At 58.0% G+C, this 56,657-nt stretch carries 57 protein-coding genes and 1 riboswitch (2 of these 58 running past the window's edge); of the genes, 23 read left to right on the plus strand and 34 right to left on the minus strand.

From position 1 onward, the window contains the following. From ACR0LL_RS12025 to dnaK, 11 genes are all read right to left on the minus strand, one after another. Positions 1-169 carry the start of an ABC transporter ATP-binding protein gene (locus tag ACR0LL_RS12025; RefSeq protein ID WP_480586943.1) on the minus strand. The gene continues 560 nt to the left of window position 1, outside the view, so only the first 169 of its 729 coding nucleotides appear in the window; its start codon is at positions 167-169; the stop codon falls past the left edge of the window. After that, complete coding sequence (gene tenA, locus ACR0LL_RS12030; protein WP_480586946.1) at positions 166-840, minus strand: thiaminase II; 675 nt, start codon at positions 838-840, stop codon at positions 166-168. Before tenA ends, ACR0LL_RS12025 begins: the two co-directional genes overlap by 4 nt. Next, positions 837-1,772, minus strand: a complete 936-nt coding sequence (locus ACR0LL_RS12035) for an ABC transporter substrate-binding protein (protein ID WP_480474352.1) — start codon at positions 1,770-1,772, stop codon at positions 837-839. Before ACR0LL_RS12035 ends, tenA begins: the two co-directional genes overlap by 4 nt. A gap of 18 nt (positions 1,773-1,790) precedes the next feature. Next, the gene (locus tag ACR0LL_RS12040) at positions 1,791-2,756 is read right to left on the minus strand and encodes a ThiF family adenylyltransferase (protein ID WP_480586949.1); all 966 of its coding nucleotides are present in this window, start codon (positions 2,754-2,756) and stop codon (positions 1,791-1,793) included. After that, the gene (locus ACR0LL_RS12045; protein ID WP_480586952.1) at positions 2,753-3,349 is read right to left on the minus strand and encodes a thiamine phosphate synthase; all 597 of its coding nucleotides are present in this window, start codon (positions 3,347-3,349) and stop codon (positions 2,753-2,755) included. The genes ACR0LL_RS12040 and ACR0LL_RS12045 overlap by 4 nt, the downstream gene beginning before the upstream one ends. Further along, complete coding sequence (locus ACR0LL_RS12050; protein ID WP_480474355.1) at positions 3,346-4,110, minus strand: thiazole synthase; 765 nt, start codon at positions 4,108-4,110, stop codon at positions 3,346-3,348. The genes ACR0LL_RS12045 and ACR0LL_RS12050 overlap by 4 nt, the downstream gene beginning before the upstream one ends. Positions 4,111-4,112: 2 nt before the next feature. Next, positions 4,113-4,307, minus strand: coding sequence for a sulfur carrier protein ThiS (gene thiS, locus ACR0LL_RS12055; protein WP_480494004.1), 195 nt, complete (start codon positions 4,305-4,307; stop codon positions 4,113-4,115). Further along, a complete protein-coding gene (thiO, locus tag ACR0LL_RS12060; RefSeq protein WP_480586955.1) occupies positions 4,291-5,268 on the minus strand; it encodes a glycine oxidase ThiO in 978 nt (325 codons plus the stop codon). Before thiO ends, thiS begins: the two co-directional genes overlap by 17 nt. Continuing rightward, positions 5,265-6,068: a bifunctional hydroxymethylpyrimidine kinase/phosphomethylpyrimidine kinase gene (thiD, locus tag ACR0LL_RS12065; protein ID WP_480586958.1), complete on the minus strand. Its 804-nt coding sequence runs from the start codon at positions 6,066-6,068 to the stop codon at positions 5,265-5,267. The genes thiO and thiD overlap by 4 nt, the downstream gene beginning before the upstream one ends. Positions 6,069-6,112: 44 nt before the next feature. Continuing rightward, a riboswitch (TPP riboswitch) is annotated at positions 6,113-6,217 on the minus strand. 238 nt (positions 6,218-6,455) lie between these two features. Continuing rightward, a complete protein-coding gene (gene dnaJ / locus ACR0LL_RS12070) occupies positions 6,456-7,601 on the minus strand; it encodes a molecular chaperone DnaJ (RefSeq protein ID WP_480474359.1) in 1,146 nt (381 codons plus the stop codon). Between the two features lie 74 nt (positions 7,602-7,675). Continuing rightward, entirely contained in the window at positions 7,676-9,583 is a 1,908-nt protein-coding gene (gene dnaK, locus ACR0LL_RS12075) for a molecular chaperone DnaK (protein WP_480586961.1), read from the minus strand. A 212-nt stretch (positions 9,584-9,795) separates the two neighbouring features. Here dnaK and ACR0LL_RS12080 point away from each other — a divergent pair, with 212 nt between their 5' ends. Continuing rightward, a complete protein-coding gene (locus ACR0LL_RS12080) occupies positions 9,796-10,398 on the plus strand; it encodes an alpha-ketoglutarate-dependent dioxygenase AlkB family protein (protein WP_480586964.1) in 603 nt (200 codons plus the stop codon). Here the strand turns inward: ACR0LL_RS12080 and ACR0LL_RS12085 are convergent. Next, the gene (locus ACR0LL_RS12085) at positions 10,395-11,219 is read right to left on the minus strand and encodes an ABC transporter permease (RefSeq protein WP_480586966.1); all 825 of its coding nucleotides are present in this window, start codon (positions 11,217-11,219) and stop codon (positions 10,395-10,397) included. The two genes, ACR0LL_RS12080 and ACR0LL_RS12085, sit on opposite strands and share 4 nt — an antisense overlap. A 122-nt stretch (positions 11,220-11,341) precedes the next feature. Here ACR0LL_RS12085 and cysQ point away from each other — a divergent pair, with 122 nt between their 5' ends. The 7 genes from cysQ (at position 11,342) to ACR0LL_RS12120 (ending at position 19,372) form a co-directional block, all read left to right on the plus strand. Beyond that, the gene (cysQ, locus tag ACR0LL_RS12090) at positions 11,342-12,139 is read left to right on the plus strand and encodes a 3'(2'),5'-bisphosphate nucleotidase CysQ (protein ID WP_480586969.1); all 798 of its coding nucleotides are present in this window, start codon (positions 11,342-11,344) and stop codon (positions 12,137-12,139) included. Next, on the plus strand, positions 12,139-12,939 hold the full coding sequence (locus tag ACR0LL_RS12095) for a 3-deoxy-manno-octulosonate cytidylyltransferase family protein (RefSeq protein ID WP_480586972.1): 801 nt from the start codon (positions 12,139-12,141) through the stop codon (positions 12,937-12,939). Before cysQ ends, ACR0LL_RS12095 begins: the two co-directional genes overlap by 1 nt. Before the next feature lie 71 nt (positions 12,940-13,010). Then, entirely contained in the window at positions 13,011-13,994 is a 984-nt protein-coding gene (gene galE, locus ACR0LL_RS12100) for a UDP-glucose 4-epimerase GalE (RefSeq protein WP_480586975.1), read from the plus strand. Between the two features lie 7 nt (positions 13,995-14,001). Further along, positions 14,002-15,045: a glycosyltransferase family 2 protein gene (locus ACR0LL_RS12105; RefSeq protein WP_480586978.1), complete on the plus strand. Its 1,044-nt coding sequence runs from the start codon at positions 14,002-14,004 to the stop codon at positions 15,043-15,045. A 185-nt stretch (positions 15,046-15,230) separates the two neighbouring features. Further along, positions 15,231-16,217, plus strand: coding sequence for a glycosyltransferase family 2 protein (locus tag ACR0LL_RS12110; RefSeq protein WP_480587084.1), 987 nt, complete (start codon positions 15,231-15,233; stop codon positions 16,215-16,217). Then, positions 16,214-17,914 (plus strand): DUF5927 domain-containing protein, encoded by a 1,701-nt coding sequence (locus ACR0LL_RS12115; protein ID WP_480586980.1) that lies wholly within the window; start codon positions 16,214-16,216, stop codon positions 17,912-17,914. The genes ACR0LL_RS12110 and ACR0LL_RS12115 overlap by 4 nt, the downstream gene beginning before the upstream one ends. 6 nt (positions 17,915-17,920) lie before the next feature. After that, the gene (locus ACR0LL_RS12120) at positions 17,921-19,372 is read left to right on the plus strand and encodes a nodulation protein NodH (protein ID WP_480586983.1); all 1,452 of its coding nucleotides are present in this window, start codon (positions 17,921-17,923) and stop codon (positions 19,370-19,372) included. Here the strand turns inward: ACR0LL_RS12120 and ACR0LL_RS12125 are convergent. From ACR0LL_RS12125 to hslO, 8 genes are all read right to left on the minus strand, one after another. Further along, entirely contained in the window at positions 19,356-19,874 is a 519-nt protein-coding gene (locus ACR0LL_RS12125) for a L,D-transpeptidase family protein (protein ID WP_480586986.1), read from the minus strand. The genes ACR0LL_RS12120 and ACR0LL_RS12125 overlap by 17 nt on opposite strands. 59 nt (positions 19,875-19,933) lie before the next feature. Next, positions 19,934-20,719 carry an ion transporter gene (locus ACR0LL_RS12130; RefSeq protein ID WP_267363753.1) on the minus strand — a complete coding sequence of 262 codons (786 nt, stop codon included), beginning with the start codon at positions 20,717-20,719 and terminating at the stop codon, positions 19,934-19,936. A gap of 21 nt (positions 20,720-20,740) precedes the next feature. After that, positions 20,741-21,970, minus strand: a complete 1,230-nt coding sequence (locus tag ACR0LL_RS12135; RefSeq protein WP_480586988.1) for a class I SAM-dependent RNA methyltransferase — start codon at positions 21,968-21,970, stop codon at positions 20,741-20,743. 39 nt (positions 21,971-22,009) lie between these two features. Next, positions 22,010-23,842 (minus strand): ABC transporter ATP-binding protein, encoded by a 1,833-nt coding sequence (locus ACR0LL_RS12140; protein ID WP_480586991.1) that lies wholly within the window; start codon positions 23,840-23,842, stop codon positions 22,010-22,012. Beyond that, positions 23,839-25,677: an ABC transporter ATP-binding protein gene (locus ACR0LL_RS12145; protein ID WP_480586995.1), complete on the minus strand. Its 1,839-nt coding sequence runs from the start codon at positions 25,675-25,677 to the stop codon at positions 23,839-23,841. Before ACR0LL_RS12145 ends, ACR0LL_RS12140 begins: the two co-directional genes overlap by 4 nt. Before the next feature lie 191 nt (positions 25,678-25,868). Next, positions 25,869-27,023 carry a CCA tRNA nucleotidyltransferase gene (locus tag ACR0LL_RS12150; protein ID WP_480586998.1) on the minus strand — a complete coding sequence of 385 codons (1,155 nt, stop codon included), beginning with the start codon at positions 27,021-27,023 and terminating at the stop codon, positions 25,869-25,871. Beyond that, on the minus strand, positions 27,020-27,616 hold the full coding sequence (locus ACR0LL_RS12155) for a CoA pyrophosphatase (protein ID WP_480587001.1): 597 nt from the start codon (positions 27,614-27,616) through the stop codon (positions 27,020-27,022). Before ACR0LL_RS12155 ends, ACR0LL_RS12150 begins: the two co-directional genes overlap by 4 nt. After that, on the minus strand, positions 27,609-28,595 hold the full coding sequence (hslO, locus tag ACR0LL_RS12160; RefSeq protein WP_480486934.1) for an Hsp33 family molecular chaperone HslO: 987 nt from the start codon (positions 28,593-28,595) through the stop codon (positions 27,609-27,611). The genes ACR0LL_RS12155 and hslO overlap by 8 nt, the downstream gene beginning before the upstream one ends. Before the next feature lie 76 nt (positions 28,596-28,671). Between hslO and ACR0LL_RS12165 the strand changes: the two genes are divergently transcribed. After that, positions 28,672-29,115: an NUDIX hydrolase gene (locus ACR0LL_RS12165; protein ID WP_480587003.1), complete on the plus strand. Its 444-nt coding sequence runs from the start codon at positions 28,672-28,674 to the stop codon at positions 29,113-29,115. Here the strand turns inward: ACR0LL_RS12165 and ACR0LL_RS12170 are convergent. Further along, positions 29,112-30,386, minus strand: a complete 1,275-nt coding sequence (locus ACR0LL_RS12170; protein ID WP_480587006.1) for a PP2C family protein-serine/threonine phosphatase — start codon at positions 30,384-30,386, stop codon at positions 29,112-29,114. The genes ACR0LL_RS12165 and ACR0LL_RS12170 overlap by 4 nt on opposite strands. Before the next feature lie 162 nt (positions 30,387-30,548). Between ACR0LL_RS12170 and ACR0LL_RS12175 the strand changes: the two genes are divergently transcribed. Next, positions 30,549-30,878 (plus strand): Hpt domain-containing protein, encoded by a 330-nt coding sequence (locus tag ACR0LL_RS12175; RefSeq protein ID WP_480587009.1) that lies wholly within the window; start codon positions 30,549-30,551, stop codon positions 30,876-30,878. Here ACR0LL_RS12175 and ilvA read toward each other — a convergent pair. Both ilvA and ACR0LL_RS12185 read right to left on the minus strand, forming a co-directional pair. Further along, entirely contained in the window at positions 30,875-32,101 is a 1,227-nt protein-coding gene (gene ilvA, locus ACR0LL_RS12180; protein ID WP_480587012.1) for a threonine ammonia-lyase IlvA, read from the minus strand. The genes ACR0LL_RS12175 and ilvA overlap by 4 nt on opposite strands. Before the next feature lie 58 nt (positions 32,102-32,159). After that, a complete protein-coding gene (locus ACR0LL_RS12185) occupies positions 32,160-32,978 on the minus strand; it encodes a hypothetical protein (protein WP_480587015.1) in 819 nt (272 codons plus the stop codon). A 92-nt stretch (positions 32,979-33,070) separates the two neighbouring features. Between ACR0LL_RS12185 and ACR0LL_RS12190 the strand changes: the two genes are divergently transcribed. From ACR0LL_RS12190 to msrA, 4 genes are all read left to right on the plus strand, one after another. Further along, positions 33,071-34,297, plus strand: a complete 1,227-nt coding sequence (locus ACR0LL_RS12190) for an argininosuccinate synthase (RefSeq protein WP_209506894.1) — start codon at positions 33,071-33,073, stop codon at positions 34,295-34,297. A 32-nt stretch (positions 34,298-34,329) separates the two neighbouring features. Continuing rightward, positions 34,330-34,734, plus strand: a complete 405-nt coding sequence (locus ACR0LL_RS12195) for a DUF1810 domain-containing protein (RefSeq protein WP_480487104.1) — start codon at positions 34,330-34,332, stop codon at positions 34,732-34,734. A gap of 79 nt (positions 34,735-34,813) precedes the next feature. Further along, positions 34,814-35,095 (plus strand): SCP2 sterol-binding domain-containing protein, encoded by a 282-nt coding sequence (locus tag ACR0LL_RS12200; RefSeq protein ID WP_267363740.1) that lies wholly within the window; start codon positions 34,814-34,816, stop codon positions 35,093-35,095. A 255-nt stretch (positions 35,096-35,350) separates the two neighbouring features. Then, positions 35,351-36,022 (plus strand): peptide-methionine (S)-S-oxide reductase MsrA, encoded by a 672-nt coding sequence (gene msrA / locus ACR0LL_RS12205; protein WP_480587018.1) that lies wholly within the window; start codon positions 35,351-35,353, stop codon positions 36,020-36,022. On the opposite strand, the gene ACR0LL_RS12210 is transcribed toward msrA, so the two are convergent. Further along, on the minus strand, positions 36,019-36,891 hold the full coding sequence (locus ACR0LL_RS12210; protein ID WP_480587021.1) for a ribokinase: 873 nt from the start codon (positions 36,889-36,891) through the stop codon (positions 36,019-36,021). The two genes, msrA and ACR0LL_RS12210, sit on opposite strands and share 4 nt — an antisense overlap. 3 nt (positions 36,892-36,894) lie before the next feature. Continuing rightward, entirely contained in the window at positions 36,895-39,150 is a 2,256-nt protein-coding gene (locus tag ACR0LL_RS12215; protein ID WP_267363735.1) for an NADP-dependent malic enzyme, read from the minus strand. A gap of 161 nt (positions 39,151-39,311) precedes the next feature. Between ACR0LL_RS12215 and mutS the strand changes: the two genes are divergently transcribed. Next, a complete protein-coding gene (mutS, locus tag ACR0LL_RS12220) occupies positions 39,312-41,927 on the plus strand; it encodes a DNA mismatch repair protein MutS (protein ID WP_480587087.1) in 2,616 nt (871 codons plus the stop codon). 56 nt (positions 41,928-41,983) lie between these two features. On the opposite strand, the gene ACR0LL_RS12225 is transcribed toward mutS, so the two are convergent. Together ACR0LL_RS12225 and hrcA are read right to left on the minus strand one after the other, a co-directional pair. After that, entirely contained in the window at positions 41,984-42,547 is a 564-nt protein-coding gene (locus ACR0LL_RS12225; RefSeq protein ID WP_267363733.1) for a nucleotide exchange factor GrpE, read from the minus strand. A gap of 10 nt (positions 42,548-42,557) precedes the next feature. After that, complete coding sequence (gene hrcA / locus ACR0LL_RS12230) at positions 42,558-43,622, minus strand: heat-inducible transcriptional repressor HrcA (RefSeq protein WP_480587025.1); 1,065 nt, start codon at positions 43,620-43,622, stop codon at positions 42,558-42,560. Between the two features lie 112 nt (positions 43,623-43,734). Between hrcA and rph the strand changes: the two genes are divergently transcribed. Genes rph through ACR0LL_RS12250 form a run of 4 tightly spaced genes read left to right on the plus strand, consistent with a single transcriptional unit; the run spans position 43,735 to position 46,559 of the window. Beyond that, positions 43,735-44,448, plus strand: coding sequence for a ribonuclease PH (gene rph, locus ACR0LL_RS12235; RefSeq protein WP_267363729.1), 714 nt, complete (start codon positions 43,735-43,737; stop codon positions 44,446-44,448). After that, a complete protein-coding gene (gene rdgB, locus ACR0LL_RS12240) occupies positions 44,445-45,059 on the plus strand; it encodes an RdgB/HAM1 family non-canonical purine NTP pyrophosphatase (protein WP_480587028.1) in 615 nt (204 codons plus the stop codon). Before rph ends, rdgB begins: the two co-directional genes overlap by 4 nt. Beyond that, entirely contained in the window at positions 45,049-46,203 is a 1,155-nt protein-coding gene (gene hemW, locus ACR0LL_RS12245) for a radical SAM family heme chaperone HemW (protein WP_480587030.1), read from the plus strand. The genes rdgB and hemW overlap by 11 nt, the downstream gene beginning before the upstream one ends. Positions 46,204-46,205: 2 nt before the next feature. Further along, positions 46,206-46,559 (plus strand): YbaN family protein, encoded by a 354-nt coding sequence (locus ACR0LL_RS12250; RefSeq protein WP_480587032.1) that lies wholly within the window; start codon positions 46,206-46,208, stop codon positions 46,557-46,559. Here ACR0LL_RS12250 and ACR0LL_RS12255 read toward each other — a convergent pair. From ACR0LL_RS12255 to ACR0LL_RS12285, 7 genes are all read right to left on the minus strand, one after another. Continuing rightward, positions 46,549-47,445, minus strand: a complete 897-nt coding sequence (locus ACR0LL_RS12255; protein WP_480486918.1) for a ParB/RepB/Spo0J family partition protein — start codon at positions 47,443-47,445, stop codon at positions 46,549-46,551. The two genes, ACR0LL_RS12250 and ACR0LL_RS12255, sit on opposite strands and share 11 nt — an antisense overlap. A 20-nt stretch (positions 47,446-47,465) precedes the next feature. Then, a complete protein-coding gene (locus ACR0LL_RS12260) occupies positions 47,466-48,269 on the minus strand; it encodes a ParA family protein (protein WP_480587034.1) in 804 nt (267 codons plus the stop codon). Then, on the minus strand, positions 48,262-48,882 hold the full coding sequence (rsmG, locus tag ACR0LL_RS12265) for a 16S rRNA (guanine(527)-N(7))-methyltransferase RsmG (protein WP_480587037.1): 621 nt from the start codon (positions 48,880-48,882) through the stop codon (positions 48,262-48,264). The genes ACR0LL_RS12260 and rsmG overlap by 8 nt, the downstream gene beginning before the upstream one ends. Continuing rightward, positions 48,879-50,747 carry a tRNA uridine-5-carboxymethylaminomethyl(34) synthesis enzyme MnmG gene (mnmG, locus tag ACR0LL_RS12270; RefSeq protein WP_480587040.1) on the minus strand — a complete coding sequence of 623 codons (1,869 nt, stop codon included), beginning with the start codon at positions 50,745-50,747 and terminating at the stop codon, positions 48,879-48,881. Before mnmG ends, rsmG begins: the two co-directional genes overlap by 4 nt. Before the next feature lie 12 nt (positions 50,748-50,759). After that, a complete protein-coding gene (mnmE, locus tag ACR0LL_RS12275) occupies positions 50,760-52,046 on the minus strand; it encodes a tRNA uridine-5-carboxymethylaminomethyl(34) synthesis GTPase MnmE (protein WP_480587043.1) in 1,287 nt (428 codons plus the stop codon). Positions 52,047-52,077: 31 nt separating this feature from the next. Then, positions 52,078-53,349 carry a transcription termination factor Rho gene (rho, locus tag ACR0LL_RS12280; protein WP_267364726.1) on the minus strand — a complete coding sequence of 424 codons (1,272 nt, stop codon included), beginning with the start codon at positions 53,347-53,349 and terminating at the stop codon, positions 52,078-52,080. A gap of 122 nt (positions 53,350-53,471) precedes the next feature. Beyond that, entirely contained in the window at positions 53,472-53,921 is a 450-nt protein-coding gene (locus ACR0LL_RS12285; protein WP_209506877.1) for a CopD family protein, read from the minus strand. Between the two features lie 405 nt (positions 53,922-54,326). On the opposite strand from ACR0LL_RS12285, the gene ACR0LL_RS12290 reads away from it, so the two are divergent. The 4 genes in view from ACR0LL_RS12290 to dnaQ are tightly spaced (each overlapping or abutting the next) and all read left to right on the plus strand, a layout consistent with a single transcriptional unit that may run on beyond the window. Next, positions 54,327-54,926 carry a Maf family protein gene (locus ACR0LL_RS12290; RefSeq protein WP_480587046.1) on the plus strand — a complete coding sequence of 200 codons (600 nt, stop codon included), beginning with the start codon at positions 54,327-54,329 and terminating at the stop codon, positions 54,924-54,926. After that, a complete protein-coding gene (locus ACR0LL_RS12295; RefSeq protein WP_267364724.1) occupies positions 54,923-55,756 on the plus strand; it encodes a shikimate dehydrogenase in 834 nt (277 codons plus the stop codon). Before ACR0LL_RS12290 ends, ACR0LL_RS12295 begins: the two co-directional genes overlap by 4 nt. Beyond that, complete coding sequence (coaE, locus tag ACR0LL_RS12300) at positions 55,753-56,346, plus strand: dephospho-CoA kinase (RefSeq protein WP_480587048.1); 594 nt, start codon at positions 55,753-55,755, stop codon at positions 56,344-56,346. Before ACR0LL_RS12295 ends, coaE begins: the two co-directional genes overlap by 4 nt. After that, a protein-coding gene (dnaQ, locus tag ACR0LL_RS12305; protein WP_267364721.1) for a DNA polymerase III subunit epsilon crosses the window boundary here: on the plus strand, positions 56,339-56,657 show its start. It continues 404 nt past the right edge of the window; 319 of the gene's 723 nt are visible here — the first part of the coding sequence; it begins with the start codon at positions 56,339-56,341; its stop codon lies beyond the right edge, outside the window. Before coaE ends, dnaQ begins: the two co-directional genes overlap by 8 nt.

Below are 56,657 nucleotides of genomic sequence, written 5' to 3' on the forward strand. Positions count from 1 at the left end.
CGGTTTCCAGCCCGGCAATCAGCCGCAAGACCGTGGTTTTTCCAACACCCGATCCGCCCAGCAGACAGGTCCACGCCCCGGCGTCAAGCGTCAGGGTCAGCGGCGCGAACAGAGTCGTGCCGTCGATCGTGGCTGTACCGCTGATGGTCAGATCGGGCGCCGGGGTCATGGGGTCAGACCCATCTGCCAGAAATTGACCTCCAATTCCGTCGCTGTTCGGAACGTCCGGCACAACCGATCCCAGCGGGGTGAAGATTGGAATTCCGCCCCAATCCTTCGTGTTAGAGCCGAATCCAGCAATTCGCCCACGGCCGCGCAGGCGTTCTGATAGCCCTCGTCCGCATAGGTATCGATCCAGCCACGATAGGATGTGGATGTTGCTTCCGCAGACAGGCGGGTGCCAATCTCACCATAACCCATGACGCACGGTACAAGTGCTGCCAGAAGATCCAGCAGATCGCCGCTATAGCCCGCCTCGAGAACAAAGCGGGTATAGGCCAGATTCTCGGGCTGTTCAGGCGTTGCAAACAGATCGGACTGCGAAATGCCTTCTGCTTCGCAAATACCGATATGCAGCTTCATCTCTTCGCTGATCAGGCCGTTCACGGTACGCGACGCCGCCAGCATTTCAGCATGTGTTTCCGATTTCACCACGGCCAGCGCCCAGGCGCGCGAGAAGTGGATCAGGAACACGTAATCCTGACGCAGATAGTGCAGGAACGCCGGGCGTGGCAGGGTGCCGTCTTTCAGGGCTTCGACAAAAGCGTGGCGGGTGTAGTCCCGCCACGGCCCCTGCGCCGCATCGCGCATCAGCGCAAAGGCTTTGCCATAATCGCTCATTGCGCGGTGACGTCGATGGCTATGTCGCTGACGGGCAGGACAGTGTCGATCATGCCGCTGTCGTTCAGGAACGCCTCGAACCGGGCATAACGGCCAGCGTCAAACCCGGCGGGACGCAGGGCAAAGCGCGGCAGCGTGTCGACCCATGCGCGCGCGTTCAGCTCGTCCTGCAACTCGGGTGAGGTGGCCGAGAAGACCTCCCAGCTTTTTTCCGGGTTGTTGACGATGTACTGAGTCGCTTTTTCTGTCGCGGCCAGGAAACGGGCGATCTTGTCTTTGTCCATCGTATCGGGGTTGGCGACATAGATCAGTTCGTCATAAGACGGCACGCCTTCTTCCTCGATATAGAAACAGGTGCCGGGGCGGCCTTCGATATCCATCTGGTTCAGTTCGAAGTTGCGATAGGCGCCAATCACCGCATCCACCTGACCGGTCATCAGCGAGGGTGAGAGTGAGAAATTCACGTTGATCATCTCAACATCATCCAGCGCGACGTCGTATTTGCCAAGCACGGTGCTGAGGATGGCCTCTTCCACACCGGCGACGGAAAAGCCGATTTTCTTTCCCTTGAGGTCAGCGGGCGATTTGATCGGGCCGTCTTTCAGAACCAGCAGGCAGTTCAGGGGCGTCGCGACCAGCGTGCCGACCCGTTTCAGCGGCAGCCCTTCGTGGATCTGCAAATGCAGCTGCGGCTGATAGGATACCGCCAGATCCGCCTGACCGGCAGCCACCAGACGCGGCGGCGCGGACGGGTCGGCGGGGGCAACGACTTCGACCTGCAACCCCTGCTCGGCAAAGTAGCCGTTTTCCTGCGCCACGATGATGGGCCCATGGTCGGGGTTGATGAACCAGTCCAGCAGGACGGTCATCTTGTCTTCGGCCCAAGCCGGCGCGGCGGCCAGAAGGGCAAGGGCTGTCATCAGCTTTTTCATATCTCACGTTTCCTTTTCTCAGGAGGCTGAGGCCGCGACGAGGACAATCTCGCCCGGCCAAATCGGTTGGATTTTCTCGGCAGCGCGCCATGCGCGCAGCCCGGTGGCACAGCAAAGGGCAAGGCGTTGCCCTTTTTTAGAGTCTATTTTTTGAATTTCTTCGGGTGAAATGCGCGTCGCATTCGGGTGAGCTGGAACCGGCGCTTCGTCCGGGTCACGCAGTTCGACAATCTGGTCTGTCTCCTTCAACTGACTGGCGGAGAGAAAGCGGAAACAGCTGTTCGGTTCCGGCGCGTCATCAAAACGAAACCCGGTACTGCGCAGGGTTCGCGCATCATATTGCACCATCTGCCCAAGCGGGGAAGGGTCAAGCCGCAAGATCAGGTTCAGCGCCATCTGCGCCTGCATGGACCCGATCACACCGACAACGGGGCCTAGAACACCCGCCGTGGCGCAACTTGCGCCGCTATCCGGCGCATCGGGGAAAACGGCTCGCAGAGAAGGCGCGCTGCCGCAGAAGCCGCCCACATAACCCGAAAGCCCCAGTACCGAGGCGCTGATCAGTGGCTTGCCTTGTGCCAGACAGGTATCCGACAGCAAATAACTGACCGCATAGCTGTCGGCACAATCCAGAATGATATCTGCCTGCGACACCAGATCGGGCGCATTTTCCCCTGTTAGAGCCATTTTCTTGGCAATCACATCGATTTCGGCATTCAACGCACGGCATCGGTCAGCGGCGCGTTCGGCCTTTGACAGCCCGCAATCTTCTTCTGAAAACAATGTCTGGCGATGCAGGTTCGACAGATCGACGATGTCACCATCGACAATTGTGATATGCCCCACCCCGGCCCCGGCCAATAGCGGCAGCAGCGGCGCGGCCAGACCACCTGCGCCGACCACCAGAACACGGGCCGCAGTCAGGCGAGCCTGTCCTTCAGCCCCAACCTCGGGCAGCAGCGTCTGGCGGGCGTACCGGTTCATCTCGTGACCTCGATCCAAGCACGCACCCGCGCTTCGGGGTCGGCGTTCAGCGTGATGTCCGTGACAGCCGAGACAATGTCGGCCCCGGCAGCCAGCACCCCCGCTGCGCGCTCGACGCTCATGCCGCCAATGCCGACCAGAGGAATGTCGCCAACCCGCGCCTTCCATTCGGTCACGCGGGGCAGGCCCTGCTGATGCCATTTCATCTTTTTCAAAATGGTCGGATAGACGGGACCCAGCGCCACGTAATCGGGATCCATGGCCAGAACCCGCTCAAGCTCATCATCGTCATGAGTGGAAACGCCCAGCTTTAGACCCGCTTTTCGGATGGCTTTCAGGTCGGCATCATCCAGATCTTCTTGCCCCAGATGAACCCAGTCGCAACCCAGATCGATGGCCTGCTGCCAGTAATCGTTGATCACCAGAACCGCCCCGTAGTCGCGGCACAGATCGCGCGAGGCGGCAATCTGATCGCGCACCACTCCAACCGGCTGATCCTTGATACGCAGCTGCACCAGTTTGACACCCAGGGGCAGCATCTGCCGCAGCCAGTCCGAGTGATCGAAGATCGGATAGAAACGGTCCAGCGTCATGACAGGAAGGCCTTTCCAACAACAGGGGTCGAAGGTTCGGCCATATCGCGTGCCTCGATCGGGTCTGCCTGATGGGCCAGTTGTCCGGCATGGATTGCCTGCGCCATCGCCTTGGCCATCAGAACGGGGTCACCGGCACGGGCCACAGCGGTGTTCAGCAGAACGGCATCATAACCCAGTTCCATCGCATGGGCCGCGTGGCTGGGCAGGCCGATCCCGGCATCCACCACCAGCGGCGTGTCAGGGAACTCGGCCCGCATCGACCGCAGGGCGTATTCGTTGTTCAGCCCGCGCCCGGACCCGATGGGCGCCCCCCACGGCATCAGCACTTCGCACCCCGCTTCGAGCAGGCGTTCGCCCACGATCAGATCATCGGTGGTGTAGGGAAACACCTCAAACCCGTCTTCGGTCAGGATGCGCGCGGCCTCGACCAGCTGGAACACATCCGGCTGCAAACTGTCGGTGTGGCCGATCAGTTCCAGCTTGATCCATTTGGTATCAAACACTTCGCGCGCCATATGGGCTGTTGTCACCGCCTCTTTCACCGTATGACAGCCAGCCGTATTTGGCAGGATCAGAACACCCAGTTCACGGATCATCTGCCAGAATGTCTGACCCGCGCCGGATTCCCGACGCAGCGATACCGTGGCAACCGCCGCACCGCTTTCGCGAAAGGCCTGTTCCAGAATGGCGGGGCTGGGATATTGGGCGGTGCCCAGCATCAAGGGGTTCGGCAGTTCGATGCCGTAGAACGTTCGCATCCTCAGCCCCCCTGCATCGGTGCGACAACTTCGATCCGGTCGCCATCGGTCAGTTTGTGCCCAATACGTAGGCTTGACGGCACGAAATCTTCGTTCACGGCGGTGGCCACACGGCCTGAGAAGCCGCATTCCAGCAGCAGATCCGACAGGGTTTCGGCGCGCACATCGCGCGTTTCGCCGTTAAGCACGATCTTCATCGACCATCTCCGAATGTGTGTTGTCCAGTGCCAGATCAGCGACACCCCGCGCCAGTGCAGGGGCCAGCAGATAGCCATGGCGATAAAGCCCGTTGGCATAAATTGTTCGGCCCAATCGCCGGATACGCGGCAGGTTGTCCGGGAAAGCAGGGCGCAGGTCGACGCCGATCTCCAGCACCTCGGCCTCGCCAAAGGCCGGGTTCACGGCATAGGCCGCGCTGAGCAGTTCCAGCATCGAACGCGCGGTGATGCTGCTGCTGTCCTCGGATTCGATCATGGTTGCGCCCAGCATGTAGACGCCGTCCCCGCGCGGAACGATGTAAAGCGGCATCCGCGGGTGTAACAACCGCACCGGGCGCGAAAGGGTCACATCGGGGCAACGAAGAACCAGCATCTCACCCTTCACGCCGCGCAGGTCGTGCAGATATTCGCGCGCGTGCAAACCCCGGCAGTCTATGGCGTTGTCCAGTTGCGCCGGAGCCAGCTTTCGGTGGAATTCCACGCCTGCGCCTTGCAGGTGACGATGCAGATCGCGCAACGCCTGACGAGGATCAAGGTGCGCTTCGTTTTCAAAATACAGAGCTTTGCCAAACTTGCTCAGATCAGGCTCTAATTCGAGTATTTTCGCACGATCAACCTCGCTGAACCCTTCGGTCCGGCGTGCAAACCGGCGCAGGTCGGGCAGGTCGCGCGCATTGGCAACGACAAGAGTTCCATGTCTGTTTACCTGCGTTCGCTGCGCCCACCATTCGATTGCTTCCTGCCCCAGCCGCAGCACCGGTTCTTCCGCGTTTTCAAATTCACACCAAGGGGCCAGCATCCCACCGGCCCACCAGGAACACCCATGCGGGCCGGGCGGGCCGCCCGGATCGAAAACCTGCACCTTTGCGCCGCGTGACACAAGCTCGCTGGCCACGGCCAGACCCGTTACGCCCGCACCTATAACCGACCAGAGTGTCATGCGGGCCAGATCCGGTGGAAGTGGTGCACAGGACCGTGCCCGGCACCAATCTTCAGCTCATCCGCCCGCGCGATGGCCCCTTGCAGATAATTATGCGCCTGCGCGATCGCATCCCTCAGCGGCAGACCCCTGGCCAGACCGGCGGCGATCGAAGACGACAGAGTGCATCCGGTTCCGTGGGTGTTTTTCGTGTTCTGACGCGGGGCCTGAAATGCGGCCACGACGCCTGAGGGGTCGACCAACAGATCGTGGCAGACATCGCCCGACCCATGCCCGCCCTTCATCAAAACCGCACCCGCGCCCAGAGCACACAGGGCCTTGCCTTGTGCAGCCATCTCGTCCGGTGATTGCGCCGGTTTCGCATCCAGCAAACATGCCGCTTCGGGCAGATTGGGTGTCAGCACAGTCGCTGCTGGCACCATCACTTCGCGCAGTGTCCGGACCGCTTCCTGCGCCAACAACGCATCTCCGGATTTTGCGATCATGACAGGATCAAGAACGACGGGACCTTTGAACGCTTCCAGGCCTCGGGCCACTGTGTGAATGATCTCTGGCGTCGCGAGCATACCGATCTTGATGGCCGTCACATCCAGATCGCTGAGCACCGCGTCGATTTGAGCGGCAATGACATCCAGCGGAACCCCATGCACTGCAGTGACGGCTTGCGTGTTCTGTGCCGTAACAGCGGTAATGACGCTTGCGCCGAATACACCCAGCGCCGACATCGCTTTCAGATCGGCCTGAATCCCAGCGCCTCCGCCGCTGTCAGACCCTGCAATGGTCAGGGCAATTGCAGCCATGTCGTTGCTCCATCTTCTTTGGGCAACGAGGTAGGGAAAACGTCTGTGTTCATAAGACCGTTCCCTACGCCGGAATTGCCCGGATCAGGTTCGATGGGTTAGCGCGGTCGCGCCTCTCAGCCCTGATACGGGCACCCCAACGGTTGTCGCGGACAATTTCAGGGTCAGCGGTTGGAATCAAGACCCAATTTGGCAAATGCATTGCCACTTTTGGTCATCTGATAAGGCCAATTGAATGTCTTTAGGGAGTATTTTGCGAGGCTCTGCCTCGCGCTCCGGGATATTTAGAGCCAGATGAATAAAGGATTCCTGCTTCATCTGGCCGGAAATATCCCGGGGGAGGCGCCCGGAACGGGCGGCGGGGGCAGAGCCCCGTAACCCTGGTTGTCAGCTTTTCATACCGTCCCAGAAGGATTTGACGGATGAGAAGAAGCTTTTTGATTCCGGGTGGTTATCTTCGCCCAGGTCATCAAACTCGCGCAGCAGTTCTTTTTGGCGAGTGGTCAGGTTGACCGGGGTTTCGACGGCCAGTTCGATGAACATGTCGCCAACACCGCCACCGCGCAGCGCGGGCATACCTTTGCCGCGCAGGCGCATTTGCCGGCCCGACTGGCTGCCTGCCGGGATTTGCACCCGCCCACGGCCGCCATCGATTGTCGGAACCTCGATCGATCCGCCCAGCGCGGCCTTGGCCATGCTGACCGGTACACGGCAATAGAGGTTCACGCTGTCGCGTTCGAACAGTTTGTGATCAGACACTTCCACAAAGATGTAGAGGTCGCCCGGAGGGCCACCGCGCATTCCGGCCTCGCCTTCACCTGCCAGACGAATACGGGTACCGGTTTCGACACCAGCGGGGATGTTGACCGACAAGGCGCGATCTTTTTCGACGCGGCCTGCGCCTTTACAGGATTTGCAGGGGTTCTTGATGATCTGACCCAGACCCGAGCAGGTGGGGCAGGTTCGTTCGACCGTAAAGAAACCCTGTTGCGCCCGTACCTTGCCCATGCCGGAACAGGTGGGGCAGGTTGTCGGTTCGACCCCGCCTTCTGCACCGGTTCCTTCGCAGGAAGAACAGGCCACGGCTGTCGGTACATTGATGGTTTTCTGCTGGCCCGAGAACGCCTCTTCCAGCGATACGCGCAGGTTATAGCGCAGGTCCGAGCCGCGCGCGGCCCGTCGACCGCCACCACCACGTTGCCCGCCCATGAAATCGCCGAACAGGTCGTCGAACACATCCGAGAACGCGCTGGAGAAATCGCCCTGTCCAAAGCCGCCGCCAGGTCGGCCACCACCGCCCATGCCGTTTTCGAAGGCGGCGTGGCCAAAGCGGTCATAGGCCGCCTTTTTGTCGGCATCGCGCAGCACGTCATAAGCCTCGTTGGCTTCCTTGAACTGCGCCTCGGCATCCGGGTTGTCCTTGTTGCGGTCCGGATGCAGCTCTTTGGCTTTCGTGCGAAAGCCTTTCTTGATCTCATCCGCCGAAGCGCCCTTGGACACGCCGAGCACTTCGTAATAGTCGCGTTTTGACATCAGTATTTCCTTCTGCCTCAACGTAAATAGGCCGGCCCGGCATCCGGACCGGCCCACATTGGCCCGGTTACCCGTTAGTTACGCTTGTCGTCGTCCAGATCTTCGAACTCGGCATCGACGATATCGTCATCACCATGTGCGGCATCTGCTGCGGCAGGCTCGTCCTCGGCCTCTTCGGACTGCGCCTTGTAGATGGCCTCACCCAGCTTCATCGCTGCTTCGGTGACGTTCTGGATGCCAGACTTGATCTTGTCGGCATTGTTGGTTTCCAGCTCGTCCTTGAGTGCGGCGATCGCCAGTTCGATAGCTTCGATCGTGGTCGGGTCGACCTTGTCGGCATGCTCTTCCATCGACTTTTCGGTCGAGTGGATGAGGCTTTCCGCCTGGTTCTTGGCGTCGACCAGCTCGCGGCGTTCCTTGTCGGCTTCCGCGTTCTCTTCGGCGTCCTTGACCATCTTTTCGATGTCTTCGTCGGACAGACCGCCCGATGCCTGGATGGTGATCTTCTGTTCCTTGCCGGTGCCTTTGTCCTTGGCCGAAACCGAGACAATGCCGTTGGCGTCGATGTCAAAAGTCACCTCGATCTGGGGCATGCCACGCGGTGCGGGCGGGATGTCTTCGAGGTTGAACTGACCGAGGATCTTGTTGTCCGCAGCCATTTCACGCTCGCCCTGGAACACACGGATGGTCACGGCGTTCTGGTTGTCCTCGGCGGTCGAGAAGACCTGAGACTTTTTCGTCGGGATCGTGGTGTTGCGGTCGATCAGGCGGGTGAACACGCCACCCAGCGTCTCGATGCCCAGCGACAGCGGGGTCACGTCCAGCAGAACCACGTCCTTGACGTCGCCCTGAAGAACACCGGCCTGAATGGCGGCACCCATGGCAACCACTTCGTCCGGGTTCACGCCTTTGTGCGGCTCTTTGCCGAAGAACTTCGTGACCTCTTCGATCACTTTCGGCATCCGGGTCATACCACCGACCAGAACAACTTCGTCCACGTCAGCGGCCGACAGACCGGCATCTTTCAGAGCAGCCTGGCACGGCTTCATCGACTTCTTGATCAGATCACCGACCAGGGATTCCAGCTTGGCACGGGTCAGTTTCATGACCATGTGCAGCGGCTGACCGTTCGAACCCATCGAGATGAACGGCTGGTTGATCTCGGTCTGCGAGGTCGAGCTGAGTTCGATCTTGGCTTTTTCCGCGGCTTCTTTCAGACGCTGCAGGGCCATCTTGTCAGCAGACAGATCGACACCGTGTTCCTTTTTGAACTCATCCGCCAGGTAGTTGACGATGCGCATGTCAAAGTCTTCACCACCCAGGAAGGTGTCGCCATTGGTCGATTTGACCTCGAACAGGCCGTCGTCGATTTCCAGAATGGTCACGTCGAAGGTACCGCCACCAAGGTCATAGACTGCGATGGTTTGGGTTTCCTGCTTGTCCAGACCATAGGCCAGAGCGGCAGCTGTCGGTTCGTTGATGATCCGCAGCACTTCCAGACCGGCGATTTTACCGGCGTCTTTGGTGGCCTGACGCTGTGCGTCGTTGAAGTATGCGGGAACGGTGATGACCGCCTGCGTGACTTCCTCACCCAGATAGCTTTCCGCGGTTTCCTTCATCTTACCCAGAGTGAAGGCCGAAATCTGGCTTGGGGAGTATTTTTCACCGCGGGCCTGAACCCACGCGTCGCCATTGCCGCCATCGACGATAGCGTACGGCACCATTTTCTTGTCTTTTTCGACTTCGGCATCATCCACACGGCGACCGATCAGACGCTTGACGCCAAAGATCGTGTTGTCGGGGTTGGTGACCGCCTGACGCTTTGCAGGCTGACCGACCAGTCGCTCATCTTCAGTGAAGGCGACGATCGAGGGCGTGGTCCGCGCCCCTTCGGCGTTTTCGATAACCTTCGGCTGCGAACCGTCCATGATGGCCACGCAAGAGTTGGTGGTCCCGAGGTCAATCCCGATTACTTTTCCCATTTTTGCAATCCCTTTCTCTTCAAGGCGATGTCTCGACGACCGGACCCGTTACGGCATCCCGCCCCCGACCTGATGTGCGCGACAGCACTACCATCGCGCGTCCCGGCGTATATAAGGGCGAGACCAGAGGCCTGCAAGCACCGTAGAACGCAGGTTTTAGGGATTCTGATGCCTTTTTTGGCAAGGAATTGGAAAGGATTGGGGTTTCCGGAATGGCGCGATTGGTTTTGCGGGGGTTCGATATCAGGAAAGGTTATCTTGATCCTGCGGCCCAGTCGCGGGTGATCGCGGATTTGCGCCCGATTCTGAAAGCTGCGCCCCTGTTCCGACCGTTTACTCCTTCGGGCAAGGAGATGTCAGTTCGGATGACCTCGGCAGGCGATCTGGGTTGGGTGACCGACAAGGCGGGGTACCGGTATCAGGATCAGCACCCCAAAGGTGGTGACTGGCCGGAAATCCCCGCCGCCATTCTGGATATCTGGCGCGATCTGGTCAGCACCGAGCGAGCGCCCGATTGCTGTTTGATCAACTACTACGGGGAAGGCGCAAAGATGGGCCTGCACCAGGACAAGGACGAGGCAGATTTTTCATGGCCCGTCCTGTCGGTTTCGCTGGGCGACGATGCCTTGTTTCGGATTGGCAGCACGACGCGCGGCGGCAAGACTGAGTCGATCTGGCTGAGCTCGGGGGATGTGGTCGTCATGGGCGGTCCGGCGCGGCTGGCATATCACGGTGTGGATCGGATCAGGTTTGGATCCTCGCGCCTGCTGCCCAAAGGCGGGCGCATAAATCTTACGCTGCGGGTGGCGCGTTAGCGGCGCGCATTCCAGCTTTTCGACACGTGCTGACGGGTAAAGAACTCACCCATAAGACCGATCATCAACAGGGCGATTCCAACCCAGGCCGCGTATTCCCAGCTGGTGTTTCTTGGATAATAGTTGCGGAACACGAACCCGCGGGTCTGGTCGATGATGTGAAACAGCGGGTTCCAGGCAAACATCATCAACAGCCCGCCACCCAATGCGTTCGCAATGAACATCTTGCCGGAAAACACCATGTTCAGACGGCGATATATATTGGTTAGCATCGAAACGGTCGTCGGGGCCCACGGTTTCAACGCCATGAACACAAGCCCCACCGTGCAGCCGGTAAACCAGGCCAACACCAGCATTGCGAAGGCGCCGCCGGGATTCTGCACCTCAAGCGGAGCAACCGCGACACTGTAGACGAACAGGATGATGAACATGGCCAGCAGGAACTTATAGAAAGTGCTGAAGGCCGCTGCGAGAATCGTGACCATCACGTTCATCGGCGAATGCAGCATCATCGGGTTATTGGAGGATCCAACCCCTGAAATCGCGCCAATCGATTGTATGTGCAACATGAACGGGAACACACCCGACAGAACATACAGCAGAAATTCGCCCCTGATTCTGGCGACCCCGCCCCGGCCCATCAGCGACATGAGCAGATAGAAGGTAACCATCATCACCAGCAATTGCACAACGTTAAGCAGGATCGCGATCACCGCATTCGGATGCTGCGCGCGCACGTTCCGCACCACCGCGTGGAACACCAGTTCCGCAGTCGTCAGTGCACCGCCCAGCAGCGTTTGATTGCGCTTGTAATAGAACACTTAAAGGGTCTTTCCTGCCTCGTCGTCCCTAACCTGGCATGAATATCTTGCCGTTCGGTAACCGTCGCATCATAAGTCGGTCACGAGTTTGGATCAACAAACCACAGGAACGGAGCATTTTTGTGACCTACGACGCGCTTATTCCCGTCATCCGGCGTCTGGCCCTTGAGGCAGGCGACAGGATCATGGAAATCTATGAGGCAGACGATTTCGACGTCAAAGTCAAATCAGACTCCAGCCCTGTGACCGAAGCGGATGAGGCAGCCGACGCGCTGATTTCAGCCGGGTTGCGTCAGGCCTTCCCCGATATCCTGCTGATCACCGAAGAACAGGCCGCCTCGCATTCCGAAAAGGGGGATACCTTTCTGATTGTCGATCCGCTGGATGGCACCAAGGAATTCATCAACCGCCGTGGCGATTTCACCGTCAACATCGCACTGGTCGAGAACGGAACGCCGACACGGGGCGTGGTCTATGCCCCGGCGCGGGGTCGCATGTTCTATACGCAGCCCGATGGTCAGGCGGTCGAGGAAACGGGCGCGTTTGACAAGGATGCACCCGGCACCCCGACCCCAATATCAGTCTCTAACCCGGACAATTCCGCGCTTTTGGTCGTGGCGTCAAAGTCGCACCGGGATCAGGCCACCGAGGATTACATCAACAAGTATCAGGTCAAGGACAGCAAAAGCGCGGGATCGTCTCTCAAGTTCTGTTTGGTTGCGACGGGCGAGGCGGATCTTTATCCGCGGGTCGGGCGCACGATGGAGTGGGACACGGCGGCAGGGCACGCGGTACTGGCCGGGGCCGGAGGCCAGGTTGTGCGATTTGACGATCACGCGCCGCTTCTCTATGGCAAAGAGGGCTATGCGAACCCGTTTTTTATCGCGTACGCTCCGGGTGTTAAGCTGAAGGAGGCCTGATGTCAGTTCTGATCGCCATCCCCGCCCGCTATGCCTCGACCCGCTATCCGGGCAAGCCATTGGTGCCGCTGACCGGCGCGACCGGCGTTTCGATGACACTGATCGAACGGTCCTGGCGGGCAGCCACTTCAGTCGCGGGTGTGGACCGGGTTGTGGTCGCAACCGATGACGACCGCATCCGCGAACTGTCCGAAGGCTTTGGTGCCGAGGTGGTGATGACCTCGGAAAATTGCCAAAACGGCACCGAACGCTGCGCTGAGGCGCACAAGGTTCTGGGCCGCGGATATGACATCGTGGTCAACCTTCAGGGCGATGCACCCCTGACACCGCATTGGTTTGTCGAGGACCTGATCACAGGGCTGCGCGCGGCACCCGACGCTGGCGTGGCCACACCCGTCCTGCGTTGCGACGGTGACGCTTTGAACAGCCTGCTGAATGACCGCAAACATGGCCGTGTTGGCGGAACAACCGCCGTGTTCGGGCGCGACAACAGCGCGATGTATTTCTCGAAAGAGGTCGTGCCTTTCACCTCAGAAACCTATGGCGGGGATGAACCCACGCCGGTGTTTCACCATGTCGGCGTCTATGCCTATAGGCCTGATGCGTTGGCGGCCTATCCGGGCTGGCCAACAGGCCCTCTGGAAAAGCTGGAAGGTCTTGAACAGCTCAGGTTCATGGAAAATGGCCGCAAGGTTCTGTGCGTCGAGGTTGACGCCAAGGGCCGTCAGTTCTGGGAGCTGAACAACCCGCAGGACGTGCCCAAGATCGAAGAGATGATGGCGGCGATGGGGCTGGAGTAGCCGGTTTTGCCCATGACGCCCCGCGGTTCCCATATCTCGATGACAGGCAATCTGGTTCCAAAGGACGCTTCATGAAACCAATCCTCGTGACCGGTGGTGCCGGATATATCGGGTCGCATGCCTGCAAGGCGCTTGCGCAGGTGGGCTATGTTCCCGTGACCTACGACAATCTGGTCACCGGTTGGCAGGATGCGGTGAAATACGGGCCGTTTGAACAGGGCGACCTGTTGGACCGGGCACGTCTGGACGAGGTATTTGCCAAACACAAGCCGGTTGCGGTGATGCATTTTGCGGCGCTCAGCCAAGTGGGCGACGCGATGCGGCAGCCCGGTTTGTACTGGTCGAACAATGTGACCGGATCGCTGACGCTGGTCGAGGCTGCGGTTGCGGCGGGCTGTCTGGATTTCGTGTTCTCGTCCACATGCGCCACCTATGGCGAGCATGACAACGTGGTTCTGGACGAAGCCACCGCCCAACACCCGCTGAACGCCTATGGTGCATCAAAGCGCGCGATCGAGGACATCCTGAGGGATTTCGAAGCGGCCCATGGGCTGCGCCATGTCATTTTCCGGTACTTCAACGTTGCTGGTGCCGATCCCGAAGGCGAAGTGGGCGAATTTCACCGGCCTGAAACCCACCTGATCCCCCTGATGCTGGACGCGATTGATGGCAAGCGCGAGGGTTTGACCGTTTTTGGCACCGATTACGATACGCCGGACGGCACATGTATCCGCGATTATGTCCATGTCTGTGATCTGGTCGACGCACATGTTCTGGGGCTAGGCTGGCTGGAACAGGGTAAAGAAAGCCGTGTTTTCAATCTGGGCACCGGCTCGGGGTTTTCCGTGCTTGAGGTGATCGAGCATTCCAAATCCGTCACCAACCGCCCTGTGCCATATTCGGTCGGCGCCCGACGGGCGGGCGATTGCACCAAGCTGGTTTCCGGGTCCGTCCGCGCCCAAACCGAACTGGGATGGAAGCCGAAAAGGTCAACGTTAGAGACGATGATTGCGGATGCCTGGCGCTGGCATCAGAACGGCCACTACGAGAAATGAGGCCCTTGTGACATCCAATACGGTTCAGACACTTCCTGATATCGGTTGGCAACAGGAATACCGGTTGCGCTGGAAACGGCGACGCCTTCTTTGGCGCTCGATGCGCAGCCGACATCAACTGACCTGCCTGAAAGATCAGACAAGCAGGATACGGGGCGGCGACGTGCTGGCCTTTACCACCTTGCGCAATGAGATTACCCGCCTGCCCTGGCTCTTCCGTCACTATCGCCAGCTGGGCGTGAACCATTTTCTGATCGTCGACAACGGCAGCGAAGACGGCTCGGCTGAATTTCTGCAGGATCAACCGGATGTGTCCCTTTGGCAGACCCGGTCCAGCTATCGCGGATCACGCTTTGGGCTGGACTGGCTCAGCTGGCTACAGATACGTTACGGCCATGGCCACTGGTGCCTGATGGTCGATGCGGATGAGTTGCTGGTTTATGCCCGGCACGACCGCCATTCCCTGCATGAGCTCACAGAATGGCTGGACCGGCAGGGACGGGCCGGGTTTGGCGCTTTGATGCTGGATCTGTATCCAAAAGGGTCGTTGGGCGAACAAACCTATGACCCGGACACGGACCCGATCGAGGTGCTGAACTGGTTTGACGCAGGCCCGTATCGCGCGCAGCGGCAAAGCCCGATGGGAAACCTGTGGGTTCAGGGCGGCGCACGCGAGCGGGTGTTTTTTGCCCAAACGCAGCAGCGATCCCCCACACTGAACAAGATCCCGCTGATGCGCTGGTCGCGGCGCTATACCTACGTAAACTCGTGCCATTCCGCCCTGCCCCGTCGTCTGAACGCAGTGTATGACGGGCCAAGCGGCGACACCCCTTCCGGCGTGCTGCTGCATACGAAATTTCTGCCGGACATTATTGAAAAATCCAAAACTGAAAAGCTGCGCCTCCAGCATTTTCATGACCCGAACCAGTTCGGCACGTATTACGATCAGATACTCAGTCAACCAGACATGTGGACCCCGCACTCGGTGCGCTATACCGGCTGGTCGCAGTTGCTGGAGATGGGGCTGATGCGTGACGGCGGCTGGTCTTGAAAACAAATCGGGGGGGTCAACGGCACCTTTACCATTTCCGGGGTTTAAAAAAGTTGCCTCAGAAGAGGTAGAAGTGGCATAAACCGACAATGCCCTGTCGCAACCAACGGTCGCGGCGGGTTCGGGGAAAGCTCGCGTTATAATAAAGGTTGGGCAGTCGCGTGAGCCTGTTTGAATCATACAAGATGAGATTGCGGCGCAAGCGCCGTATTCTGCGCTGCCTCAGACGTCGGCGCGAACTTAAGTCCGCCAGCAACAACACGTCTGCCATCCGCCGTGACGATATCCTGTTGATGAGCGTTGTGCGAAACGAGAAAATTCGCCTGCCGTACTTTCTGGAATATTACCGCAAACTGGGCATCGACCACTTTCTGTTCATCGACAATGACAGCGATGACGGCAGTTTCGAATTCCTGAAACAGCAGTCCGATGTATCGGTTTGGCGGACGACTACCAGCTACAAACGTGCAAGCTATGGTCTGGACTGGTCGAATTACATTCTGCGCAAATACGCGCATGGACATTGGGTTCTGAGCGTCGACCCGGATGAGTTTTTCATCTACCCCTTCTGCGACACCCGCCCGATCCGCGCCTTGACAGACTGGCTGGACGGAAGTGCCGTGCGCAGCTTTGGCACCATGCTGATCGACATGTACCCCGAAGGGTCTGTGGATGCCGAAACCTATCGCGAGGGGCAGGATCCCTTTGAAATCGCGCGGTGGTTCGACCCGGGGAATTACACGATCACCAAGAACCCCGATTACAAGAACCTGTGGATTCAGGGGGGAGCGCGGGCGCGCGTGTTCTTTCGCGACAAGCCATCCAAAGCCCCGGCACTGAACAAGATCCCCCTGGTCAAATGGGATCGGCGGTATGTCTATGTCAGCTCGACCCACTCGCTTTTGCCCCGCGGGCTGAATCAGGTTTACGACGAATGGGGTGGGGAAAAGGCCAGCGGCTCGTTGCTTCATGCCAAGCTGATCGACACCCTTGGCGACAAGGCGCGTGAAGAATTGCAACGCCGCCAGCATTATAGCGGTTCGGGCGAATACAAAGCCTATGCCGCACAGCTTGAAGACAAGCCCGTACTCTGGTGCGAGTGGTCCGAGGCCTATATCAACTGGCGGCAGCTTGAGATTCTGGGCCTGATGTCAAAGGGAAACTGGGCATGAGCGGTCTGGGCGTCGTCATGCTGGTTCATACCTCGCTGGACCGGGCCGAACAGGTCGCGCGCCATTGGACCGCTGCCGGATGCCCGGTTGTGATCCATGTGGATCGCAAAGTACCGGGTGAAGAATATGCGCGATGTGTTGCGTCCTGTTCGGACAATCCCCGGATCGCATTTTCCGACCGGCATCAATGCGACTGGGGCGGGTGGGGCATCGTTGCCGCCTCACAAACTGCGTCCGAACTGATGCTGGAAGAATTTCCGGAAACGCGCCACGTCTTCCTGTCGTCGGGGGCCTGCCTGCCGCTGCGCCCGGTTCAGGAGTTGATTGACTACCTGGCCGACCGGCCCCGTGTCGATTTCATCGAAAGCGCGACAACGTCTGATGTCAGCTGGACAATCGGCGGGTTGGATCATGAACGGTTTACGCTGCGGTTCCCGTTTTCCTGGCGAAAACAGCGCGGATTGTTCGACGCATATGTAAAGCTTCAGCGCGCGGTCGGGTTTCGCCGGAAAATCCCCGACGGTTTAGTCCCGCATATGGGCAGCCAGTGGTGGTGCCTGACCCGTCAAACACTGTCTGCCATTTTGCAAGATCCCAAGCGCAAACAATATGACAGCTACTTCCGCCATGTGTGGATCCCGGATGAAAGCTATTTCCAGACATTGGCGCGGCTGTATTCCACACATATCGAGAGCCGATCCCTGACCCTGTCCAAGTTCGACTATCAGGGCCGCCCGCACATCTTCTACGACGATCATCTGCAATTGCTGCGGCGGTCAGACTGTTTTGTTGCCCGCAAGATCTGGCCCCGTGCGGAACGGCTGTATCAGGCGTTTCTGACCGATCAGGCCAGTGCGATGAAACCGGCAGAACCCAACCCCGGCAAGATTGACCGCGTGTTTTCCAAGGCGGTCGAGCGGCGGACGCGGGGGCGTGACGGGCTGTACATGCAAAGCCGGTTTCCCCGGCACGGCAGTGAAAACGGCCTTACCTCGTCACCCTATTCCGTATTTCAGGGCTTTTCCGAACTGTTTGAAGATTTCGAAGAATGGCTGGCTGCGGCCACTGGCACACGCGTGCACGGGCACCTGTTCGGACCCGAGCGTGCAGAATTTGCAAAGGGTGAAACCATTACAAACGGTGCGCTCAGCGATTGTGCTTTGCTGCGGGATTACAATCCAACGGCCTTTCTGTCGAACCTGATCTGGAATACACGCGGCGAACGCCAGTGTTTCCAGTTCAGCCCCCGCGACACACAGGACATCAACTGGTTTCTGGCGCGGGACAAGAATGCGCAAATCTCGGTCATCACCGGGGCCTGGGCGATTCCGCTGTTCCGGTCGAACCTGAATTTTTCGGACATCCGGAGCGAGGCCGCGCGCCTGCAACAGATCGAAACCAAACAGCTTGAGGTTTTGACCTCGGTCTGGACCAAGGCGCGGATGCGCAGCTGGTCGCTGGCCGATTTCCTTGAAGCGCCGATGGAACCCCTGCAGACAATCCTGGATGAGATTGGCGCGCATCAGTCCAGCCACCTGACAGAAGCGCCCACAATGGTCGACCTGTCCGGCTTCGGGAAGTTCCTGCAAAACCTCAAGAACCAGGGTATGCACCCTTACCTGATGGGCGATTTTCCTTCGGACGATGTGTTCGGCCGTCAGACGAAACCCTATCACAAACCCTATCTGGTGCAGTAATCACCCATGCCAGCCAATTTTGACTACTTCGTTGTTCTGGCTGCCATGCGCACAGGGTCGAACCTGCTTGAGGCCAATCTGAACGCGCTGGAAGGGGTTTCCTGCCATGGCGAAGCCTTCAACCCGCATTTTGCCGGCAACCTGAAGTCCGATACCCTTCTGGGTCTGTCGCTGGAAGACCGCGACGCAGATCCGATGCGGCTGTTGAAGGCAATCAGGTCGGCACCGGGCGACTTGAACGGTTTTCGGTATTTCCAGGACCATGACCCACGCATTCTGAAGCCAGTGCTAAATGATCCGCGCTGTGCCAAGATCATTCTCACACGCAATCCGCTGGACAGTTTTCTGTCCCTGAAGATCGCACGCGCCACGCAGCAATGGCTGCTGAAGAACGTGAAGCGCCGCATCGATGCCCAGGTTGCATTCGACGGCGCTGAGTTTTCTGAGTATCTCGATCAGGTCCACAGCCATCAAAATATGTTGCGGCAGCATTTACAGAAGACCGGTCAGACTGCCTTTTTCATCACCTATGACGACCTGGCCGAGTTGGACGTTCTGAACGGTCTGGCCGCATGGCTGGGGGTTGAGGCGCGGCTGAGCAAGCTGGACGATACTCTGAAACCGCAAAACCCGGCACCTGCCGTATCAAAGGTCACCAACCCCGATGAGATGCAAGACGCTCTGTCCAGGCTGGACAGGTTCGGATTGCACCAGCCCACCCGTTTCGAGCCAAACCGAGGGGCGGCGGTACCGCAATATATTGCCGCAGCCATATCAAATTTGATGTATTTGCCCATTCGCGGCGGAATAGAGCCTGTTATCGCGCAATGGATGGCCGAGCTGGATGGCTGTTCTACGGACGATCTGGTCACAAACCGGAACCGCAAGGAAATCCGCGCCTGGATGCAAGACCACCCCGGGCACCGGAAGTTCACCGTGTTGCGCCACCCGCTGGCACGGGCGCATTCGGCGTTTTGCCAGTATATTCTGGATACCGGGCCGGGCAGTTACAAGATGGTTCGCAATTATCTGCGCAACCGCCTTGACCTGCCGATCCCCGGGCAGGTGCGCGACACCAATTACTCGGTCGAACAGCATCGAGATGCATTTCTGGCTTTCCTTGGATTCCTGCGCATGAATCTCAACGGTCAGACGCCGATCCGCGTTGACGGGACGTGGTGCAGCCAGTCCCGCACGCTGGATGGCATTGCCAGCTTTCTGATGCCGGACCTGATTCTGCGGGAAGAAGAGCTGACCACGGCTCTGCCGGATCTGGCCCGCTCAACAGGCCACTCCAATCCGCCTGCCCCCGGCCGGTGCGTGCCGGATGTACCGTTTTCGCTGGGTCAGATCTATGACGAACAGCTTGAAGCGCTGGCATCCGAGACCTACCAGCGCGACTATGAAATTTTCGGGTTTGGAGCGTGGACGCCTGTGCCCCCTAAGGGCGCAGGGTGATCAGCGTCCCCCGGTTGACCATCGCATAGATTTCTTCGATCTCGTCATTTTTGACCGCGATGCATCCCGCTGTCCAATCCGGTGTTTTCTTGGCGCGTTTGAACTCGGATCTCAGATTTGGCTGCCCGTGAATGAAGATGTCCCCACCCGGATCAACTCCCGCAGCCTTGGCCTTGGCGATATCCTGAGAGTTGGGATACGAAATGCCCAGCGACAGGTGATAGCGGCTGTTGGGGTTGTGGCGATCGATCAGGTAACTTCCTTCGGGCGTGCGGCCGTCTCCGCGTTTGGTTTTTGTACCGTTTGGCGCAAACCCCAGATCCACATCATATTCCTTGAGGACTTTTTCATGGTGCAACAAATAAAGTTTACGCGCGCCCTTGTTGACCACCAGCGAGGTGACCTCGGGCCCATTATAAGTCAGAAAATTTGGACGGGCTGATGCACAAGCCGATAGGCCCAGCGTTGCTACCGCCCCCAATCCGAATGCTCGACGATCCATGTTTCACTGCCTGCTTTGTTTTTTGGGGCTTATTATGCCAAAAAATGCGAAAACTGAAATCACTTTTTGATGTTCAAGTTTCCTGTCAGGTGACGCTCGATGCTCTCCAACCGTTCCAGAACCTCATCACGATACGCGTCTGTTTTGACCTCATCCTCGGCATGATGCGCGTCCTGCATGGAATTCACGATCAGACCCACCAATAGGTTAACCACGGCAAAGGTTGTGACCATGATGAAGGGGACGAAGAACAGCCAGGCATAGGGATAAACCTCCATCACCGGGCGGACGATCCCCATCGACCAGCTTTCAAGCGTCATGATCTGAAACAGTGTATAGGCCGACAGGCCAAGATCGCCGAACCAATCCGGGAAGGTTGCCGAGAACAGCTTGGTCGAGATCACAGCCCCGATATAGAACAGAATTGCCATCAGCAGGAACACACTGGCCATTCCCGGCAGGGCCGAGATGAACCCTTCAACCACCCGGCGCAATCTTGGCGCAACGGAAATCACGCGCAATACCCGCAGGATTCGCAGGGCCCGCAGAACCGAAAGACCTCCGGCGCTGGGAACAAGCGCAATGCCGACGATCAGGAAATCGAAATTGTTCCAGCCGTTTGTGAAAAACCTGCGCCCGGTCGCGATCAGTTTCATGGTGATTTCCGCCACAAAGATCGCAAGGCACAGCTTGTCCAGCATCACGATCAGCGGCCCGGCTGCTTCCATCAGGGTCGGCGACGTCTCCATCCCCAAAAGCACTGCATTAAAAATGATGACAGCCGTTATGAATTGCCCGAATACGGGCGCTTCGATGATGTTCAGCAAACGCTGTCTGAAACCCATGGGTCGCTTTCTCCTGTTTGATCAAGATGCGGCGTTCAGGGTAAACCGCGCAGCAAGTTCCGTATGTGACGACCATCGAAACTGGTCAACGACCTGCACCCATTCAAGGGTGTAGCCTGCGTTAACCAGTATTTTTGCATCGCGCGCGAAGGTGACGGGGTTGCACGAGACATAGGCAATCACCGGGCGTCTGGCCTGTGCCAGCTCGGCCACCTGTGCTTCGGCACCGGCGCGGGGCGGGTCCAGAACGATTGCGTCAAACGATTTCAGTTCATCCGGCATCAATGGACGACGGAACAGGTCGCGGGCCTCGGTCGTCACGCGTTTCAGACCTTGCGCCCTGCGCCAGCCCTGATCCAGTGCCTGCACCATGTCTGCGGCACCTTCGACCGCGTGAACCTCGGCTTTTTCTGCCAGAGGCAATGAGAATGTGCCGCTGCCCGCAAACAGGTCAACAATCCGTTTCGAACCCCGTGTTGCGTCGGAAACGGCCCGTAATAGAGCCTGTTCTCCGTCCTTGGTCGCCTGAAGGAAGGCACCGGGTGGTGGCGTGACGGCGGCGGCCCCAAAGCGCTGAACCGGAGCGTGGCGCATGGCGATCACTTCACCATCCCAGCTGAGCCGCGCCAGACCATGTTTTTCGGTTTCCTGAGCGAGTGCCAGTTCCAGCGGCCCATCCAGGGGCTTGCCGCCCTTGACGGCCACATCCAGCCCACCTTCGGACAGGGTGAGCGTGACGGCCAAGACGCCCTTGCGGCTGCCGCCCAGAACCGCCAGCGCCTCGGCCACGGGAATTGCGGCGATCAGGGCCGGGTCAAGCAATAGGCAATCCGGGATTTCGGTGATCGTATCCGATGCACGTCCATGGAACCCGGCCAATGTGCCTTTCTTGGTCCGCCTGACGGCAATCGTGGCGCGTCGGCGTGAGTGTTCGGGAGATGTGTGTATCGGACGCATCGGCGCCTCAACCCCCTGCGCGGACAGGGCGTTGCGGACAATGCTCAGCTTCCAGTCGGCGACAAACGCGTCGGAGGCGTGTTGCAGTTGACAGCCACCGCAGGCTTTGTAATGGCGGCACGGGGCTTTCACCCGGACATCAGACGGTACTTCGACGCGGATATCGGTCAGCACCTGATCAACAAGGGTGCCGCTGACAACCTCACCCGGAAGGGTGCGCGGAGCGTAAACGGGCCCATCAGCGATGCCGTCGCCCTGATGGCCGAGCCGGGTGATTGTGTATTTCTGCGTCATGAGGGGCCTGATAGCCGGGCTTTGGGTTCAACAAAACCCTTATTCGGCAGCTTCCGCCTGAATGAAACCACCAGATTGCCGATGCCAGAACCGGGCATAAAGCCCGCCCTGATCCAAAAGATCCTCGTGCGTTCCGGTTTCCACAATTTGCCCCTGATCCAGAACGATGATCCGGTCCATCTCGCTGAGCGTCGACAATCTGTGTGCGATGGCCAGAACGGTTTTGCCCTGCATCACCCGATGAAGCGCCGATTGAATCGACGCCTCGACCTCGGAATCAAGGGCTGAGGTTGCTTCGTCCAGAACCAGAATTGGCGCATCCTTGAGAATGGCGCGTGCAAGGGCGATCCGTTGCCTTTGGCCACCGCTGAGCTTTACGCCACGCTCGCCCAGATGAGCGTCATAGCCGGTACGGCCCTGGCCGTCCTTGAGGCTCAGGATAAAGTCATGCGCTTCGGCCTTGATTGCTGCTTCGATCAACTCGGCCTCGGACGCGTCCGGGCGACCATAGAGGATGTTTTCGCGGGCAGACCGGTTGAACATCGCCGTTTCCTGCGTGACCATGCCGATCTGGCGGCGCAAACTGTCCTGTGTGACCTGCGACACGTCCTGCCCGTCGATGCAAATAGCGCCATTTTCCCTGTCATAGAGCCGAAGAAGCAGCGAAACGAGCGTTGATTTACCCGCCCCTGAGGCCCCGACAATCCCCAGCTTCTCGCCCGGTTTCACAGTCAGCGTCAGGTCCGTAACACCGCCCACATCCCGGCCGTATGCAAAACTGACATCTTCGAACGTGATGGACCCTTCGGTCACATCAAGATCCTTCGCGCTGCGCGCATCTTCGACCCTGTCCCGTCTGGCCAGCGTCTTCATCCCGTTTTCAATCTCGCCCACATTGGCATAGAGGCCCATCAACGTGAAGCTGACCCATCCGGTCATCTGCGAAATGCGAACCGACACCGCGCCCGCAGCAACGATGTCACCTGCGGTTGCCATTCCGAACTGCCATAACCACAGCGTCGCCCCCAGCAGGAGAACAGGCAGAATGCCGGCAAGCGCCATCAGGACGAACCGGAAACTGGCCGACAGCTTGCCGAACGCCAGCGATTTTTTCCGCAGCTCGACCATTGAATGCCGCGCGGCCTGATCTTCGAAATCCGAGTGCGCAAAAAGCTTGACGGTTTTGATGTTGGTGATCGTGTCAACCACCTGCCCCGAAACCATCGCCCGCGCCCCGGCGCGTGCGGCCGAGCGCATGCGAATACGCGGCAGGTACCAGCGCACAAGCAGGAAATAGACCACCAACCAGGCCGCAAAAGGCAGCATCACCAAAGGATGAATAGACCCTAACAAAAGCAAAGAGCCCACCAGCGACGCCAATGCAAACACTATCGCACTGATCGTTTCGGACACGACCGAGGCCATGGCGTTCGACGTCTGCATCTGTTTCTGGGCGATGCGCCCGGCGAAATCATCGTCGAAATAGGTGACAGACTGGCCCAGCGTCCAGCGGTTCAGCTTGGCCAGCACCAAAGGCGTGATGTTGGGCATCACGATATAGTTGTTCGAAATTGAAGACAGCCCAAACAGGATCGGGCGCAGCAGCATGAAAAACACCACCGCCCCAAAGATCATCCACATATTCCCGGCGGTCATGAAATGCTCGGGCCCGCTGGATGTTGCCACATCGATCACACGCCCCAGAATCCACGCTGTTCCAGCCTCCATCGCGCCAGCCAGCGCCGAAAAGAACGCGGCGACAAACAGCATGGGCCAGGCGCCCGAAAGGCTCCAGCGAATGAACGCCCCCAATGTCTGCGGTGGGGGCGTTTCAGTGGTCCTGAACGGATAGATGAGATCGGCAATCTTCATTCAGCGGCCTCCGGGTTCATGAAGCCGCCAGATTGCCGCGCCCAGAACTGCGCGTAAAGGCCACCCTGCGCCAACAGATCAGAATGCGCGCCCTCTTCGACGATGCGGCCCCCGTCCATCACCAGAATGCGATCCATCTGCGCAATGGTGCTGAGCCGGTGGGCGATGGCGATCACGGTTTTGCCCTGCATCATGCCGTAGAGCGTTTCCTGAATTGACGCTTCGACCTCGGAATCCAACGCCGATGTCGCCTCGTCCAGCAAAAGGATTGGTGCGTCTTTCAGGATCACCCGGGCCAGCGTTACCCGCTGCCGCTGACCACCAGACAACTTTACGCCCCGCTCACCCACATGCGCGTCATACCCGGTGCGCCCCTGCGGGTCTTGCAGGTCAAGGATGAACGCGTGCGCTTCGGCCTGTTTGGCTGCGGCAATCATCTGCGCCTCGGTCGCGTCCGGGCGGCCGTAAAGGATGTTGTCACGCACAGACCGGTGCAGCAGCGCACTGTCTTGCTGGACCATGCCGATATGGCTGCGAAGGCTGTCCTGTGTGACACCCGCAATGTTCTGATCATCGATCAGAATGGCACCGCGTTCGACGTCATAAAACCGCAAAAGCAGCTTTACCAGAGTCGATTTCCCGGCACCCGACCGCCCAATGAGACCGACCTTTTCGCCGGGCTGAATGGTCAGGTTGATGTGGTCAAGTCCACCGGCCTCGCGCCCGTAATGGTGCGAGAGATCGCGAATCCGGATCTCACCCCTGGTCAACCGCAGGGGTTTGGCTTCGCGCGCGTCAAGCAGGTCGATGGGTTGCGCGATGGTCTCCATCCCCTCGGCCACGATACCAAGCTGGCGGAAAAAGCTGGTCAGCGCCCACATGATCCATCCGGTCATGGCGTTCAGGCGCAGGGTCAGCGCGGTTGCTGCCGCAACGACGCCAACCGAAGCGGAACCCTGCATCCACAAGGCAATTGCCCAACCCACGACACCAACGATCAGCACCCCGTTCAGGGTGACCAGAACCGCATCCATGATGGTGAAAATCCGCATCTCGATCTGGAATGTCCGGCGGGTTTCCTCGATCGCTTCACGGGCATAGTCCAGCTCTTGCGGGCCATGGGCGAACATCTTGACGGAATGAATGTTGGTATAGCTGTCCACGACGCGGCCCGTGACGGTTGACCGCGCATCGGATGCCGCCTTGGACGCCGGCCCGACACGGTGAACAGTCCAGCGCACCAGCATCGCGTAGAACGCAAACCAGATCAGCAGCGGGATCAGCAGGCGCGCATCCGCCGCATAAAGCAGGATTGCCGCCCCTATCAGGTAGGCCAGTGAAAAGGAAATCGCGTCAAAGACCTGAAAGATCACCTCACCGGCCGCGGGCGGTGTCTGCATGATCCGGTTCGCAATCCGTCCGGCAAAATCATTCTCGAACCAGCCAACCGACTGACGCAGAACGTGCTTATGGGCGCGCCAGCGGATCAGAGTGCCAAAGTTCGGCAGGATCGTGTTGTTCAGGATCAGTACGTCGACCAGATGCAACAAAGGGCGCAGAAACAGGACAAAGGCCGCGATCAACAGCAGCTCGGTCCCGTGGTTCTGCCACACCTCGGTTGGTGTGCCACCCAACAGGTCGACGACACGACCCATATAATAGATCAACCCAATCTCGACACCGGCGACGATAATGGAAATCAGCGCAGCCCAGACAAACACCCGATAGAACGGGCGCGAATAGTCCAGCAGAAACGGCCACAGCCGGGTCGGCGGCGCGTCAGCCTCATGATAGGCGACAAAAGGATCAACAAGGTTTTCGAAATAGCGAAACATGGAGTGTGCTCCGATTGAGCAGAGATAAAGACGTGCGAAGACAGATGGCGCCTGAACACCACCCTTTACGGGGCAAGTGTCCCGGCTTTAGCCGAACCAGATCCCGTAATACATTCGCATTCCTCCATCCATGTGACGGGCGCACCTAACCACAATGGACCAAAGTTGTCATCCCCTTTTGAGACTAAACATTAACTTGCAAGCAAGTCCTCGCGCGACAGCGCAAAACCCGACGCGATCCACCGGCTTTCAAGCTCGGCCAGCTTTTGGCCCAGCGCCGGTCCGGTAAACCCGGGGATCAGGTCTTTGGCTTGTATCGGGAAACGCGCGGCTGCGCCTGCGTGCAGGTCCTGTCTGAAGCTTTCGGACCAGGGCTGTTCAAAAAAAGCGCACCGCAAAAGGGTTTTGTTCAACCCGCCTTCGTCACCATACCGATAGCCCAGTTCAGCCACGCTGGTGGTTGACTGCGCTTCGCTCCGCATTCCGGTAAGGCGTTGCAGTTGCGAACGGCTCAGGCGCAGGGTTGCGGCGTCATCGGGTGTCGCGATGGCCGCCAGACGGCGCACGGGGTTCGGTTCGGCACCTGCCGCATGTTCCAAAGCGACCAGAGGTGCCAGTGACCGGTCATCCGCGCCCGGCAGCAATTTTGCCAATACGCCCGTGCTGCGCATCGTAGCAATGGCCGGGGCCGGATCAGGCGCGCCCAGCAGCTTCAGCAGTTCCGCCCCGACGCGTTCCCGCGACAACGAGGTCAGCCCGTCAAGATTGGCACCAATGGCAGCCAGCGCGTCCGGGTCGAAACCGGCATCCGGGTCGCCATACCATGCGTGAAACCGGAAATAGCGCAGTGACCGCAGATAGTCTTCGCGAATGCGGTCCTCAGCCTCACCGATGAACCGCACCCGCCGGGCCTGAAGGTCGGGAAGCCCTCCAAGCGGGTCTAACACAGAGCCATCGGGCCTTGCATAAAGTGCATTCATGGTAAAATCGCGCCGCGCAGCATCTTCTTCGACGTGATCGGAAAAGGCGATGACAGCGCGGCGACCATCGGTTTCGACGTCACGCCGGAAAGTGGTGATCTCGTGCGGGATACCGGCGCTGACCACTGTAATCGTGCCATGGTCGATACCGGTGGGGATAGCCTTGAGGCCGGCAGCCTGCGCCATCTCGACAACCCGTTCAGGCCGGGCATCAGTGGCAATGTCGATATCCGACACCGGCGCGCCCAGCAGCGCATTGCGCACGCACCCACCCACAAAAAGCGCCTGCGCCCCGGATGAGGTCAGGGCGGCGCATACCTTTTGGGTCGCCGGTTCGCTGACCCAAAGCTCCTCAATCTGCATCATTCATTCACCCGCGCTGCAAGCCCGCGCAATATGCGGGCCGTCGCACCCCATATGTAATAAGGGCCGTACGGAACTGTGTAATATCTGCGTTTTTGTCCGCGCCAACGGCGCGATTCCACCAGATAATTCTTGGGATTCAAGAGATGCGCAAGGGGGGTCGAAAAAACTTCGTCGACTTCGCCGGGTTCCGGAACAGGTTGAAATCCCTTTCGAAGAACGGCCACCACGGGTGTGACCGTGAATGAGGTGACAGTTTCATGCGTCGGCAGGTAACCCAGGATTTCGGGAAGGTCCGCGGGAAGGCCAATCTCTTCCTGTGCTTCGCGCAGGGCCGTTGCCGTGACATCTTCATCCCCTTCGTCCTGTTTGCCACCGGGAAACGCGATCTGACCCGGATGATGCTTGAGGGCCGAGGACCGTTTCGTCAGGATCACCCGAGGGGTGTCATCCGCAAGCGAGATTGCAACCAGAACCCCCGCCGGGCGCAGGCGGCGGCCGGGTGGCAGGACAGTATCCGGGTTCAGGTCAAAATCGCTGGACCCGTGACCGGGACGGCGCAGCGCCGTCCGGATCTGTTCAATCGGGTCAAGCACCCTTTCGGTCTTCGGCTTCAAAGCCAACCGTTGACGGGTCAAGCACATAATGTGCGCCGCAGAACTGGCAATCGGCGGTGACCTGACCTTCGGGCGTCGTCATCTTTTCGAGGTCCTTTGCCGAGTAGATCGACAGGCTCTGCCGTACCCGGTCTTCGGAACAGGTGCAGCCAAACTGCACGGACTGCGCATCATAGACCCGTGGCTGTTCTTCGTGGAACAACCGGATCAACAAATCAGTCGGCGCAATCGAAGGACCGATCAGCTCAAGATCCTCGACTGTGTCCAGCAGGATATTGACCCGGCCCCAGTTCTCGCCCTCTTCGCCGTCGACCAGATCGCTGGCGGTCAGGATCTCGCCATTGCCCTCACCCGAGGCGGCAAATGGCGAGGCTTTGGGCATATGCTGCAACATGATGCCGCCGGCACGCCAATGTTCATCCACGCCGGGCTCGGTCGATTTGCCAAAGCTCAGCGAGAACCGGGTTGGCAGCTGCTCGGACTGTGCAAAATAGGCCTCGGCGCAGGCGCTGAGAGAGGCCCCGGTCAGCGGCGTGATACCCTGATAGGGTTGCGTGCCTTCGCCCTGGTCTATCATGATGGCAAAATACCCTTCGCCCACCTGATCGAAGGGGGCCGTATCGGTGAGCCGGTCACGGTCAAAGCTGGCATAGGCCCGGATCTGCGCAGGCTGACCTTCGGCCTTGGGTGCGTAATAGTCGGTCGCAATCATGCGCACCGGCCCCTTGGACTGCACCTGCAACGACAGCTTCCAGCGCAGCGCAACCGTCTGCCCGATCAATGCGGTCAGCAGGGCCATCTCGGCCACCAACGCCTCGACCTGTTCGGGGTAGTCATGCTGCTTCAGGATACCATCCAGCACACCATCCAGACGGGCCACACGGCCACGCATATCCGATACATCGAGTTGAAAGGGCAGGACGGTATCGTCCCACGCGATTTTCGTTCCAAGAGACATGGGGTTTCCTTACGCGCCACAGGTTGGCATACCGGCACCATATAGGTCGAACAGATTAGGTTGTAAGGGGCCATACATGATCAGGCGGTTCGGTGAAACCCCAGAGCCGGGGCGGAAATACACGCGACGGGTCGGTGTGTACGCACTTTTGCCCCGCAGAAGTCACCTTTTGCTGACCTGCCAGACAGAACCCGGACCCGACCTGCAATTGCCCGGCGGGGGTATTGATCCGGGCGAATCACCCGTTACCGCCCTGCATCGCGAAGTCATTGAAGAAACCGGGTGGCTTATTGCGGCCCCCCGGCGGATTGGTGCCTTTCGGCGCTTCACCTATATGCCGGAATATGACCTGTGGGCCGAGAAGGTCTGCCTGATCTATCGCGCCCGCCCCGTGCGACGCATAGGCCCGCCGTCCGAGGCGTTTCACGAAGCGCTGTGGATGGAAACTGCTGACGCCGTCGGTTTACTGGGAAATGACGGTGACCGGCACTTTGCCGAGTTGCATCTCGGGTCGCTTTAAGGTCCGTTATATTCAAAAAAGACGGCCGAGACATCATCGCCGATGCCGTCTTTGGGTGACATCACTTGCGTCAAACGCCAGAACATGTCGTCCAGAAACTCTGACCCGCCCCTTTTCGACATGCTCTGTTGGGCCATCTGACGCAAACCGTCTTCTTCCAGCAAGCCACCACCAGCCAGTTGGCATTCGGTAAACCCGTCCGAGTACAACAGCAGCTTGTCGCCGGGCTGCATCTGCGTCTCGATTTGTTGAAAGCGCGCATCTTCGATCAATCCTATGGGCAAGCCTCCGTCACCAAGAAACTCGGCGCGGCCACCCTGCCGCAGCAGCAGGGGGTGCGGATGCCCGGCCTGTACCATTTTCAGATGCCCGTTGCGCAGGTCAACGATGGCGTAAACCATGGTAAAATACTCTTCGATACCCTCATCGGCCATCAGGCGGGAATTGAGCGTTTCAGCCACGTATTTCGGTGGAAGAAGTGCATAAAACTTGTCGAACCTCCGCTCCATCGCGACGTTCTGATCGAAATGCTTGCTGGACAGGTACCCCCCCAATCGCGCCGTCATCATGGCCGAGGTGATACCATGGCCGGATACGTCGATGCTGTAGAACCCGAGCCGGTTCACCCCGGGCGAGAACATCCCCACCAGATCACCGCCGATATGACCACAGGGTTTCAGCAACAGACTGACTTGTGACTTCCCGAATGTCCGGGTCAGTTCGGGAACCAGCGATTCCTGAATTTTTCGCGCCTGCATCAGGTCCTTGTCAATCGCGTCATGCGCCAGCCTGAGTTCCTCGAGCGCAGATTCGATCAGGCGGTTTTTCTGTGAGAGCTCGCGCTGCATGTCCAGAATGCGCGCACCGGCTGAAATCCGGGCGCGCAGTTCGTCCGCCTCAAGCGGCTTGATCAGAAAATCGTCTGCCCCGGCATCCAGACCGCGCGCGACCTCCTGCTTTTCGCTTTTGGATGTCAGAAGGATGAAATAGCTGTATTGATCCGTTTCCAATGCCCGAAAGGCACAGCAAAATTCAAGGCCGCTCATCCCCGGCATGACCCAGTCGCTTAGCACAAGATCGGGCGGATTATCGACGCAAAGCGCCAAAGCGGCATGGCCTGTATCGGCCTCGATCACCTCGAACCCCCACTTCCTGAGAGAGGCCACCAGAATGCGCCGTTGCAGGCGGCTGTCATCCACCACCAGCACCGTGCGGATCGCGCCGAAATCCAGATCAGCTCTGGTTTCCTCAAGACTCGCACCCGGCACCATTTACCCTCTGCTCTGATGAGTTTCGTCACTGATGGCGACCCTATCGCCGACTGATTTAACATCCGGTGAAGAGTGACGATTGCCGAAGCGTGGCCCCGTTAACCTGCTTTTTACCGGGCGCGTCTATTCAGAACCATGACCATTCATTAGCTGGTGAATATCATGATCCACTGGGCCAGAGTCAGGCAGTTGCGGGATGAAGTCGGCCCCGAGGAATTCGACGAGGTGGTCGAGATATTTCTGGAAGAAGTGCAGGACGTGATCATCCGCCTGCGCCGCGACACCAACCGGGCCGAGCTGGAACAGAACCTGCATTTCCTGAAAGGCAGCGCGTTGAGCCTGGGGTTCGATCAATTCTCGAAACTCTGCCAGGATGGGGAACGGCAGGCCGCGGCAGGGCAAGGGACCGAGGTTGATCTGCCAGCACTTTTGGCCGTTTTCGACAGCTCGAAAACCGTGTTTGAAGCCGAGCTGAATGAGAAACTGAGCTAGATCACGAACTGTGCCAGCGTCTCGTCCTCGGTGATGTCGGTATAGGTGAACCCTGCATCGTCCAGATGGGCAAACAGGCGCATAAAGTTTTCCGGCTTGCGGGTTTCGATCCCGATCAGAACCGAACCGAAATTGCGCGCCGATTTCTTCATGTATTCGAACCGGGCGATATCATCCTCGGGGCCGAGAATATTCAGGAACTCTTTCAGGGCGCCGGGTCGCTGCGGCAGGCGCAGGATGAAGTACTTTTTCACACCGGAATACCGCTGCGCACGTTCCTTGACCTCGGGAAGGCGTTCGAAATCGAAATTGCCGCCGGATGTCAGGCAGACCACGGTCTTTCCACGCACAAAGCTTTGGATATCACCTACTGCCTCGATCGCCAGCGCCCCCGCAGGTTCCAGCACGATGCCTTCGACATTCAGCATCTCGATCATGGTGGTGCAGATACGGTCCTCGGACAGGACCAGAACGTCCGACAGGTGACGTGATTTCAACAACTCGAACGGCTTTTCACCGATCCGCCCGACCGCGGCGCCATCGACAAAGGTATCCACATGATCCAGCGAAACAGGGTGTCCTGCTGCCAGGGCTGCGCGCAGACAGGCCCCTCCGGCCGGTTCGACGAACAGGCAATGGGTGCGGTCCCCGAACCATGTAGCGACACCGGCGGACATGCCGCCTCCACCCACGGGAAGCACAACGTGATCGGGCGCACCGCCCATCTGCCTTTCGATTTCAACCGCCAGCGAGGCTTGCCCTTCGATCACATCGGCATCGTCAAAAGGCGACAGGAAATATCCGCCCTGCTGCGTGCACCATGCCTGAGCGGCAGCAAGCGTGTCATCGAAATAGTCACCGATCAGATGAATCTCGACGGTGTCCCCGCCAAAGATACGCGTTTTCTGGATCTTCTGCTGAGGCGTCGTGACCGGCATGAAGATCACGCCCCGGACCCCCATATGCTGGCACATATAGGCCACGCCCTGCGCGTGATTGCCCGCGCTGGCGCAGACGAACAGGTCCTGTCCCTGTTGCTTGCGCATGGCGTTAAAGGCACCGCGAATCTTGTAGGAGCGCACCGGGCTCAGGTCTTCGCGCTTGAGCCAGATATCCGCCCCATAACGTTCGGACAGGTGGGCATTGCGCTGCAACGGCGTTGCCGGGAAGACAGAGCGCATCGCCTCTTCGGCGGCGCGGGCGCGGGTCATGAAGTCGGTCATGACCGCTTCCCTGCCCCATCAGCGTGATAAGGGCAAGGAATACATATGTGTACGCCGCTCAGGAGAGTTCGCGTTTTTCGATAAAGACACCGTACATCGTGGTCAGGATGCTGACGTTGATCAGTGGAACGATCAGCATACTTGCGAAGAATACGATCAAGGCACCGATGATCGGGACGAATAGAAGAAGTGATGCCAATAGTTGTAGCGCAATCTGAAACAGCACGGACAAAACCAGCAGAACAATAATCGCCCCGTTTGCGCCCGATGTTGCCTTCCAGGCTTCAGCAATGGTCAGCGGCCTACCAATAGCTGCACCCGGCAGGATCGGCGTCAACCGATAGAAAACGGTACTAAGAAGCAAAACCATTACAGCCCAAGCCACTACGCCGACCAATTTCGAGATTTGGGAAAAAGCACTGAAAAGAAGCGCCGCAGGAATGAGCGCGACGCCCAGTAACAACATCAACATAAGGAGGTGACCAAAGTACGACAAAATGCGGTCGAGCCTGAGCGGTGGGATAAAGCCGGATGGGTATTCTTCAAGCAATACGAACCGGTGCCACGAAACAACGATCCAAAGCATGACACCGAACACAACCGCCATGAGACTCAGAAGAAATCCGGCAAAGGACACCGTTGTTACACCAGGGGGCAGTCCGTTCGTCTCTGCGTTGAAATCTTCAAATGGGAGGCCAAACAAAAAGTACAAGCCGATCACCAGAACGCCGCCAATAAGCGCCGGCACGACGGAAATCTGCATCGCCTGCTTCAAATTCCTCAGAACCATCTTCACCGAATGTACAAAAATCTCGAATCCCAACATCGAAAAAGCTGCCCTCTCAACCAATACTTGTTCTCTTTCCCAACGTTTCACCCCATTTCCCGGCCTTCGTCAACGCGCACCAACTTGCCCCCGCGTCCAAAACCCGCTAGGGGCCAATCGTTCTACGCATAAAGGGAAGTCAGATGTCCGCGCCCAAGAAAGTTGTTCTGGCCTATTCCGGTGGCCTTGATACCTCGATCATTCTGAAATGGCTGCAGACCGAGTATGGTTGTGAGGTCGTGACCTTCACCGCCGATCTGGGTCAGGGCGAGGAGCTGGAGCCCGCACGCCAAAAAGCCGAACTGCTGGGGATCAAGCCCGAGAACATCTATATCGAGGATATCCGCGAGGAGTTTGTCCGCGATTTCGTCTTCCCGATGTTCCGTGCCAATGCGCAATATGAAGGTCTGTACCTGCTGGGCACCTCGATCGCACGGCCGCTGATCTCGAAACGCCTGATTGAGATCGCTGCCGAAACCGGCGCTGATGCCGTCGCCCATGGTGCAACCGGCAAGGGCAACGATCAGGTGCGGTTCGAACTGGCGGCTTACGCGCTCAACCCCGACATCAAGGTCATTGCACCGTGGCGCGAGTGGGATCTGACCAGCCGCACCAAGCTGCTGGAATTCGCCGAGCAGAACCAAATTCCGATTGCCAAGGACAAACGCGGTGAGGCACCGTTCTCGGTCGATGCGAACCTGCTGCACACTTCTTCCGAGGGCAAGGTTCTGGAAGACCCCGCCGATATGGCCCCCGACTATGTCTACCAGCGCACCGTCCACCCCGAAGACGCCCCGAATGAGCCTGAGTTCATCGAAATCGGTTTTGAAAAAGGCGACGCGGTCAGCATCAATGGTGAGGCGATGAGCCCGGCCACGATCCTGACCAAGCTGAACGAATATGGCGGCAAGCACGGTATTGGCCGTCTGGACCTGGTCGAAGGCCGGTTCGTGGGCATGAAGTCGCGCGGCATCTACGAGACACCCGGCGGCACCATCCTGCTGGAAGCGCATCGTGGTATTGAATCGATCACAATGGACCGTGGCGCGATGCATCTGAAAGACCAGCTGATGCCGCAATATGCGGAACTCATCTACAACGGATTCTGGTACAGCCCCGAGCGCGAGATGCTGCAAGCCGCCATCGACAGGTCGCAAGAGCATGTCACCGGCACCGTCCGCGTGAAGCTGTACAAAGGTCTGGCCTCGACCGTGGGCCGCTGGTCGGATCATTCGCTGTACTCTGAGGCACATGTGACCTTCGAAGAGGATGCAGGTGCGTACGATCAGAAAGATGCGGCAGGCTTTATCCAGCTGAATGCGCTGCGTCTGAAACTGCTGGCTGCTCGGAACAAGCGCCTGTCCAAGTGATCGACGAAGACGATACCGACGACGAACTCGACATGTTCATCGAGGCGCAGGACACGGTTTGGGCCGATGTCCTGCGCGAACTTGAACAGGGGCAGAAAACCAGCCACTGGATGTGGTTCGTGTTTCCGCAACTGGCCGAGCTGGGCCAGTCCCATATGGCGCAGCTTTACGGCATTGAAGATCTGGACGAGGCGACACGCTATCTCAACCACCCGGAACTGCGCGACCGGCTTAGGCAGGCGGCCTCGCTGATGCTGCTGCACACGGGGCGCGATGCCCGCGACATTCTGGGCGGAATTGACGCGAAAAAGCTGCGGTCTTCGATGACATTGTTTTCATCTGTGGCAGATGCTCCGCCCGAGTTTCGTGCTGTTCTGGACGCCTTCTATGGCGGTAAGTCTTGTGACCGGACGGTTCAGATCCTCGGGGCATCGTGATCAGAAGTTCCAGTTGGGTCAGCCTTGCCTGTTCGGCACCTGACGCATTACGCATTCGGAAACCGTGAAAGGACCCCGAATGCTTCAGGACATCGCCGATGGAATTCAAAAAGGGCTGAACGGCAAAAGCTTTGACGGTTCACTGAAGTTCGATTGTGGCGCGGACGGTGTGATTGTTCTGGCGGACAATCAGGCATCGACGCAGGACCGGGACACGGATTGCACAATCCGCATCTCGCAGGAGAACCTGACCAAGCTGTTGACCGGAAAGCTGAATCCGATGACCGGCGTTGCTTTGGGCAAGCTCAAGATCTCGGGCAATATGGGTGTTGCGATGAAGCTGGGGCAATTGCTGGGCTGAGTTTACTGCAAAGCTGGCCTTTGTCCCAGGCCAGCCAGGCCGGTGGTCCCACCCGCGGTGTACTGCCGTTCCCCATCGGGATACCTATCGCGCATGATCCGTCGCAAATGAACGGTGGTTTCGCCCACCCTGCAAGTGGGCCGTTTACACATGATCGCAGACGATAAACTCGTCTCACCAGCGCGTGACATTGCATGACAGGCAATTGCAAGGGGGTCGAACCCGCGTCAATCTCACTTAAAAAGGAGACCTGACATGATGCGGACTGCTTATTTCGAAACCGTCAGACCAGCCCTTCTGTTTACACTGATTGCATTGGCTGCACTGTTGCGCGCACTGCCTGCCCCGGCTGCGGGAACCGAAACGCTGACGGTGGCTGGCGGGTGTTTCTGGTGCGTGGAATCCGATTTCGAATCCGTGCCCGGCGTAATCGGGGCGGTGTCCGGATATACCGGCGGCACATCTGCGGATCCGACATATGATCAGGTTTCAAAAGGGGGAACCGGCCACTACGAGGCGGTTCAGATCACGTTCGATCCGGCGCGGGTCTCTCGCGCGTCACTTCTGAACATGTTTTTCCGGTCGGTTGACCCGACAGACGCAGGTGGCCAGTTCTGCGATCGGGGCGACAGCTATCGAACTGCAATATTCGTCTCTAACACAGGTGAAAAGGCGCTGGCAGAACAAGCCATAGCAGACGCGCAGCAAGCGCTGGGCCAGACCATTGTCACCCCGGTTCTGAGCGCAGGACCCTTTTATCCCGCCGAGGCGTATCATCAGGATTATTACAAAGGCAACAAACTGGTCCTTACCCGCTTTGGACCAAAGCGCCAGCACAACGCCTACAAAGCGTATCGCAAAGCCTGTGGTCGTGACGCGCGCGTCAAGCAGCTTTGGGGCGGGGATGCCCCATTTGCAGGGTCCTAGTCAAAGGATGCGTCACGCACTTCTTTCAGATCGGGAATGACATCCGCCGTTCCGTGCCGCATGACCATCAGGGCTGCGGCGCGGTTTGCCTGCAAAATGGCCTGCTCCATTGGCATTCCGCGATCCATGCCCGCCAGCACATAGCCGGTGAAGGTGTCGCCTGCCCCTGTGGTATCCACCGCCCGCACCTTATGCGCGGGAAACTCGACCGGATCGTTGCCCTGCTGCAAATACCTTGCGCCTTTTGAGCCGAGGGTAACAATGACATGCCGAACAGGCAGATCGGCAATGCTCAGACCGGTTTCCTGACGCAGTTGCTCGGCCTCCACCTCATTCAGGATCAGGAAATCCAGAAAAGGCAGAACGCCCTGAACGGCTGATGCCTGAAACGGGGCCGCGGCATAACAGACGGTCAGGCCAAGCTTGCGCCCCAGCTGCGCCGCCTCAACCTGGGCATTGGTTTCATTCTGCAAGATCAGCAGATCACCGGTGTTTGCCGAGGCCAGCGCCTGCCCCAGATGGGCGGCTTCCAATGCGTGATTGGCCCCGGGATACAGGATAATCAGGTTCTCACCCTCGGCATCCACCGCAATGATGGCGTGGCCTGTGGGAACACCCACCTCAGAGATATGGCGCGTATCCACACCATATTCTGTCAGTCGATCCTTGGCCCAGCGCCCATCGGGCCCCACGGCACCTATATGGCTGACGCGTGATCCCGCACGCGCCGCGGCCACCGACATGTTGGCCCCCTTGCCGCCCAGGAACCGATCCAGCCTACGGGCAGCCAGAGTTTCCCCCGGTGCAGGCAGATGCGGCAGGTCATAGACCATATCCGCGTTGATCGAGCCGAGATTCCAGATCGTCATGATTTATCCGATGTCGCAAGAGGCCAGAATAGCCATGTTCAGAATATCGTTCGCGGTCGAGACGGTCGAACAGATCTGGATCGGCTTGTCGATGCCTGACAGGATCGGGCCGATCACGGTCGCACCACCCATTTCCTGCATCAGCTTGGTCGAGATTGATGCCGAATGCCGGGCCGGAACGATCAGGATATTCGCCGGACCGGTCAGGCGCGAGAACGGATAGGCCGCTTGCTGTTCGATGTTCAGGGCGACGTCCACCGTCATTTCACCCTCGTATTCAAAGTCGACGCCGCGCCGATCCAGAACAGCCGGGGCACGGTGCATCTTTTCGGCACGTTCTGACACCGGATAGCCAAAGGTCGAGAAGCTGACAAAAGCCACGCGCGGCTCCAGCCCCATATGCCGGGCAACTGCGGCCGAACGCTCGGCAATATTCGCCAGATCGTTTTCGTCGGGCCATTCATGTACCAACGTGTCGCCAATCAGAACAATCCGGCCTTTATGCAGCAAAGCTGTCACACCGGCGGCACCGTTGGCGGCATCGGCATCAAACACATGGTTGATCCGGTCAAGCACATGCGCGGACTTGCGGGTTGCGCCAGTGACAAGACCATCACCATGCCCATGGGCCAGCATCAGCGAGGAAAACACGTGCCTGTCCCGTGCGGCCAGACGGTGAATATCTTTACGGTCAAACCCCTTACGCTGCAGGCGCTGATACAGGAAGTTCGAATAGGTTTCGAGATGCGTGGTATTGGCCGCATTCACGACCTCGATTTCACGCACAGCGTCGCCCAGGCCCGTTGCTTCCAGTTTGGTCTTCACATCGTCCGGCCGACCCACCACAAGCGCCTTGCCGAAACCAGACCGCTGATACATGACCGCTGCGCGCAATACCCGGGGATCGTCGCCCTCGGCGAAAATCATGCGGCTTTGCGCCTGACGCGCTCGGGCGTTCAGACCGCGCAGGATGCTGGCGGTCGGGTCCATCCGGGATTTCAGACTCAGCTCATACGCGTCCATGTCGATGATCGGACGGCGCGCGGCACCGGTGTCCATCCCCGCCCTGGCAACAGCCGGTGGAATACGGTGGATCAAACGCGGGTCGAACGGGGTGGGGATGATATAGTCACGCCCAAAGGTCAGCGACTTGCCATAGGCCATTGCGACCTCATCCGGCACATCCTCGCGCGCCAGATTTGCAAGTGCGTGGGCACAGGCGATCTTCATCTCATCATTGATGGCGCGGGCGTGAATGTCCAACGCACCGCGGAACAGGTAGGGGAAACCCAAAACGTTATTCACCTGGTTTGGATAGTCGCTGCGCCCGGTGGCAACGATCGCATCCACGCGAACCTCGTGCGCTTCTTCCGGAGTGATCTCGGGGTCGGGGTTGGCCATCGCAAAGATGACAGGATTGTCGGCCATGCTGGCGACCATATCCTGCGTGACCGCGCCTTTCACCGAAACGCCCAGGAACACATCCGCCCCCTTCATCGCGTCTTCCAATGTGCGCAAGTCGGTTGTGATCGCGTGGGCCGATTTCCACTGGTTCATGCCCTCGGTCCGGCCCTGATAGATCACGCCTTTGGTATCGCAAACAATGCAGTTTTCGTGCCGCGCGCCCATTGCCTTGAGCAGTTCGATACAGGCAATCCCAGCCGCACCTGCGCCATTCAGAACGATTTTCACGTCCTCGATCTTCTTGCCCGAGATGTGCAGCGCGTTCAGCAGGCCCGCAGCACAGATCACGGCTGTGCCGTGCTGGTCATCGTGAAAGACGGGGATGTCCATCTCTTCTTTCAGACGCTGTTCAATGATGAAACACTCGGGCGCCTTGATGTCTTCCAGATTGATGCCGCCAAAGGTTGGCCCCATCAGACGCACTGCACGGCAGAATTCATCCGGGTCTTCGGTGTCCAGTTCGATATCGATCGAGTTCACGTCGGCGAACCGTTTGAACAGGACCGATTTGCCTTCCATGACCGGTTTCGAACCCAGCGCGCCAAGGTTACCAAGGCCCAGCACCGCCGTCCCGTTCGAGATTACGGCCACCAAGTTGCCCTTGTTGGTATAGTCATAGGCCGTTTCCGGGTTTTCAGCGATGGCCTCGCAGGGAACGGCCACGCCCGGGCTGTAGGCCAGCGACAGGTCACGCTGCGTTGTCATGGGGACGGTGGCCTGCACCTCCCACTTGCCGGGGGTGGGGTCCAGGTGAAAGGCCAATGCCTCTTCTTTGGTGATCTTCGCTTTGGGCATCTTAAATGTCGTTTCCATGACTTCAGGGCTGACGCCTCATAGCGCAGGAGAACGCCCGCCTCAACGAGAATGAGTTTTCGGCTTTTACAGAAGATGCGGGATTTGTAAGGTCGCGCCCGGAATACGCCAAAAGGGGACCGATTTTGTCCACAGTCACGCCAATGATGGCGCAATACCTCGAAATCAAACAGGCCCACGCGGATGCCCTGCTGTTTTATCGCATGGGTGATTTCTATGAGATGTTCTTCGAGGATGCCGTCAACGCTGCCGAAGCGCTGGATATCGCGCTGACCAAGCGTGGCAAGCACAATGACGAAGACATCCCGATGTGCGGCGTGCCGGTGCATTCGGCCGAAGGATACCTTCTGACACTGATCCGCAAGGGCTTTCGCGTTGCGGTCTGCGAACAGATGGAAAGCCCGGCCGAAGCGAAGAAAAGAGGCTCTAAATCGGTCGTAAAGCGTGATGTCGTGCGACTGGTCACACCCGGAACACTGACCGAAGATGCGTTGCTTGAGGCGCGCCGGCACAACTTTCTGGCTGCCTATGCCGAGGTCCGGGACGAGGCCGCGCTTGCCTGGGCCGATATTTCGACGGGCGCGTTTCACGTGATGCCCCTGACCTCGGTCCGGCTCAGCCCCGAGCTTGCCCGGCTTGCGCCCTCTGAACTGATCGTGGCCGATGGGGCGCAGGAAAAGCTGAACGAAACGCTGGTTGATCTGGGGATTTCACTGACCCCGGTCGGGCGCGCCAGTTTCGACAGCACGGCGGCGGAAAAGCGCATCTGCGGGCTGTTTCACGTGGGCGCCTTGGACGCGTTCGGAAATTTCGGCCGCGCCGAAGTGTCCGCGATGGGCGCGCTGATCGACTATCTGGAGATTACGCAAAAGGGCAAACTGCCCCTGTTGCAAACGCCGCTGAAAGAATCTGAGGATCGAGTCGTTCAGATCGACGCTGCAACGCGCCGCAATCTGGAACTGACCCGCTCGCTGTCCGGCGGGCGCGCAGGATCGCTTCTTTCTGTCGTTGACCGAACCGTTACCCCCGGTGGAGCGCGATTGCTGGAACAGCGGCTTTCCAGCCCTTCTCGAAATCTGGATGTGATCCATGCCCGGCTTGATGCAGTCAGTTTCGCCGCTGGTGACAGCCTGATCGCGTCTGATCTGCGCGAAGCCTTGCGCAAAACCCCGGATCTGGACCGCGCCCTGTCGCGTTTGTCCTTAGAACGCGGCGGGCCTCGTGACCTGACAGCCATTCGCAATGGCCTGACCCAGGCGGCCACGATTGCCGAAAGCTGCACCGGTCAGGATTTACCAGTGTTGCTGGCAACCGCGCTTCAGAACCTTGTTGGCTTCGATGACTTGCTGACCTTGCTGGACGAGGCGTTGGTGGCCGAGCCCCCGCTTCTGACCCGCGACGGAGGCTTTATCGCACCAGGTTTTGACGCTGAACTGGACGAGGCCCGCACCCTGCGTGACGAAGGCCGGTCCGTCATCGCCGGGTTTCAACGAAATTACGTCGAACACACCGGCATCACCTCGCTGAAAATCAAGCACAACAACGTGCTGGGCTATTTCATCGAAACCACGGCCACCCATGCCGAAAAGATGCTGAACCCACCCTTTAGCGAAACCTACATCCATCGCCAGACGACAGCCAATCAGGTGCGGTTTACAACCGTCGAACTGTCCGAGATTGAAACGCGTATCCTGAACGCCGGGAATCTGGCGCTGGAGATCGAAAAGCGGCTCTATCAAAGGCTCTCTGGCGCTATCTTGGACCTTGCTTCCCGATTGAATCAAGCCGCCCGCGGGCTTGCCGAACTGGACCTGACGACCGCTCTGGCTGATCTTGCGCGGGGTGAAAACTGGTGCCGTCCAAAGGTTGATGCCTCTCGCGCATTCAATGTGCAGGGCGGTCGACACCCGGTTGTGGAACACGCCCTCCGGCAGCAAAGCGGCGATGCATTCATTTCCAATGATTGCGATCTGACCGTCGAAAACGGCGCAGCGATATGGTTACTGACGGGTCCGAACATGGCCGGTAAGTCAACCTTTCTGCGCCAGAACGCCCTGATCGCACTGCTTGCCCAAATGGGCAGCTACGTTCCGGCCGAAGAGGCGCATATTGGCGTCGTCAGTCAGCTGTTCAGCCGCGTCGGAGCCTCCGACGATCTGGCACGGGGGCGGTCGACCTTCATGGTCGAAATGGTGGAAACCGCCGCCATCCTGAATCAGGCCGATGACCGTGCATTGGTGATCCTGGACGAAATCGGTCGTGGCACCGCCACCTATGATGGCCTGTCCATCGCCTGGGCCACATTGGAACACCTGCACGCGGCCAACAAGTGTCGCGCATTGTTTGCCACGCATTATCATGAGCTTACGGCTTTGGCCGGTAAACTCGAAGGTGTCGATAACGCCACCGTAGCGGTCAAAGAGTGGGATGGCGAAGTCATCTTCCTGCACGAGGTTCACAAGGGCGCGGCAGATCGGTCTTATGGGGTGCAGGTTGCGCAGCTGGCCGGTTTACCCGCTTCTGTCGTCGAACGTGCCCGGGTGGTTCTGGACCAGCTTGAAAAAACCGAACGCGAAGGCGGTAAGCAAAAGGTGCTGATTGACGACCTGCCGCTGTTCTCGGCAGCCGCGCCGCCACCCCCGCCCGCACCGAAAACCTCGCCGGTGACCGAGATGCTGGAGGGTGTCCTGCCCGACGAACTGACCCCGCGCGAGGCGCTGGATCTGATCTACAAATTGAAAGAGGCGGCCAGATCCTGACCGCCCTTCATCTTTTCAAAAATACTCTCCCCGAAGGCTTGGCTTTTAAAAGCCAATCAGCTTGCTGGCGTTGAAGAGACCCCGACCTGAGCCGGACGCAACAGGCGGTCGTACAGCATGAAACCCTCGGCAGACACCTGGATGATGTCCCCTGCCCGCGTGCCCGGGACCGGGGCCTCGAACATTGCTTCGTGCACATTCGGATCAAACCGGTCGCCAACCTGGGGTGTAATCACTTCGATCCCGTGTTTCTGGAACACATCCTTCAGAGCGCGCATGGTCAGTTCGACGCCTTCCAGCAGTCCGGCAGCAACCTCTTTCTGCTCGTCAGTCGCGGCCTCAAGCGCGCGCTTCATGTTGTCGTAAACGGGCAGCATATCGCGGGCCAGCTTGGAACCGCCATACTGTTCGGCATCGCGGCGCGCCTTGTCACCGCGTTTGCGCGCGTTCTCGGCGTCGGCAAGCGCGCGCATGAATTTGTCTTTATACTCATCCCGCTCAGCGCGCAGCTCGTCCAGCTCCAACGCCTCGTCACTGATCTCAGCAAACTCCTCGGCCAGCTCTTCCGCTTCTGCCGCCATGATATCGTCCAGAAAATCTTCGTTCTTGGGCTCTGCCATCTCTTACCCTCTAGCTCCGGTCGGATATCAGCTTGCCGACCAGTTGCGCCGTATAATCCACGATCGGCACGATCCGTCCATAATTCAGACGCGTGGGTCCGATGACCCCGACCGCACCGATTATCTTTCGATCAGAGTTCATATATGGAGACACCACCAAAGAGGAACCCGAAAGTGAGAAAAGTTTGTTCTCAGACCCAATAAAAATGCGCACACCCTCGCCGCCTTCCGTCAATTCGAGGAAATCCGCGATGTCGCGCTTGCGCTCCAAATCATCGAACAGGCTGCGAATACGCTCCAACTCTCCGGCCTGACCGGGTTCGTTCAACAGATTCGCCCGCCCCCGCACGATCAAACGGGCCGAGTCGGCTCCGTCTCCGTCCCAGGCCGCCAGCCCACTTTCCACCAGATCGCGCGCCAGCGCATCTATTTCCTGCTTGCGCGCCTGAATCTGTTTCTGCATTTGACGGCGCACTTCACTGAGCGTGCGCCCCTCGATCAGCGCATTCAGAAAATTCGCAGCCTCGCGCATCGAACTGGGCGTCTGGCCGGGCGGCGGTGTGAACAGGCGATTTTCAACATGGCCGTCAGAAAAGACCAGCACCACCAAAGCCTTGTCATGCCCCAAGGAGACAAACTCGATATGTTTGATTTCGGCCTCATGCTTTGGTGTCAGAACCAGCGACGCACCTTGTGTCACGTGTGACAGAGCTGACCCGACCCGATCCAGCATTCCGCCAACATCACCTGTGTTAGAGCCTAAAGTCTCTTCCAGTTTTTGCTTGTCGTCGACGCCCAGGTCGCCAACCTCAAGCAAACCGTCCACGAACATACGCAGTCCTTGCTGCGTCGGTACCCGACCCGCGCTGATATGCGGGCTGTCCAAAAGACCCAGAAATTCCAGGTCCTGCATCACGTTGCGCACGGTTGCGGCGCTGACCTTTTCCGACAGGGTGCGCGTCAGGGTGCGGCTTCCAACCGGTTCTCCGCTTTCCAGATAACTTTCAACGATCAGCCGGAACACCTCGCGCGACCGGTCGTTCATCTCGTCCAGAATTTTGCTCGCTTCACTCATGCGTTTTCCCCTGCTGGTTCATCATTAAATAGCAGGCAAATGAAAGGTCAATCGGGGTTGCATCGTAACGCTGCGGGGCGGTATCCCCAACCCAGCAAACAAAGGATTTCCCATGCGACCCTCTGGAAGAGACTTAAGTGAAATGCGCGCCGTTTCAATTGAAACGGGGTTCACCAAACATGCCGAAGGTTCCTGCCTGATCAAAATGGGCGATACACATGTTCTGTGTACCGCTACGATCGAAGATCGCGTACCCCCTTTCATCAAAGGTTCGGGGCTAGGCTGGGTCACCGCCGAATACGGTATGCTGCCCCGCGCCACCAATACCCGGATGCGGCGTGAAGCGGCCTCGGGCAAGCAAGGCGGGCGTACGGTGGAAATCCAGCGCCTGATTGGTCGCGCCCTGCGCGCCGGCGTCGACCGGGTTGCACTGGGCGAACGTCAGATCACCGTTGATTGCGATGTGATCCAGGCCGATGGCGGCACCCGCTGTGCCTCGATCACCGGCGGCTGGGTTGCGCTGCGACTGGCCGTTAACAAACTGATGAAAGCAGGTGACGTGATTTCAGATCCGCTGGTTGATCCGGTCGCCGCCGTGTCCTGCGGGATCTATGCGGGCCAGCCTGTGCTGGACCTTGACTATCCGGAAGACAGCGAGGCCGGTGTCGACGGCAACTTTATCATGACCGGATCAGGCAAACTGATCGAGGTCCAAATGAGCGCCGAAGGTTCTGTTTTCAGCCGCGCCCAGATGGATCAGCTGGTGGATCTGGCGGAAAAAGGCGTTGCCGAGCTGGCCGCAGCCCAGAAAGCCGCCACCGCATGACCCGTAAGTTTGACAGCGACAGGCTTCTGGTCGCGACCCACAACAAAGGCAAGCTTGAGGAGATGGAGCATCTCCTCGAACCTTTCGGCGTGACGGTTGTGGGTGCGGCGGACATGGACCTGCCCGAACCGGAAGAGACCGAGGACACCTTTGTCGGCAACGCCCGGATCAAGGCCCACGCCGCCGCAAAGGCCACCGGGCTGCCTGCCCTGTCAGACGATTCCGGAATCACCATCGACGCGCTGGACGGCGCGCCGGGTGTTTATACCGCGGATTGGGCCGAAACTGCCAATGGGCGCGACTTCCTGATGGCGATGACCCGCGCGCATACTGAGCTAGAGGCAAAGAACGCCCCCCATCCCCGCACAGCGCAATTCCGAAGCACACTGGTGCTGGCCTGGCCTGATGGGCATGATGAGGTGTTTGAAGGCATTGCCCCCGGTCATTTGGTCTGGCCCATCCGCGGCGAAGGTGGATTCGGCTATGACCCGATGTTTGTTCCCGAAGGATACGACATTACCTTTGCCGAGATGGATCGCTGGGAAAAGAACAAGATCAGCCATCGCGGTCGCGCGGTTGAGAAGTTCGTGAAAGGCTGCTTTGGCGGATGATTGGCGCAACGGGGGCTTTGGCCTGTACGTACATTGGCCCTTTTGCGAGGCCAAATGCCCCTATTGCGACTTCAACAGCCATGTTTCCAAGAATATCGATCAAAAACAATGGCGTGACGCCTATCTGAGCGAATTGCGGCGCTCGGCCGTCGAAACCCCGGATCGGGTGCTCAACACGATCTTTTTCGGCGGTGGAACCCCGTCGCTGATGGACCCGGAAACCGTTGCTGCCGTGATTGGTGAGGCCCGTGCGCTCTGGCGCCCTTCCAACACCATGGAAATCACGCTGGAGGCAAATCCCGGATCGGTCGAGGCCGGGCGGTTCGCGGCCTATCGTGATGCAGGTGTCAACCGGATATCGATGGGCGTGCAGGCGCTCAACGATGAAGACCTGCGCCGCTTGGGGCGGATTCACACTGTGGCCGAGGCCCGCGCTGCCTTTGACATCGCCCGTGATTGTTTTGAACGGGTCAGCTTTGACCTGATCTATGCCAGACAGCACCAAACGCTGGATGCCTGGCGGGCCGAGTTGAACGAAGCTTTGTCCATGGCCGTGGATCACCTGTCGCTGTATCAACTGACAATCGAAGATGGCACCGCTTTTGGCGATCGTTATGCTGTCGGAAAACTGCGCGGCTTGCCCGAAGATGACAGTGCGGCCGACATGTACCTTGCAACACAAGAGATTTGCGAGAAACACGGCCTGCCCGCCTATGAGGTGTCCAACCACGCCCGCCCCGGTGCAGAGTCGCAGCACAATCTGGTCTATTGGCGTTACGGGGATTATGTCGGCATTGGCCCCGGCGCTCATGGGCGGATTACTGTGGATGGTCAAAAACACGCGACCGAGACCCATCTGAACCCGCAACGTTGGCTTGACGCCGCCACGAAGGGTTGCGGAGAAAAGAAACGCTATGTCCTTTCGCTTGAAGATCAGGCGAACGAATACCTTATGATGGGCATGAGGATTTCAGAAGGACTAGATGTAGATAGGTGGGAGGCCCTGTCGGGCCGTCCACTTACAGACGAAACCGTGGACCATCTGGTCGGCATTAATATGATTGAACGTGATAACAACAGACTCAGAGCAACACCAGCGGGGCGCGCCGTGCTGAATGCTGTAATCCGGGAATTGATGGGCTAGATATGCAGTATCTTTGGGCGGGGCTGGGATTGCTTTGCGTTGCGATGGCCGCGATTGGGGTTGTTCTGCCTCTTCTTCCAACGGTTCCGTTTTTGTTGCTGGCAGCGTTTTTCTTTGCGCGATCCTCTTCACGGTTGCACAACTGGCTTCTGTCGCACCGGATTTTCGGGCCAATGATACTGGATTGGCAGAGTTCGGGCGCAATACGCCCGGCCGCAAAAAAGGCAGCTACCCTGTCGGTCGCCGCCGTTTTAGGAGTGTCTTTGCTCTTATCCGTTCCGTCCTTCGTGCTGATCCTTCAGGTCATTGTTCTGGGCGGCGTCCTGATATTTATCTGGACGCGCCCTAACGGCTGAGCTTTGCACAAAGATCGTCAAGCTGATCCAGGTTTTCATACGTCAGAACAACCTGACCGGATTCCGTTCCCGCCTTGTGGTTGATCGAGACTTTCATGGCCAAAATAGCGGACAGGTCTTTTTCCAGCGCGCGCGTATCAGCATCTTTTCCGGCATCCAGATTTCTGGATCTGGGAGCAGGTCGTGCAGTGTCGCCCTGCTGCTGTTTCTTGACCAGCGCTTCGGTAGCGCGCACAGACAAACCATCCTTGACGATCAGTTTTGCCAATTCCGAGGGATTTTCCGCCGTAATCAGCGCCCGCGCATGACCAGCCGATAATTTCCCTTCAATTACAAGAGTTTGCACGTCAATTGGCAGAGACAAAAGCCGCAACAGGTTCGCAATATGGCTGCGGCTTTTCCCCAAAGCCTCAGCAAGCTTTTCCTGCGTGTGGCCAAAGCGATCCATCAACTGCCTGTATCCGGCGGCCTCTTCCACCGCGTTCAGATCAGCGCGCTGGATGTTTTCGATGATCGCAACTTCCAGTACCTCGGTATCATCGAATTCGCGCACAATCACAGGGATCTCGTGCAGCTGCGCCATCTGAGCAGCCCGCCACCGGCGTTCACCAGCGACGATTTCGTATTCTCCGACCCCTGTTGGACGTACGATCAAGGGTTGGATGATACCTTTTTCCCGAACCGACGCGGCAAGCTCATCCAATTGTTCGGGCTGAAATGTGCGTCGCGGCTGATTTGGGTTTGCCTTCAGCTTTTCAATCGGAACCTTCAGATCAGGTCTGCGCACGTCAGATGGTACTCGGTTGCCCGCCTCTGGATTAACGTCCGCCATGAGTGCGGATAATCCGCGGCCCAACCCTCTGGATTTCGCTTTCCTGGTGCTCATGTCGGCCTCCTCTCCACCGCTCATGCTGCGGTCTTGTTGTTCTTATGCAAGATCTCACGGGCCAGATGCCGATACGCCATCGCACCAAGTGATCCCGAGTCATACTGCAATACCGGCAGCGCATAGGATGGCGCCTCGCTGACCCGCACATTCCTGGGTATCTTTGTTTTAAAAACCATCTCGCCCAAATTGTCACGCGCATCCTTTTCGACCTGGCGGGACAAGTTGTTGCGGTTGTCATACATAGTTAACACAACACCTTCGATTCTCAGGTCTGGATTCGCGGTTTGCCGGACCTCCCGAATTGTCAGCATCAATTGCGAAAGACCCTCCAGCGCAAAGAACTCACTTTGCAGCGGTACTAGGACAGAATGGGCGGCAACCATCGCGTTTACCGTCAAGAGGTTCAGTGACGGCGGGCAATCTATCAGGATGAAATCCAGCTCAAACGCGTCCACCGCCGTCTGACGCAGCGCATCATGCAAAAGATAACTGCGTTTTTCGTTGGAAATCAGCTCGATATCCGCCGAGCTCAGGTCGACCGTTGCAGGGACAACCAAAAGGTTCTCGATCTCCGTCTCTTGAACCACTGCCTCCAAAGGCGCGTCGTCCAGAATGAGGTCATAAGTGGTCCAATCCCGATCTTCGACCCCTAATCCGGTGGATGCGTTCCCTTGTGGATCGAGGTCAACCACCAATACCCTGCAACCAGCTTCGGCCAGTCCTGCCGCCAGGTTGATCGCTGTGGTTGTTTTCCCTACTCCGCCCTTCTGATTGGCAACCGCTATTATCCGGGGTCCGGACGGTCGAGACAGATCAACCACGTGATACTCCTTTGATCTTAAGGATAACGGCCTGAGGTTCAGTTAAACTTGTAATGGCCTCAGTATCGAAATTCCATTCCCCACGCGCTTCTTCCAGCTCTTTTTTCCAGTTTGCACCTTTGGGCAACAGCGCTGTCCCGTTTTCACCTAAATGTCTGTCACAAAACGATAACAATGTACGCAAATCCGCCAGCGCGCGCGCCGAAACGATGTTTGCGTCCAGGGGTTCAACCACCTCAATCCGCTTAGAAATCACTTTACACGACACGCCACATTCACGGGCAACGTTACGCAGAAATGCCGATTTTCGCTGGTCGCTTTCCACAAGAGAGAAACTGGCGGCCGGAACTTCCTCGGCCGCAATAATGGCGCACACCATTCCGGGGAACCCGCCGCCACTGCCAAGGTCCACCCAGGTGTCAAACGTTTCAGCGCATCGAAAAACCTGGACAGAATCCAGAATATGCCGATCCCAAATGAATTCTAGGCTATTGCGCGAAACAAGATTTATCCTGGGGTTCCAGCGGTTCACCAGATCAACATAGATTTTCAGACGCTCAAATGTTTCACGTGAAACATTCAAGCCATCAAACTTGGAATAATCGACCGTCATGCCTGGCGTGCTCGTTGATCGCGGCGCAATTTCGCCAGGACAAGGGTCAGGGCAGCCGGTGTAACGCCTTCGACACGGCTTGCTTGCGCTATGTTCGACGGCTTGGCCTGCGACAGTTTTTGCTTCATCTCAGAAGACAGCCCGTCCAAGCCAAAATAGTCAAACTCACGTGGGATAACATAGGATTCATCCCGCTTCATGGCCTCAACATCGCGCTTTTGCCGATCGATATAGTTTGCGTAAAGCGCGTCGCGTTCGATTTGAAGCCGGATCGCCACGTCTACATCTTGTAGATCAGGTATCAGAGGGAACAAGTCCTCGAAGGATGTATCCGGAAATGCCAGAATCGCCATTCCATCTCGGCGGTTTCCATCCTGGTTGACGTTAATCCCAGCCGAAAGAACTTCCCTGGGTGTGTATGTGCGTGCGGTCAACTTGGATTTCGCCGCATCAAGCTGGCTCATTTTCTTTTCAAAATGCGCCTGTCGCTTCTCTCCGACACAACCAAGTTCCAACCCAATCGGTGTCAAACGTTGATCGGCATTATCTGCGCGCAAAGACAGGCGGAATTCAGCTCTGGAGGTAAACATTCGATAGGGCTCAGCCACACCACGGGTCGTCAGGTCGTCTATCATCACGCCGATGTAGCTGTCTGATCTGGTGAAAATGACCGGTTCGCGGCCCTGTACGTCTAGCGCCGCGTTGAGACCAGCAACCATCCCTTGTGCTGCGGCTTCCTCATATCCTGTGGTTCCGTTGATCTGCCCTGCCAGATATAGTCCCGGAACGTCGGGTAGCGACAAGGACGCGGTTAAGATACGAGGGTCCACATAATCATATTCAATCGCATAGCCCGGTTGCAGAATATTTGCCTTTTCAAGTCCTTTGATCGACCGAACATATTCCAACTGCACGTCCTGAGGCAGTGACGTTGAAATACCGTTGGGATAAATCGTGTGGTCATTTACGCCTTCGGGCTCAAGGAAAACCTGATGCGAGTCCTTATCTGCAAAGCGCACAATCTTGTCTTCGATCGAAGGGCAGTATCTTGGACCTATGCCATCGATATGGCCACCATACATCGCCGATTTTGAGAGGTTTGCTTCGATGATTTCATGCGTCTTTGCATTGGTGTGTGTAATACCGCAGGAAATCTGAGGCGCGACAACCGATGTTGACAGGAAAGAAAACAAGGTCGGGTCCTCATCCCCGTCTTGTTTTTCCAAACCCGACCAGTTGATCGTGCGCCCATCCAGACGCGGCGGTGTGCCGGTTTTCAAGCGTCCCAGCGGAAGGTTATAGCTATCCAACCTCTCGGCCAGTTTTATTGACGGGCGATCTCCCATTCGCCCACCAGCCCGTGACACGTCGCCGATATGGATGACGCCGCGCAGGAAGGTTCCGGAAGTCAGAACAACGGCTTTGGCGTACACTTCCGACCCTTCTCCGAGCACGACACCGGCGACACGGTGTCCGTCCATCAGAAAGTCTACAACCTCCCCAACGATAACGGACAGGTTTTCCTGATTGCTGATTTCGTTTTGCATCGCCGCCCGGTACAAGGCGCGATCTGCCTGCGTTCTGGGACCCTGAACAGCCGGACCTTTTCGCCGGTTTAACAGTCGAAACTGAATACCAGCCTGGTCGGCGACACGGCCCATTACGCCATCCAGCGCGTCAATCTCTCGTACTAGATGTCCCTTCCCTAACCCGCCGATGGCCGGGTTGCAGGACATGACGCCAATATCGGTCGCGGACAAAGTCACCAAAGCGGTTTTCGCACCCATCCTGGCAGCGGCGTGCGCAGCCTCCGTACCGGCATGACCAGCCCCAACCACGATGACATCAAAGTTTGAATGTTTCACGTGAAACAATCCTTATTTTCCCAAACAAAAGCTGGAGAAGATTTCATCCAACAGTGTTTCGACATCTATTCTGCCAACCAGAGATTCAAGTGCCCGTATGGCGGTTCTTAACTCCTCCGCAGCGATATCATACAGGTCCGGGCCTGATTCCAGAACCGTGATCGCAGCAGCAAGTGAATCCGATGCCTTGTTCATCGCAGCGCGGTGGCGCTCACGCGTGGCAATACCATGTGTTGTGGCTCTATCACTCAAGACCCACGAAATCTGGTCTACAAGCGCGTCAATCCCCTGTCCTGTCTTTCCTGAAACACCTTCAGCAGCGCCCTCTCGCAAGTCCGCTTTGGGTAGAACGTGGATATCGCCATCCTGCATGGCCACACCCAGATCTTCCGGTGCTTCAGCCAGAAAAACGCGCAGGTCCGCCGCATCTGCCCGTTTTCGAGCCAGCTCGATCCCAAGATTTTCGACGTGATCTTCAGTATCCCGCAACCCGGCCGTATCCAGCAATGTCACCGGCAAACCAGCCAGATCCATTCGAACCTCAATCACGTCGCGGGTTGTGCCTGCGTATTCCGAAGTAATCGCAGCCTCGCGCCCCGCAAGCGCGTTCAGCAGGGTTGATTTACCTGCATTAGGAAGGCCGACAATAGCCACCTCAAATCCGGTACGAATACGCTCGGCGATTTTCACCCCATCAGCTTCTCGACGAAGATCTGCCAGAACTCCGCTTGTCAAACTACGGACTTCCGGCGTGACGTCAGTGGGGACGTCTTCATCAGCGAAATCTATGACCGCTTCCAGCAACGATGCCGCGCGGATCAAATCGCGCCGCCAGCGCTCGGCCAGCGTGCCAAGCTCACCGGCCAGAATGGTTTGGGCCTGCTTACGCTGTGCCTCGGTTTCCGCGTCAATCAGATCTGCCAGGCCTTCGACCTGTGTCAAATCCATCTTACCATTTTCAAGGGCCCGGCGTGTGAACTCACCCGGGTCCGCCAGTCGTAGACCATCGGTGTTCGACAAACAGCGCAGAACCGCATTGACCGAGGCCGTGCTGCCATGGATCTGAAGTTCTGCCACGTCTTCACCGGTGAAACTTGCCGGTGCCTGAAAGGTCAGAACCAGACCATCATCCAGTCGTGATCCATCCTGGTCCCGCAGGGTGCGCAAAACCATTCCCCGCTTGGGCAGTTCCGCGCCGCACAGATATGCGGCTGCGGAATGCGCTTCGGGGCCAGAGAGGCGAATGACCGCCACCCCTGCTTTGCCTTGCGCGCTGGCCAAGGCGAATATCGTATCCATTCGAAGGCCTCGCTGGGGTCTAAGACCTGTGTCAGGTGTTCATCGAATCGAAGAACTCACCGTTTGTCTTCGTCTGTTTCAACTTCGACAACAAGAACTCGATTGCGTCGGTGGTGCCCATCGGGTTGAGGATACGGCGCAGAACGAAGGTCTTGGCCAGATCGCCCTTGTCGACCAGCAGGTCCTCTTTCCGAGTACCGGATTTGAGGATGTCGATCGCCGGGAACACGCGTTTGTCTGCAATCTTGCGGTCCAGAACGATTTCCGAGTTACCTGTACCTTTGAATTCTTCAAAGATCACCTCGTCCATCCGGCTGCCGGTATCGATCAGTGCGGTGGCGATAATGGTCAGCGATCCGCCCTCTTCAATATTCCGGGCCGCACCGAAGAAACGCTTGGGCCGCTGCAACGCATTCGCATCCACACCACCGGTCAGAACTTTACCCGAGGACGGAACAACGGTGTTAAACGCCCTACCAAGTCTTGTGATCGAGTCGAGAAGAATAACAACATCTCGTTTATGTTCGACCAAACGCTTGGCCTTTTCAATGACCATCTCCGACACGGCTACGTGACGCGTTGCGGGCTCATCAAAGGTTGACGACACAACCTCACCCTTAACCGAACGCTGCATGTCGGTCACTTCTTCCGGGCGTTCGTCGATCAGCAGGACGATCAGATAACACTCCGGATGGTTCTGTTCGATCGAATGCGCGATGTTCTGCAGGATCACGGTTTTACCGGTCCGCGGCGGTGCCACGATCAGCGAACGCTGACCTTTACCGATCGGCGCAACCAGATCGATCACGCGCGCCGACTTATCTTTTATGGTGGGATCTTCGATTTCCATCTTCAGACGCTCATCCGGGTACAGAGGCGTCAGGTTGTCGAACAGGATCTTGTGCTTGGCCTTTTCGGGATCTTCAAAGTTGATCATAGTGACTTTGGTCAGCGCGAAATAACGCTCATTCTCATCCGGCGCCTTGATCTCGCCTTCGACCGTGTCCCCGGTCCGCAGCGAGTGCAGACGGATCATATCGGGCGAGACATAGATATCATCAGGGCCCGGCAGATAGTTCGCCTCGGGCGAGCGCAGAAAGCCGAACCCGTCCTGTAGCACTTCCAGTACGCCATCACCGCCGACGGTCCAGCCATCATCGGCACGTTCGCGCAGAATCTGGAACATCATTTCGCCCTTGCGCATGGTCGAGGCGTTTTCGATCTCCAGCTCTTCGGCCATGGCCAGAAGGTCTTTGGGGCTTTTGGCTTTCAGGTCGGCCAGATTCAGGGATTCATTGGACATGATACATACCTTCACCGCTGAGAACGCGGCTTGAAGTGGAATTTCAGTACGGAAAATACGCCGCCCGGACGGGCGTGTTGTGATCTACATAAGCGCAGCGCCGTTCGGAGTCAAACAGGCGTTTAGAACTTCAGAATGACCGCCAGAACGATGGCAACCATCAGAATGGTCGGAACCTCGTTCATCATGCGATACTGCCGCCCAGTGAGCTTATTCTGGCCTGCCAGGAAATCCTTCCTTCGGGCCATAAGCCAATGGTGGAACCAGGTCATCGCGATCACGCCCGCACCTTTGACCCAGGGCCATGCAAAATCCCATCCGACGATCCCCGGTGTGAACACCATGATCAGCCCGCATACCCAGGTTACAACCATCGCGGGGCGCATGATCACCCGCAGCAGCTTGTCTTCCATTTCAAAGAAGATGTCTTGCGCACCCTCTACGGCCTGCGCTTTTTCGACGTGATAAACAAACAGTCTGGGTAAATAGAACAAGCCCGCCATCCATGAGATCACGGCCATGATATGTAATGACTTCACCCACGGGTAAATCGTGAAAAGAAGGTCTGTCATACCGGCTCCGAACGTTGTTCGGAACTCTCCCTAATAAAAAAATAAGAAAAGAAAAAGGATGATGGTTTTGTAGGGTGCCAAAAATCCGTGGATTACTTTTTTACCCTAGCGTTTTCCCCAAGAGGGACAGAATATCTGAGATCGCCAGTGATTCTGTTGATATAAAAAAATTGTTATCTAAATCAATAAGTTAATATTGTATCATCGTATCTGATCTGTGGATAACCCGATGGGTATCGCTGGATAGATCTGTTATCCCAAGAGTTGGAGTTATCCTTGTCCCAACAGGATGAGATTTGAGCGACTCGGGGATCTTTGCCACAAAATTCCCGGGGTTGCGTGTCAACCGGAAAACCATACAAAACACCCCAGAACTCTCATCGATTTGCACACGGGGTTTTCCACATGTCTGTCCCCATTCTTCTGGCTTCGGGATCCGTTATTCGCGCGCAATTGCTAAGGAACGCAGGTGTGCCGTTTGCGGTTCAAACGGCGCGCGTGGATGAAGAGACGGTCAAAAGGGCGTTGCTGGCAGAAAATGCTTCGCCACGCGATATTGCTGATACGCTGGCTGAGATCAAAGCGCGTAAGGTCAGCGACAAGAACCCCGGCGCCATGGTGATCGGGTGTGATCAGGTGCTGGATTTCGAAGGGCAGCTGCTGTCAAAGCCCGAAACCCCGGAACAGGCGCTGGCCCAACTGAAAGCCATGCGCGGCAAGCGGCACATGCTTTTGTCCGCAGTTGTGATCTATCAGGACGGTGAGCCGATCTGGAGGCATGTAGGGCAAGTGCGTTTGCGGATGCGGGCCACTTCCGATGCCTATCTGAAAGACTATGTTGCGCGGAACTGGGACAGCATTCGCCATGCCGTCGGAGCCTACAAGCTGGAAGAAGAAGGTGTCCGCCTGTTCGCCACCATTGACGGCGACTATTTTAACGTTTTGGGTATGCCCCTGTTAGAGCTTCTCAATTTTCTGGCTGTCAAAGGGATGATCGAGCAATGACGGACAATCGGGTTCCTTTGGCCGGAGTGATTGGGCATCCTATCGGGCATTCGCGCTCTCCCAAGCTGCACGGGCATTGGTTAAAGACCTATGGGCTTGCCGGGCATTATATCCCGATGGACGTCGCCTCTGCAGATTTGGAGACAGTGCTGCGAACCCTGCCCAAAGCGGGCTTTGTCGGGGCCAACGTGACCGTTCCGCACAAAGAAGCGGCGCTGAAGATCGCAGATCACGTTTCTGACCGTGCAACCGTGATCGGTGCTGCAAATACACTGGTGTTCCGAACTGATGGTTCGATACATGCAGATAACACCGACGGGTACGGGTTTATGGAAAACCTGCGCAGCGGCGCACCTGACTGGAATGCGAAAGATGGCCCGGCGGTTGTGTTTGGTGCCGGGGGTGCTGCCCGTGCCGTTTTGCAGGCCTTGTCTGATGCCGGAGTGCCGGAAATCCTGCTGACCAACCGAACCCGCGCCCGCGCGGATCATCTGAAGGAAGAGTTCGGCCAACGCATTCGCGTGGTCGATTGGGTTCAGGCGGGGAATGTTATCGAAAACGCCGAACTGGTGGTCAATACGACCTCACTGGGGATGCAGGGCCAGCCAGAGCTGCGCGTACCGTTGGATGGGTTGCAGCCCGGTGCCGTGGTTACGGACCTGGTCTATGCCCCGTTGAAAACCCGCCTGCTGCAAACTGCCGAGGAGGCCGGATGCACCACAGTCGATGGTCTTGGGATGTTGCTGCATCAGGCCGTTCCCGGGTTTGAACGATGGTTTGGGGTCCGCCCCGAAGTAGACGCGGATACGCGCGCGGCGGCCCTGGCATGAGTTTTGCGCTTGGCCTGACAGGCTCAATCGGTATGGGGAAAAGCACCACAGCGCAGATGTTCGTTGAAGAAGGGTGCGCATTGTGGGATGCGGATGCGGCAGTGCATCGGCTGTATGCCATTGGTGGAGCAGCGGTTGAGCCAATGCGGGCAGCCTTTCCCGATGCGATACTTGACGGGGCGGTTAACCGAAACGCGTTGAAACGGATTATCGCGGATGACCCGACCACGTTGAAAACGATTGAGGCGATTGTGCATCCACTGGTTGCTGCTGACCGCGCAGAATTTCACGAAAGCGCTACAAGCGACATCCTGGTGTTCGATATTCCGCTTTTGTTTGAAACGGGCGGTGATGCAGCAATGGATGCGGTGGCCTGCGTTTCGGTCCCGGCCGAAGACCAAAAGCGGCGCGTTATGGAACGGGGCACGATGACTGAGGCGCAATTCGAGCAGATCCGCGCCAAGCAGATGCCGAACGACGAAAAATGCGAACGGTCGGATTTTGTGATCGTGACCGATACTCTGGACCACGCCCGCGCGCAGGTGCAGGATGTGGTCAGGCAGATACGGGCGGGGATGGCACATGCGTGAGATTGTACTGGATACCGAAACCACCGGTTTTGACCCCGAAAGCGGGGATCGGATCGTGGAAATCGGCGCCGTTGAGCTGTGGAACCACGTTGCCACCGGTGAAACCTATCACGTCTATATCAACCCCGAACGCTCGATGCCGGAAGAAGCGTTTGGCGTGCATGGTATTGGTCCCGATCTGCTGGACACCCCGCGCCCGCCGGAAAAGGGCGAAGTGACGCTGAAAGACAAGCCGGTCTTTGCAAAGGTTGGCCATGGGTTTCGCGAATTTGTTGGCGATGCGCGGTTAGTGATCCACAACGCCTCATTCG

The organism is Ruegeria sp. AI2 (assembly GCF_056541275.1).

What these genes read in the sequence shown, in the direction of transcription:
- tenA (WP_480586946.1), bottom strand. Translation starts at nt 840, where the DNA reads ATGAGCGATTATGGCAAAGCCTTTGCGCTGATGCGCGATGCGGCGCAG.
- ACR0LL_RS12035 (WP_480474352.1), bottom strand. Translation starts at nt 1,772, where the DNA reads ATGAAAAAGCTGATGACAGCCCTTGCCCTTCTGGCCGCCGCGCCGGCT.
- ACR0LL_RS12040 (WP_480586949.1), bottom strand. Translation starts at nt 2,756, where the DNA reads ATGAACCGGTACGCCCGCCAGACGCTGCTGCCCGAGGTTGGGGCTGAA.
- ACR0LL_RS12045 (WP_480586952.1), bottom strand. Translation starts at nt 3,349, where the DNA reads ATGACGCTGGACCGTTTCTATCCGATCTTCGATCACTCGGACTGGCTG.
- ACR0LL_RS12050 (WP_480474355.1), bottom strand. Translation starts at nt 4,110, where the DNA reads ATGCGAACGTTCTACGGCATCGAACTGCCGAACCCCTTGATGCTGGGC.
- thiS (WP_480494004.1), bottom strand. Translation starts at nt 4,307, where the DNA reads ATGAAGATCGTGCTTAACGGCGAAACGCGCGATGTGCGCGCCGAAACC.
- thiO (WP_480586955.1), bottom strand. Translation starts at nt 5,268, where the DNA reads ATGACACTCTGGTCGGTTATAGGTGCGGGCGTAACGGGTCTGGCCGTG.
- thiD (WP_480586958.1), bottom strand. Translation starts at nt 6,068, where the DNA reads ATGGCTGCAATTGCCCTGACCATTGCAGGGTCTGACAGCGGCGGAGGC.
- dnaJ (WP_480474359.1), bottom strand. Translation starts at nt 7,601, where the DNA reads ATGTCAAAACGCGACTATTACGAAGTGCTCGGCGTGTCCAAGGGCGCT.
- dnaK (WP_480586961.1), bottom strand. Translation starts at nt 9,583, where the DNA reads ATGGGAAAAGTAATCGGGATTGACCTCGGGACCACCAACTCTTGCGTG.
- ACR0LL_RS12080 (WP_480586964.1), top strand. Translation starts at nt 9,796, where the DNA reads ATGGCGCGATTGGTTTTGCGGGGGTTCGATATCAGGAAAGGTTATCTT.
- ACR0LL_RS12095 (WP_480586972.1), top strand. Translation starts at nt 12,139, where the DNA reads ATGTCAGTTCTGATCGCCATCCCCGCCCGCTATGCCTCGACCCGCTAT.
- galE (WP_480586975.1), top strand. Translation starts at nt 13,011, where the DNA reads ATGAAACCAATCCTCGTGACCGGTGGTGCCGGATATATCGGGTCGCAT.
- ACR0LL_RS12110 (WP_480587084.1), top strand. Translation starts at nt 15,231, where the DNA reads ATGAGATTGCGGCGCAAGCGCCGTATTCTGCGCTGCCTCAGACGTCGG.
- ACR0LL_RS12115 (WP_480586980.1), top strand. Translation starts at nt 16,214, where the DNA reads ATGAGCGGTCTGGGCGTCGTCATGCTGGTTCATACCTCGCTGGACCGG.
- ACR0LL_RS12120 (WP_480586983.1), top strand. Translation starts at nt 17,921, where the DNA reads ATGCCAGCCAATTTTGACTACTTCGTTGTTCTGGCTGCCATGCGCACA.
- ACR0LL_RS12125 (WP_480586986.1), bottom strand. Translation starts at nt 19,874, where the DNA reads ATGGATCGTCGAGCATTCGGATTGGGGGCGGTAGCAACGCTGGGCCTA.
- ACR0LL_RS12130 (WP_267363753.1), bottom strand. Translation starts at nt 20,719, where the DNA reads ATGGGTTTCAGACAGCGTTTGCTGAACATCATCGAAGCGCCCGTATTC.
- ACR0LL_RS12135 (WP_480586988.1), bottom strand. Translation starts at nt 21,970, where the DNA reads ATGACGCAGAAATACACAATCACCCGGCTCGGCCATCAGGGCGACGGC.
- ACR0LL_RS12140 (WP_480586991.1), bottom strand. Translation starts at nt 23,842, where the DNA reads ATGAAGATTGCCGATCTCATCTATCCGTTCAGGACCACTGAAACGCCC.
- ACR0LL_RS12145 (WP_480586995.1), bottom strand. Translation starts at nt 25,677, where the DNA reads ATGTTTCGCTATTTCGAAAACCTTGTTGATCCTTTTGTCGCCTATCAT.
- ACR0LL_RS12150 (WP_480586998.1), bottom strand. Translation starts at nt 27,023, where the DNA reads ATGATGCAGATTGAGGAGCTTTGGGTCAGCGAACCGGCGACCCAAAAG.
- hslO (WP_480486934.1), bottom strand. Translation starts at nt 28,595, where the DNA reads ATGTCTCTTGGAACGAAAATCGCGTGGGACGATACCGTCCTGCCCTTT.
- ACR0LL_RS12165 (WP_480587003.1), top strand. Translation starts at nt 28,672, where the DNA reads ATGATCAGGCGGTTCGGTGAAACCCCAGAGCCGGGGCGGAAATACACG.
- ACR0LL_RS12170 (WP_480587006.1), bottom strand. Translation starts at nt 30,386, where the DNA reads ATGGTGCCGGGTGCGAGTCTTGAGGAAACCAGAGCTGATCTGGATTTC.
- ACR0LL_RS12175 (WP_480587009.1), top strand. Translation starts at nt 30,549, where the DNA reads ATGATCCACTGGGCCAGAGTCAGGCAGTTGCGGGATGAAGTCGGCCCC.
- ilvA (WP_480587012.1), bottom strand. Translation starts at nt 32,101, where the DNA reads ATGACCGACTTCATGACCCGCGCCCGCGCCGCCGAAGAGGCGATGCGC.
- ACR0LL_RS12190 (WP_209506894.1), top strand. Translation starts at nt 33,071, where the DNA reads ATGTCCGCGCCCAAGAAAGTTGTTCTGGCCTATTCCGGTGGCCTTGAT.
- ACR0LL_RS12195 (WP_480487104.1), top strand. Translation starts at nt 34,330, where the DNA reads ATGTTCATCGAGGCGCAGGACACGGTTTGGGCCGATGTCCTGCGCGAA.
- ACR0LL_RS12200 (WP_267363740.1), top strand. Translation starts at nt 34,814, where the DNA reads ATGCTTCAGGACATCGCCGATGGAATTCAAAAAGGGCTGAACGGCAAA.
- msrA (WP_480587018.1), top strand. Translation starts at nt 35,351, where the DNA reads ATGATGCGGACTGCTTATTTCGAAACCGTCAGACCAGCCCTTCTGTTT.
- ACR0LL_RS12210 (WP_480587021.1), bottom strand. Translation starts at nt 36,891, where the DNA reads ATGACGATCTGGAATCTCGGCTCGATCAACGCGGATATGGTCTATGAC.
- ACR0LL_RS12215 (WP_267363735.1), bottom strand. Translation starts at nt 39,150, where the DNA reads ATGCCCAAAGCGAAGATCACCAAAGAAGAGGCATTGGCCTTTCACCTG.
- mutS (WP_480587087.1), top strand. Translation starts at nt 39,312, where the DNA reads ATGATGGCGCAATACCTCGAAATCAAACAGGCCCACGCGGATGCCCTG.
- ACR0LL_RS12225 (WP_267363733.1), bottom strand. Translation starts at nt 42,547, where the DNA reads ATGGCAGAGCCCAAGAACGAAGATTTTCTGGACGATATCATGGCGGCA.
- hrcA (WP_480587025.1), bottom strand. Translation starts at nt 43,622, where the DNA reads ATGAGTGAAGCGAGCAAAATTCTGGACGAGATGAACGACCGGTCGCGC.
- rph (WP_267363729.1), top strand. Translation starts at nt 43,735, where the DNA reads ATGCGACCCTCTGGAAGAGACTTAAGTGAAATGCGCGCCGTTTCAATT.
- rdgB (WP_480587028.1), top strand. Translation starts at nt 44,445, where the DNA reads ATGACCCGTAAGTTTGACAGCGACAGGCTTCTGGTCGCGACCCACAAC.
- ACR0LL_RS12250 (WP_480587032.1), top strand. Translation starts at nt 46,206, where the DNA reads ATGCAGTATCTTTGGGCGGGGCTGGGATTGCTTTGCGTTGCGATGGCC.
- ACR0LL_RS12255 (WP_480486918.1), bottom strand. Translation starts at nt 47,445, where the DNA reads ATGAGCACCAGGAAAGCGAAATCCAGAGGGTTGGGCCGCGGATTATCC.
- rsmG (WP_480587037.1), bottom strand. Translation starts at nt 48,882, where the DNA reads ATGACGGTCGATTATTCCAAGTTTGATGGCTTGAATGTTTCACGTGAA.
- mnmE (WP_480587043.1), bottom strand. Translation starts at nt 52,046, where the DNA reads ATGGATACGATATTCGCCTTGGCCAGCGCGCAAGGCAAAGCAGGGGTG.
- rho (WP_267364726.1), bottom strand. Translation starts at nt 53,349, where the DNA reads ATGTCCAATGAATCCCTGAATCTGGCCGACCTGAAAGCCAAAAGCCCC.
- ACR0LL_RS12285 (WP_209506877.1), bottom strand. Translation starts at nt 53,921, where the DNA reads ATGACAGACCTTCTTTTCACGATTTACCCGTGGGTGAAGTCATTACAT.
- ACR0LL_RS12290 (WP_480587046.1), top strand. Translation starts at nt 54,327, where the DNA reads ATGTCTGTCCCCATTCTTCTGGCTTCGGGATCCGTTATTCGCGCGCAA.
- ACR0LL_RS12295 (WP_267364724.1), top strand. Translation starts at nt 54,923, where the DNA reads ATGACGGACAATCGGGTTCCTTTGGCCGGAGTGATTGGGCATCCTATC.
- coaE (WP_480587048.1), top strand. Translation starts at nt 55,753, where the DNA reads ATGAGTTTTGCGCTTGGCCTGACAGGCTCAATCGGTATGGGGAAAAGC.